Genomic DNA, 57,671 nt, shown 5'->3' on the forward strand with positions numbered 1-57,671 from the left:
GGAAATCGAACCGTCCGGAGTGGAGATCATCGTCGGGTAGACATTTTTGCTCGCTCCGCCCGTGCTCGAATAAACACGCTTCAACCCGCCGGAACTCACAAGAGGTGAAGAATCCCACAGGCTTTGTGGAGGTGTGATCGTGACCGGGATTTGGACTCGATGGTCCTCTTCGTCGATCAATGCGACGAGTGAAATGGAATCGGTTGTCTGTTCGGTTCCGTATGACTCAAGGCTTGTCCGAACAAGCATCCGCAGATCGCCCGGCGAGTTGCCCTCGACAGGTTTTAGTTCCATTCCCTCCGGAAGTGATTCAATCGCGAGCGTCATTTCTGAACTCGCTGGACGAGAGAACAGTTTACTTCGAGCAATGAGATGGATTTCCGACTCGCCGCCAGCTTCCACTTCGATGGATTGGGGGACAGCATGGACTTCAATTTGTTGTGACAGCCACCACATTCCCGCAGCCACGACTCCGATGACCGCAGCGAGATTCATGAGCCACAGCCCCCAACGGCGAGGTACCGGAGGCGGATCGTAGTCAACCGGAAGGCCGGTGATTGAGTTGTCGAGGTTGAGAGCACTTCGAAACTTATGCCGGACTTCGCGAATTGTTGTCGGGCGTTTTGCCGGGTCTTTCTCAAGGCAGGAGTGAACAAGTTGATCAAGTGCCGCTGGAACTTTTCGCTTGTCTCCGACAGCTTCAGTCAGGCGAGGCGGATCGATCTGAACGATCGCATTCAGCAGATCGAACAGCTGAGGATAATCACGATTCGAAAACGGAACGTGTCCAGTCAATAATTGATAAATCAGGACTCCAAAGGTGAACACATCGGAGGTCTGATCGGGTTCAGCGCCTCGAATTTGTTCGGGCGACATGTATTCCGGCGTTCCACCGCCGTTCATGGTCACGTTTTTGACCGAGTCCGACGCATCAATTTTTGAAGCGATTCCAAAATCGAGGATTTTGAATCGCGACACCGGTTCCCCCTGATCATCACGGTCACCGCAATCGACGAGCATTATGTTTTTGGGTTTCAGGTCGCGGTGGACCAGATTGAGCGTGTGGGCTGTTTCAAGTGCTCTTCCAACCTGATCGACACACTTGGCGACCATGTTGTCGGGCAGGTAATAGCGGTGTTCGATCAGTAGCTCATCGAGAGTTTTCCCGTCGAGGAATTCCATCACGATGTAAGGGATTCCGCGGTCGAATCCGTAGTCGTAGACATCGACGATGAAGTCGCTTTTCAGCTGACCCATCATCTTCGCTTCACGGACGAAGTATTTCTGCGTGGCTGGATCGAGAGCCAGTTTGATCGCAACAGCTTTGCCGGGGAACTGTTTGTCGGTCCCCTTGAAGACAGCTCCGAAGCCGCCCTCGGCGATATGTTCTGCGAGGATGTAACGCTCTTTAATCACTCGACCGCGAAGCAACGTCACATCGGACAGAGCAGCGAAATCGACTTCTGCCGATTGCGAGTTGTCCAAGTCGTCGGTGAGATCGGGACGATGCGTCGAGTCACCTTTCGCGGGTGGTTCGGCGGTCCGATATTCGTTCGGATCGAAGTCGTCCGGATTGAATGTTTGATTCACCATCGTGTGATCTTTATCGCGTGACCCACTTTTCGCACCGATGCGAAGAGTCGACTCGTCTTTCCTGGAGCATCGTTCTGTTGGCCTTCACGGACAAATCCGAGTAACTAAAGCGAAACGAATTCTCGAATGGTTCAAGCAAATGCACAAAATCGAGCAACTTGCTTTCGTTTGATGTTTCACTCGGAACGTCATCCGCGGAGCCATTGGCGCATAACTCCTTTACAGTATAGCGCGAATTGGTGTCAGAATGTATCCGGTCTTCTTTCCAGTTTCTGAATCGGATCATATGTTCACCGGTTTTCATGTGGATCGCTCGTCAAAACAGAGGGTTGGGTCTGTTTGGACTGCGCGTCGTAACGGTTCCATAAGAGAGGAGGAATAGGAAAAGGCTGATCGTTCTACGAGATGAACAGATGGGAGCCGTGCAAAACCGAATTTCCAGAACGATCCGGTCCAAAGAGATCGTCCGATTTGCCGCATCATTCCGATTCGATGAATGGAACACTCTGACCGGAGTGGGTCGCATCGACGAATCAGATTAGGGCAATGGATACCGCCCACCCTTCAGCCAGGAGCTCAACCGTCATGGAATTTGCACACGCCAAGAACATATTCAAAGTGATGGCAGTCACTCTCTGCCTGCCATCACTGGTGCTTGCAGGAGGAGATCAATGCATCGATTGTGCTCCGATGAACCCGTATGCATCACCGAACCCTTACTCACCGTCTGATCCGGTCGCAAGTTCGAGTCAGTCGCTGGACTTTTCGTCTCCGTTCTCCGGAGGACTCGGTGCCAGCAGCGATGTTGCTGTGCTGCCAGGTTACATCGAGTCTCCGATCCCGATGAATCACTTCCGATTCCGATTCGATGGGCTCTTCGACAACGAGACGCCAGACCGTGCTGAGTTCTTCTACGCTCAGTACCGAGGACTCAACGCCGACGCACCTGGGCCACTCAGCTTCGGTGACATCGATGCTCAAGATTACTCACTCTATCTTGAATTGGCTCCGAGCGACGTCTTCTCTGTCTTCTTCGAATTGCCATACCGATCCGTTCAGCCACAAGGCGGAGTTGGCAACATTCAAGGGGGACCAATTGGCGACATCGACAACAGCGACTCATCCGGAATTGGCGACATCAACTTTGGTTTCAAATATGCTCTGATTCGCAACTGTGAATCAGTCTTCACCTTCCAGATGCGTGTCTATACCCCAACGGGAGACGCTGGCGAAGGACTCGGAACAGACCATGTGACACTTGAGCCAGGTCTGCTCTATCAGCGATCACTGACTGATCGTCTGACTCTCTTCGCCGAAATCAAAGACTGGATTCCAATTGATGGGTCAAGCTTCCAGGGACGAGACTTCTCAGGAAACGTCCTTCGATACGGTATCGGTACCGGTTACACCTGCTACGACTGCAATGGAATTACAGTCACTCCACTTGTGGAATTCGTGGGATGGACCGTGTTCGATGGACTCGTCACAGAAGCGCGAGGAAACGACATTGCTGTGAACAATGCTGATACCACCATCGTCAACGCCAAAGCTGGTGTTCGACTCAACATCGAACGCGGCAACGGATCAGCTCACTCGATCTATGCCGGATTCGGTCAGGCACTGACGAATGAAGCATGGTACGACAGCATCGTCCGCGTTGACTGGGGAATCATCTTCTAGAGATTCTTCAATTCGGATTTCCAGCGGTTCGAATCGCTGAGGCGAAATTCGAAGATTGCTCGTCGATCAGAGTGCTGCGACCAAACTCGAGCCCGGAGAAATTCTCCGGGCTCGTTTTTTTGTTCCAGGAGAAACGTCGATCCTGCTGCGAGGGGATGATGGACTCATCTGCTGATTCGCAGCGATCCAAACTCCCAATCGGACCAAGAAACGCGTTGAATCGTTCAAGGCAGCGCATCGCTGAGAGCAACTGGTCCTAAGCTGAGGACTCTGATTCGCTGACCGGGTGAACTCCGGGATCGGCGACGTAATAGGAAAAGTGGTAGATCGGAATCGCGAGAAATACGAGTCGACTCAGGCTGATGCTGATGAATGAGCATCCGATGGCAAGGAGACTGAACAACGGAGGCACGATCAGCCGCTTCGTCATTCGATTGACCGTTTCCTGAGGAATCTTGGGTTGGATGAGCTGTCGATCCTTGGATGCGTACAGCCAGATCCAAAGCAACGAGAGGCTGCACAGCAGGTTGGCAAACCCATAAAACGCCATCGCCAGTTCGTCGTTCCGATATGCTGCCTGCAGCCCGGTGGGAAACGGAAGGAACGACAGAAACAGCAGGAACACACCATTCAACGCGATAAACATCCGAGTTGTGTGCGTTAGGAAGTGGAAGATCATGAACTGTTCAAGCCAGTAAGTTCCGATCAGAACGAAGCTCACAACAAACCCGATCATCGGATCGATGGAGTTGTAGAGATAATCGACCAGCTTGCTTTCCGGGATCTTGTGCGGTGACGGAACCTGAATCCCCAAAACCAAAATGGTAATGGCGATCGCAATCACTCCGTCACTTAAAGCTCCGAGACGGTCGAGCTTAAAGTTCGCTGAGTTCTTGGGCGGCTGTGTGGACATCGAAGGCCTGGCTTCATGCGGATTGGCAATGTCAAAGTGAGCGCTTCAAGTGTGAGAGAAACGTGTTGTCACGAACAGAGTCAAAGGGAACTGGACCTGTCTGCCGAAATTGGCGCACCGACAAGTCCACTCCGCCCCTGAGTCTCATCTGTTCCTAAGTTGATGACACGATTTAGTTCGCTCCACAGCACTTCTTGTACTTCTTCCCGCTTCCGCAGGGGCACGGATCGTTTCGACCGACTTTCTCATCGAAGTTGCGGATGGTCTCAACTGTTTTAGGTTGTTGTCCCGGTTCCGTTTGAGCGCCTTCTTCAGCTGGGGCCTGCGAATACTCCGTAGCGGCTGACTGAGCCTGGGCATGATGCGCAGATGCATTCGCCCACAGAGAATCGAGGAACTGCGCGGAACTCTCTGACTCCAGGCGGAAGATCGCAGAGGTGACTTGTTCGGCGATTCGTTCCCACATCTGCTCAAACGCTTTCATTCCTTCGCGTTTGTATTCAACCTTCGGGTCTTTCTGAGCATATCCTACGAGACCGATTCCGCTGCGGAGATGGTCCATGTAATAGAGGTGCTCTTTCCAGGCATGGTCAAGCATTTCGAGAATCAAAACTCGTTCTGCCTGTCCCAGTTCCGGTCGGAACCGCTGGTCGACTTTTTGCAGACACAGGTTGCGCCCTTTGACCGGTTCAAGCTCAACGACTTCATTTTCGGCGATACGGATTTCCATCCGTTCGCGAAGATAGTCGAGCAACCGGGTCAGGTCGCGTTCCTCTTCTTCTTCACCTTCGGGTCGCAACGTGAAGACGTCATCAAGCAGGGCATACAATTCTTCGCGTTCTTTCGCGGTCGGAAAGAATTCTCGACTGCGATCGATCAGGATTTCTGCGACCTGTTGACGTTCTTTCTCTTTGAGATCTTCTTCAGTGAGGTTCGTTTCGAATCGGCTGTTGGCCCACTGAATGAGTCCTTCGCGGTCGCTGTTCTGACCAGCGATATATCGGTTCATTCCGACGAGCACAGGGAACCGAATCTCTTTTTCCCGATACCTGTCGAGAACACGATCCTGCACCAGATCGACGACTGTTTGAGGATCTTCGTGTTTCGTGAACTCGTCGGCAGGCATTTCGACACCAAAGTGATGCCGCAGCCATCCAGACAACTGTTTCGCACCGAAGTCGTCAGCCAGGATAGTTTCAAACGGGCTGAAGTCCCAGCGTTCGATGGCGTCGGTTGCTCGTTGATTCAGGTAGCGGAAGACCTGATCCCGATTGAGTTCGTCGTCGGGCATTCCGTCTTTGGCGAGCTTGCGAAGTTCGCGGTCGTTCGTGTTCAGACCGAAATGACGATTGGCCCACGTAGCGAGGGTTCGCCAGTTCCAGTCTCGATGGTCTCCATCCTCTGGCAGATTTTCCGCGAGTTGATCCTCAATCAGAATTTCAGCCTGTCGGGCTCCTTCGTTCTTCATGAAGTCGACCATCTGGTCGTAGTCCATGCCGCTCAGATCGTCCGGATCGATCGCGAGTCCGATGTTTTGAGTCGCGAAGGAGGCGGCGGTTTCCCAACGATATTCTCGTGAGAGGAACTGCAACGCCCATTTTTCGATCTGCTTGTTGAGCATCTCGACGATCAGGCCACGACAGTTCACACCATCGAGAATGTCCTGCCGATATCCGTAAACTTCTTTCCGCTGGTGGTCCATGACTTCGTCATATTCCAGCAGGCTTTTTCGCGCTTCGAAGTGTCTTTCTTCAACGCGTTTTTGTGCCTTCTGAATTTGATTCGAGACCATTGGGTGCTCGATGGCTTCGCCTTCTTCCATTCCGAGCCATGTCAGCATCCCTTTGACTTTGTCTCCTGCGAAGATTCGCATCAGATCGTCTTCAAGAGACAGGAAGAAGCGGCTGGAACCGGGATCACCCTGACGTCCTGCTCGACCGCGAAGCTGTAGGTCAATTCGTCGTGAATCGTGCCGTTCGGTGCCGATCACGTGCAGTCCGCCAACTTCGGCCACCTTTCGGCCGTCGGCTTTCATGCCTTCTTCTTCGGCGATTTTATCGGAGAGGGCATCCCATTCTTCTTTCGGGATGTCCAAGCGTGAAGCGTATTTGTTCTTGAGCGTTTCCCAGGCCATGTGTTCCGGGTTACCGCCGAGGATAATGTCTGTTCCACGACCAGCCATGTTGGTCGCGATTGTCACACCCCCGAGACGACCCGCCTGAGCCACAATTTCCGCTTCGCGTTCGTGATTCTTTGCATTCAGGACATCATGTTTGACACCACGTTTGCCGAGCATCGAACTCAGACGTTCACTCTTTTCGATGGAAACTGTACCGACGAGAATCGGCCGACCGGATTTGTGGATTTCGACCACTTCATCGACGACAGCGTTCCATTTTTCGCGTTCGGTGCGATACACCTGATCGTTGTAGTTGATCCGTTGCATTGGCCGGTTTGTGGGAACGGCAACCACATCCAGCCCATAGATCTTGTAGAACTCGTTCGCTTCCGTCATCGCTGTTCCGGTCATTCCGCACAGCTTTGAGTAGAGCTTGAAGTAATTCTGAAGGGTGATCGTGGCAAGTGTCTGACTGACTTCCTTGATCCGAACGCCTTCTTTCGCTTCCACAGCCTGGTGGAGGCCATCACTCCACTGTCGCCCGGGCATTTTTCGTCCCGTGTGTTCGTCGACAATGACAACCTCGCCGTTTTCGACGACATAGTTCACATCACGCTTGTAGAGATGATGTGCCTTGAGGGAGTTGTCAATCAGGTGAGGCCATTCCATGTTGCCGGCGGAGTAGAAGCTTTCGACGCCAGCGAGTTCTTCCGCTTTGCGAACTCCCTCATCGGTGAGATGGCAGGTGTGTTCTTTTTCTTTGACTTCGAAGTGCACATCTCGAGTCAACTGACGCGAGATGCGATCTGCCTTCGGGTATTTCGTAATGTCGTCGTAGGCAGGACCTGAGATAATGAGCGGAGTCCGGGCTTCGTCGATGAGAATGTTGTCGATTTCATCGACGATGGCATAATCGAGGGGACCTTGAACCTGAAGTTCCCGCGTCGGTTTCATGTTGTCGCGGAGGTAATCAAAGCCGAACTCGTTGTTTGTTCCGTAGCAGATGTCTGCTGCGTATTGTTGTTGACGTTCGTTGGGACGCATTTGCGACTGAATCGCACCGAGATTCAATCCGAGGGCCATATGCAGCGGCCCCATCCACTCCATATCACGCTTGGCCAGATAGTCGTTGACCGTGACGATGTGAACATGGCCAGAAAGTGCATTCAGGAACGCGGGAAGTGACGAGACGAGAGTCTTTCCTTCCCCCGTTGTCATTTCGGCGATTTTTCCCTGATGGAGAATGTAACCCCCGACCATTTGCACGTCGTAGTGACGCATCTGCATGTTCCGGCGTCCGGACTCGCGAACGGAGGCGAACGCTTCCGGCAGGATGTCGTCGAGGGTTTGTCCATCGGCGAGTTTGGCACGCAGTCGCGACGCGGTCTCTTTGAGTTCGCTGTCCGACTTGGCTGTCATTTCCGGTTCGAGAGAATTGATGCGATCCAGAACGGTTCCGGGAATGACGTTCGAAGATCCGTCCTTCTCCCGCGCAAACCCGATTCGGCGGATTTCACGCTCGTTCGAAGAACCAAAGAATCTGCGAATAATGCTCTCAACGAAGGCGGTGACTGTGTTAAAGAAATCGCCCAGACGATCAAAGAAGTCCATGTCTTCTTTCCGTGGTGTACATCTCAAGCAGAATGATCAGGTGTTCGAAGAACGAGCATCTGCATTCTGGATTATTGTTTGCAATGAGGAGCAAGAGTCCTGAGGTGAATACTCCAGATGCGAAAAGCGAGAACCATTTGTTGTCGCTCCTTCGAACTGGCAGTCGCCGCAATTGTGGCCACGAAGTTCATCGAAACCCTTGTTGGGGAATTGATGATTCGAAGCAAATGCAGATTTCTTACGCCGAATTTAGGCTTCTGTGGCCACCTCGCCACAACTTGCCGACAGATCACAGTTTATTTGGGCTGTCTAATGCGGTCAATACGCCCCTAATCCGGGAATTTGGGGAAATCAAGCCGAGTTCGTCGAGATTCAGGCGAATGCTTTCCATTTCCTCGACGGTTCTTTGCAAATAGGCAGCTTGCGCTGTGTGCAGAATGGACAGGAATCGAGATAATTACCCATGGAGTGGGCTGAGTGATCGCTGTCATCCAGACATTTGATCTGGAGATGGAGGAAAGTCCGGACTCCGCAGGACATGGTGGTGGGTAACGCCCACCGTCCGCGAGGATAGGGAAAGTGCAACAGAGAGCAGACCGCCGATGGCTGTCGAACCATTTCTTTTTGCCGGGGGAAACATGCCTCTTGCAGGAAGAAATTCACGGCAGCACAGGTAAGGGTGAAAGGGTGCGGTAAGAGCGCACCGCGGGGTCGGTGACGATTCCGGCATGGTAAACCCCACCAGGAGCAAGACCAAGCAGGGCGAAGTTGAGCGAGGAAACTCGCTGAGCCCGAGGTTGTCCGCCTCGGTTGACGTCCGGGTCGGTTGCGCCGAGGTGATGAGCAATCATCATCCCAGAGAAATGATCACTCACGACAGAATCCGGCTTACAGGCCCACTCCACTTTTCTTCTTTTCGCTCGGCCACTGCCAGCAGCCTTCCCGCGATTTCGCAGTTTGACATCCTCGAACACTCGGAATTCGAGTGATAACCGGTTCGGTCAACCTGTCGAGGTGTTTTCAACTATTGGGCTCGGTCATCTGAGTTTCTGGCATTTCTGGCTTTCGGCCACGCGTTCTCGAAGCGACGATCGCACCGAAGATCGCTGCGGGGAGGTACAGAATGACGTCGGCGATCGCGAACCAGATGGGATGAGAAATCATCATCAGGTTGGTGATGCCCCCAAGTAATGTGAGGGTTCCGATACAGATCGGACCGGCAAGCCAATTCTGCGCGACAATGAGTTCGCAGATGTAGCCTCCTACGAAAGCTCCGCCAGCATGCGCCAGAAGAACGATTAAGAACGCCGTCGGAGGAAGAGTTTCGACATACGCAGCGAATGCGTCTGCGTCGTTCAAATCAACTCCCGGCGGGAGAGGGAATAGAAACGAGGAGAGGATGACGAGCGCCATGTTCCAGGCAAAGCCGACGATGAGTCCACCGAGAATCCCGACAAGTTTTCGTCCCACGTCTTTTCTCCTCTGATTTGCGAAAACGGACTCTCGAACAGGCGGAGTGTAACCCATCGAGGATGGTTAATCCCAGCTAAAGACAGACTCTTTTCGCTTCAGGTCGTCCGGGCTGCACAATACAGTACGAGGCAGCATTCAGCACGCGCCGCTCGCATCGCAATGCTCTGAGCACTTTTCGAATTGGTTTCCATGAACTCATCCGAGCAATCACGGCATCTTCCAGGGCAGACTTTTCAGTCGTGCTCACGGAAGGCGACTCGCTGCTCACGCGGGATTTCCCAGACAGTCTGGGAACAGATGAAGTTTACGGAATTCCATTCGCTCTCCAGCTTTCTGATTCAATTCTAGAAATGGCAGAAGCATCATGACGCAGTATTTGGAACCGGTGCTGACGAAGACAAAGATCGTGGCGACCGTTGGACCTGCCAGCCAAGACCGCGATCGGCTTCACAAGTTGATCCTCTCAGGGGTCGACATTTTCCGCCTGAATTTCGCGCACGGCCACTACGACGTAATGGCGGAAGTCGTGAAATCGATTCGCGAACTGTCGGATGAGCTTGGACGTTCCATCGGGATTCTCGGGGATCTCGCTGGCCCGAAACTTCGATTGGGGGAGTTGCCGGAAGAAGGGCTCGCTCTTCAGGCAGGTGAACAGTGTTATTTCGCTCGTGAGATTCCTTCCAGCGATCCCAGCATCCTGACGACGACCTACCCGGGAATGATTGACGACTTACAGGTCGGAAATCAGATCCTCATGGCTGACGGAATCGTGTCTGTCCGAGTGGTCGAAAAAGAACCTGATCGGATTGTCTGCGAAGTGGAACAACCGGGACGGATCTTCAGTCGGCAAGGTGTGAATCTCCCCGGAAGTCAGCTTCAATTGTCGAGTCTTACTCCGAAAGACCTCGATGATCTGCAGTGGGGGCTTGAACATCGACTCGACTTTATCAGCCTGAGTTTTGTTCGGAGAGCGGCCGACGTCTCTGGCTTGCGTGAACGGATCGAAAGTTTCAGTCCCGATTTCCGTCCCTTGATTGTGGCCAAGATCGAGAAACCGGAAGCGGTCGACGATCTGGAGAACATTCTCAGCGAAACCGATGTCGTCATGGTCGCCCGTGGGGACCTCGGAGTTGAAGTCGATATCGTGCGAGTCCCGGGGCTTCAGAAGCGGATTATCAAAGAGTGCAACCGCCGCCGTGTTCCCGTGATTACTGCCACGCAAATGCTGGAAAGCATGCAGCAGAACGAATTGCCTACTCGTGCTGAGGCGACCGATGTGGCGAACGCAGTGCTTGATGGAACAGACGCCGTCATGCTTTCCGCCGAGACCGCAGTGGGGCGGCATCCCTCACGCGTGGTGAGCATGATGAGTCGCATCACTCGTGAAGTCGAGCCGCTTGTCCCGTCGAACAAAGATCTTCCCATGGGACGGTCTTCCCGAAATCCCGCGACGGAGTTGACCAAAGCGGTCACTCTGGGAGCAATTCATGCTGCGGAAGAAATTCGAGCGAGCCTCATCTTCGTCCTCACCCGCACCGGGAAGACAGCTTTCGCAATTTCCGAGATTCGCAGCCCCGTGCCGATTGTCGCGCTGACCGACGACCCGCAAACGGCCCGCTGGTTGTCAGTGGCATGGGGAGTTCATTCCGTGGTCACCGATATTGGACATGAGACCCCGACGCAAATGCGGGACTTCGCGATTGGCTGGGGAATTGCCGAAGGAATTCTCCACTCAGGAGACCGAATTGCCATCGTCGGAACTACAGACTGGTCTGATGCCGGGAAGAACCTCATGATGGTTCACGCGGTTCCGTGACCGACTGGCACGACGGTTCTCCGCTTCTCGAAGTTGTCACCCGAGTTGAATTTTTGAAACACTTTCGGTGGATCAACGTTCAGAATTCTGAAGGTGGGGCATCATCGCGTCTTGGAGGAAACCGCAATACGAACATCGAGAAAGCCATAAGTCTCGATTTCAATAGACGTTACGGGATTCGGGAGAGATTGCGTTCAGGGAGAGTGTGATTGTTGCGAAAATGGCACATGATGTGCCGCCCTGCAAGATTGAAGTGCTCGACTTACGTGATGAGTGACCACTTCGACCAAGTCATCATCCCATTCGGTTGCTGGATTGCGACCCGCGTTCTATTGCCCCTTGGAAGTGTGTTCATGTCGTCCAGACCCCCGATTGTTACGGAGATTGTGGAGAGATCGGTCAAAGCCATCAAGCTTATTGATGAGGACGTGCCGATCGGGTGCCATTACTTCTTCGGCGAACCGGAACATGAAATCACGCTGTTCATTTCTCCCACTGAAATCGTGGGGGGACCTCGGGATGGCGAGCGGATTGAGTCACGATTTTACGTCGACATCCTCGGATTGCTCGATGTGCTGGACGAAGTTGAGTCGTACTCCTGGCAGGCTCAACCAATGGATGTGGACGACCAACTCTCTGCTCATATTTCTCTCACCGGCACGTATTGTGGAGAGTCGATCTGGCTCCGTATTCTCGCCCGGACTCCGGAAGACTTTCAGCCCGGATGCGTCGCGAATTCAGACGGTGAACAGAGTGTCAATATCTGGGAAGCGGAGTCGAACCCCGAGTGAATTCTCGCTGAGAATTCGAGCTGTTAAAGAGATGATCGCCTGAGAAAACAAAAAGACTCCGGTGTGCCATCGCTGGCGTTCACCGAAGTCTTCTTGGTTTTCAAGTTGCTTCAATCAGCTCTCATTGAGAGATGTCTCTGATTGATCGCTCAAGTGATCTCTGAGTTCAGATTACTCAGTCGCACTTTCAGTGTTTTCCGTAGCAGCTGTCGCGGTTGCAGATTCGGTGTTCGTTTCTGTCTGTGGAGTTGCGGCAGCTTGCTTTTGTGAAGCAGGTTTGAGTGGTTTCGCAGAAGCTGGGAACTCAGCACTCATCAGTTTGACAACGTCGTCGGTGATATCAACGGAGTTGTCGTATGAGAAAACAACGGTGTCGTTACGAGTCACGACGGTGTCGAAGCCTTTTTCTTTGGCGATCTTGGCTGCGACGGGTTGAGTCTGCTGGCGAAACTCGCTGATGAGTTGTTGTCGCGATTGCCCGATTCGGACTCGTGCTTGCTGCTGCAACTCGTTGAGTGTCAGCTGTGCTTTGTTGCGAAGGCGAACGAATTGCTGTGCTTCTTCGTTGGTCACTTCCTGTCCGAGGCTTGCACGAACTTTTTCGAGTTGCTGAGTTGCGTTTGACTGGATTTTAGCAAGAGCTTCTTGCAGTTCGCCGGTCTGTGCCTGCAGGGAATCGGTCATTTCTTTGTCACGTCCGAGCCGCTTGGCGACTTCGTCGAGGTCAACGACAGCAACACCACCTGTTCGGCTGTTCGTGAAATAGGACCAGGTCAGTCCAACGGAGAAAGCTGTGACGATGGCGACAGCCGTGGTGATTGCAGAGCGATTCATGAGGGACTCCTTCCACAAGGTCGAGGTTATTCTCTGTTCCGACCCTTCCGTGATCGGCAGATCTGTTTTGTCTGCTGACTGAAGAGAAGTGAACAATCACTACCTCGATTTCGGGCCAGCGGCGCGGAGACTATGTCATAAGTCAAATTTGAGTAAAGACCACTTTCGGTCGTTTTTGCCAGTTCACTCGTCTTAAAGAAAACGTGAGTGCACAGGTGGTTTCGCACGTAAAACAGCACGAAATGCGCAAACAAAATTCCACATTCCGGGTCTCTGTAAAAAATCGCTCGCGCAGGAAATTCCATCATTCCGTTGGAGCGCAGGCCCGAATGATTCCCTCATCGACCGCTCTCTCGAATCGCTCAAACTCATATTGAGCCCAACGGCGAAAATCATTTAAGGTTGCCGTTTCCATTCTTAAAAGGCACTTTCCTCGATCGCACTACCCCATCAATTCCCGCCCCGATGGACTATCGATTTAAACCAATCAGTAAGACCTGTGCTGGAACCGGAGAACCGCTGGTTCCGGGGGAAATCTGCTATTCCGCGCTGATCGAGAAAGACGGCAGCTACGATCGCGAAGACTACAGCGAAGCCGGTTGGAATGGACTTCCCGAAGGCGGAATCGGGTTCTGGAAGTGTATTGTTCCGCAACCTGAGCAGAAGTCGGTTTCTGCGATCGATCCGGAATCGCTCCTCCAATACTTCGAACAGATCGTCGATCAAACGAATCCTCAGCAGCAGAAGCTAACATATGTATTAGCACTGTCGCTGTTACAACGCCGCCGGTTAAAACTCGACGGGTCCACGGTCCGTGATGATGTCGAATACTTACAACTCTCCGGAGTGCGTGGAGAAGGTCCCTATGAAGTTCGGGACCAGCAAATCCCGGAATCGGAGCTTCAACAACTCCAGTCGGCTCTAAATGAGCAACTCTCTTCACAATGGGATGCCGCATGATGAGGGAATGCCACCAGACGAGTCGCAAATCCGGCGGCCACTGCTTCATAGTCGTTCGAAGAGCGATTGTGATGTGTTGCGTCGCTGTTGTCGCTGTGGGGTGCCATTCTTCTCCGCTCGCGAGATTTTTTCCGCAAGAGTGTGTGCTCGAACAAACGATTTCCAAGGATCAACTTGTCGCACACTTGAATCGAAACATTCAAGGTTCGGAAACGTCTCCCGGGGTGTCTGGATGGAAGTCCAGCAACGCTTCGGTCCGCGTCTCCGGAATTCCGCTTCCACTGCCTGCATCGATTGCGGTGAGTGCTCCTCGAAACCTTCGAGTGATTGTCTCCAATCCAGCAGGGGGACAGGAAGTTGATTTCGGTTCCAACTCCGATCGATTTTGGGTTTGGACAAAGCAACAGCCCGGAGTTGTCACCTGTCGTCATGAGGACACCGCACTCGCTCTGCGGCACCTTCAGCTTCCGATTAATGTCGAACCGGAATGGTTGATGGAAGTGTTGGGAGTGATCCCGATTGACGGAGACAAATTCGAACTGGACCAACCGAGCGAACGGGAATTGCTGCTCGATCTGGTCTCGGTCTCGACATCGCCAACCGGCCAGCACGTCGAAAGAGTTGTCCGAGTTAACACTTGCACCGGAAACATCGAGTCACACATTCTTCGTAAACTCGACGGCACCGTTCTCGCCAAGGCACTTCTCGACGATTATCGGGAGATGTCGAATGGCTCGAAGCTGCCGAATCAGGTTCGAATCTCAATCCCCGAAGCGAAGATGCAGCTTCGTCTCTCGCTGGGTGATCCGGAAATTAACCCGGCAAGCTTTGCGTCGACGAATTCGTTGTGGCAAATGCCAAGATTCCAGGGTGGCAAAGTTGTCGACATCGGGCAAATGAGTCGAAACGCAATGGGGATTCACACAGACCCCGCGATGACTCGCGAACAGCCCGCACATGTTCAACCTGCACATGCTCAATCCGCCCAGGCCATGGGAAGAGCTGGATTTGAAGAACCCGGAAACATTCCTCCTGACTCGAAACGCCAGTTGAACGCACCGACTCCCAACATGGGGCAGTTTCCTTCAGGAAGCCAGGGCGTCTCTCAAGCTGGTGCCATCTCGTCTCCCGAGGCAAACACCACGGTTCCCGCCTGGGCTCAAGAACACTCTACTCAGAAAGTGCCTGCGTCTGGAGGATGGCAGCCGTCAGCGTATTCTGAAGGAGCATGGCAATCGTCATCGGCCCGACACCGCCAGGGACCGGAGTAATCGATCCAGCGACGGGCAACGCTTCGTCGAAGTTGACATCTCCCACGAGTCGATCTCCAACGCGATTGATCCCGACATCGATGACGCAAGCTCCCGGCTTGATCATCTCACCGGTGATAAAATTCGGCCGACCGATGGCAGCGATCAGAATATCTGCCTGACGCGTCATCTCTGTCAGATCACGGGTTCGGCTGTGCGCGATGGTGACCGTTGCGTTGGCGAGGTCTCCCTTCTGAACGAGCATCATTCCCATCGGTTTGCCGACAATTTCGCTGCGGCCCACCACGACCGCATGTGCTCCCGATGTTGGTGTTCCTGACTCACCAATCAACACCTGACAGCCAGCGGGAGTGCACGGAAGAAAGCGAGGTCGCCCCTGAACCATCAGGCCGACGTTTTCCGGGTGAAAGCAGTCCACATCCTTAAGTGGTGCCACCGCGTCCAGAACAGTGGTTTCATCGATCTGAGAAGGAAGCGGCAACTGAATCAGGATTCCGTGGACATCGCTTTGTTCATTGAGTGAATGGACAAGCTCAAGGAGTTCCGCTTGCGATGTCTCCGTGGACAGACGATGCAGCGTGCTTCGAATTCCGGATTTCTCGCATGCTCGTTGTTTGTTTCGAACATAAACCGCACTGGCGGGGTCATCTCCGACGAGAACGGCTGCCAGATGGGGCTGCACATGATTCGACTGCTGAAACTCCGCCACTTTTTGGGCCAGTTCCTCTCGCAATCGGCTTGCGACTCCTTTTCCGTCAATGATCTGAGCAGACGACATTTTCTCTCGGCAATTTGGGGTACGTGTTCAACAAACACAGAGTAGCTGTCCGAGAAACCGGTGACAACAATCTCGTTCCCGGCGAAACTCTGTCAATTCGCACCCGGAAGGCGACAGCGTATCAGCGATTTGTTACGATTTTCCCTACCGTGATTGCGATGGAAGACTCGTCAGGTCGACTGACATTCCTCATCATTTATCAGTTCCCGGTGCGATTTTCCGACTTTTGTGTGAGAGAGTGTGTCCGAAGAATCGCTGAGATTCTTCGATCCGTGAACCGGAAGTGAGTGCACTCCAAAAAGAATGAGTGATTTCGAATAACAGATTTTCCAATCGCGTTTCGGCCCACTTATTCCATGACGAGCAGTTATCGAGAACGTCTCAAGAGACTCCGATTTTCGAGGTGATATAGATGCGTTTGCTCTGTTTCTTAACCCTGTTGACTTTGGCACCTGTCTGGACAGAAACGGCGACAGCTCAAAACGTCGGGCCAATGCCGACTGTGCTCCAAGGGGAAATTACGGAGATCAAGGAAGAACGAAAGTCCAAAGTTCTTGTCGTGACGGATCAAAACGGTGAGACACACGAGATTCGAGTCACCCCGAAAATGCAGTTCGAAATTCGAGCTTCCGGAGATCATGGCTTCATTCGGGAAGGAGCTTACGTCGGCGCAGACGCCATTCTTTCCAACGGATCGCTTTACATCACGAAAGTGAGTGTCCTGCTGCCTCGCAAGGGGCTGCGTCCTCCCCGGGGAATGGTTGTCAAAGCCCCGGCGGAAGCTGGTCAAAGCCAGAATGCGTTTAAGGTCCTCGGGCAAATCAAAGCGACGCAACCGAATCCCGAGTATCCAGAATTTACGATGATCGCTCTGAGGGTTCCGGGAAATTATCCCGCGATCAATCTTGAGAGCGGATATGAAGTGACTGTTGTTCAAACTGATCCTGAGTTTGCGGAAGTTGGAATGAAAGGGGAGTTGACCGGGAAAATGAATCGCGGAAAATTGCTCGTGAACAGCCTGACCTTGCAAAGACAGGAACCGTTCGAATCCGCCGAAATCTATGGATCGGACGAGGCTGATGAGTAGGGGGTCCTGATTCGGGAGATTCGCTTCCGGACTTCCGTCCTCTTCTATGAAGAGTTTGATTGAGCAGGCAAGACAGTTCTTTCTGTTGAGTGAATCGCATACCTTCTGCGATTCGAATGATTCGTTTTCGGGATCTCTGATCTATTTCAATTCACGCCGGGGGCGCGCTCCAGCGAAACGTTCGACTCGTTGACGGAAGTCGAGTAAGACGGTGCACAGGAGAGGGCGAATCGCTCTCAATTTTCAATGACCATGATTCCATCGCAGTACAATTTTGATGTTATTGTCATCGGGGCAGGGCATGCCGGAACCGAAGCTGCGCTCGCAAGTGCCCGACTCGGGGCGAAGACTGCGCTCCTGACAATGAACTGCGACACCGTTGGTCAAATGAGTTGCAACCCCGCGATCGGGGGTGTCGCCAAGGGGCAGATCGTTCGTGAGATCGACGCACTCGGCGGCGAAATGGGTAAGGTGATCGATGCGACGGGCATCCAGTTTCGCATGCTGAATCGCGGAAAAGGGGCGGCGATGTGGTCGCCTCGCGCCCAGGCCGACAAAAAGGCCTATCAGTTTCTCATGAAGCTCCGCGTTGAAGAACAGCCCAACCTCTCGCTTCGACAGGAGATGGTCGAAGGACTGGACGTCGACACAGCCAACGGGCCGCGCATTGCAGGTGTTCGCGTGCGGGGAGGGGCGGTCTACAACGCTCCTGCGGTGATCATCACGACCGGAACGTTTCTGCAAGCGATCATGCATACCGGAGAGGCGAAAACTCAAGGCGGTCGAGCCGGAGAAGGGACGACGAAAACACTGTCCGACAGCCTTGTCGGTCTTGGGTTTGAACTCGAACGTTTCAAAACCGGAACACCGGCGCGGCTCAATGGCCGGACAATCGACTTTTCGAAACTCGAAATTCAGGACGGCGATGCCGAGCCGCAACCGTTTTCGTATCTCACAGAGCGAATTGAGCAGGCACAAATTCCCTGCTGGCTGACAGCCACGAATCCCAAAGTCCACGATGCGATTCGTGCAAACCTCGACCGCGCCCCAATGTACAGCGGGCAGATCAATTCGACAGGGCCTCGATATTGTCCGTCAATCGAAGACAAAATCGTCCGATTCGCGGACAAGTCTTCGCATCAAATCTTTCTGGAGCCGGAAGGTCGGCAGACGCTCGAATATTACTGCAACGGAATCTCGACCAGTCTTCCGCGAGATGTGCAGGACCTCATGATCCGATCGATCGAAGGACTCGAAAACGCGGAAATCATGCGGTACGGATACGCAGTCGAGTATGACTTTGCTCCGCCGACGCAACTTGCTCCCACACTCGAAACAAAACGGGTTGCCGGGTTGTACTTTGCCGGTCAAATCAACGGGACCACCGGTTATGAGGAAGCAGCTGGACAAGGTCTGATCGCCGGAGTGAATGCGGCGCTGAAGTTGGAAGAAAAGCCGCCGTTCATTCTCGACCGGGCACAGGCGTATCTCGGCGTCTTGATCGACGATCTTGTAACGAAAGGCGTTGACGAACCGTATCGTATGTTCACTTCGCGAGCGGAGTATCGGCTGCTGCTTCGTCAGGACAATGCCGATCGCCGGTTGACTCCCATCGGCGAGAAAATCGGGCTCGTCACGAAAGAGCGATCGGACCAGTTGGAGCAGTACGAACGCGAAATCACCGAGGCCGAGAAAGTTCTTCGATCCGTTCGGCATCAGGGAAACACGCTGGAAGAATGGTTGCGCCGACCAGAAATCGAATGGCAGCAACTCTGCGAAATGTCTTCCGAACTCGCAGAGCTTCCGACGAGTGCTCGCGCTCGAGAACAAGTTCAAATCGAAACCAAATACAGCGGATACATCAAGCGGCAGCAGGAAGAGATTACACGGCAAAACAAGTCGCAACATCTGACGATTCCAACGACGTTCGACTTCGCCGCGATTCCTCAACTTCGCAAGGAAGCACGCGAGAAGTTCGCTCGAATTCAACCGCGTGATGTCGCCCAGGCAGGCCGAATCAGCGGTATTACACCTGCTGACCTTGCTGTGTTGACGCTCTATCTCAGCGACCCCGGCCGAATGCCCTCGAAGTCCACAAACGCATAACTCTTCGTGCGCTAGTCCGAATATCAGGAGAATCGAAAGTGAAATCGATCGAAAGTTCCTATCAGATCGTGGACTTTTCAACGCTTCCCGGAACTCCATGCCCCTGCGGAACCGCACGCCGGGCCTTCGCGGATGTTGAAGACTATCCCGCGACTGTGCACGTGACCGAAATCGCCGACGATGCGCGAGTTCACTACCACAAACATCACACCGAAACGTACTACATTCTGGAGTGCGGGCCGGATGCGAAGATGCAGCTCAACGACGAACAAATTCCGATCCGTCCCGGAATGTGTATCCTCATTCCGCCGGGGACGAGACATCGCGCAATCGGTCAGATGAAAATCATCAACATCGTGATGCCAAAATTCGATCCCGCAGACGAATTCTTCGACTAACCCCATTGGCATGGGGCGGTGCACTCGCTTGTTCGCGGCTCGTTCGATGAACGTTGCGCTTGCTCGTGCGGATCGCTCAAAGACCTGTGAAGCATTGGCTTGAGGCCATCGGCATGGGAGCGGTGCACTCGCTTATTCTCAGCTCACCGAATCGCATCACTCGGGGTCATCAATGCAGCCGGTGAGCCACAGGATGAGTGATTCCATTTGGAGTGGGGCAGCGAGAAGACTGCCGCCCTTCAATCCATAGTCGGTTTCTGTGAGTTTCTGAAGAATCCGCTCAGCGCGCGGACGGCGAATTCGTCGCAGGTAGCGTTCGGCTGATTCGATATCTCGAAAGAAAACACCCGCTTCCTTCAGGGCACTCGAAAGCGTTGCTCCTTGTCGCGATCGTTCCGTCGCTTCGGCGAACTTTCGGAAGACAAAGTTGATTCCGCCAAGGATTTTCTGCGGGGCTTCACCTGCATAAAGAAGCTTCGCCAGACAATTGAGAGCTGTGTCGATCTGATCGTCTCGGATTGCGTTGATCATGGTCCAGGTCGTTTCAGCTTTCCAGCCTCCGACGAGTTTCCGAACGTCCTCGACGCCAATTTGTTTTCGATCGCCCACGTAAGAGCTGAGCTTTTGCAGTTCCTGATCGAGCAATCCCAGCCCGGTTCCGGCCAGTTCGCCCATCAACTGGGCTGCGTCTCGCGAGAGCTGCTTCTCGTATTCGCTCTTCGCTCGACCGACAAGCCACGAATTGAGGCGTCCACCGGTCAGTTCCGCACACTCGACAACAAGCCCGGTCTTGGCGGTTTTTTTCGCGAGTTTGGTATTTCCGGGCCATTTCGTCACATCGAGGATGAGTTTCGATTTGCCGGGTGGTTTATCGGAGAACTTCTCAAGAGCAGGGCGATTCGCCGAGACGAAATCATCAGCGTCCTCAACGAGCACGACCTTTGAGGTCGAAAACATCGAGACTGTTTGCAGTTCGTCTCGAATTGTTCGAAAATCCGTTTCTTTCCCTGAAAATCGTGTCAATCCGAGAGAGTCCTCCGGCGCACTACCGAGAACATCTTTGCAGATGATCCCCAATGACTCGGATTTCAGGTGCAACTCACCTCCGAACAGAACGATCAGCGAAGCCGATTTGATATCGTCAATGTTCTGTGCGAGTTCGGTAGCGTGCATGATCCAGATTGACCTGCTTCGAAGAATGAAAGTACGATCCGCTTCGTTGTATTGAATACGCACAGGACTGCAACCCAGCGACTGAAGAAGGTGCCAGGGAATGGCGGAGGCGAAACGGAATTTCGTGGAGATCGCCGCTGCCTCGCCGGGAGAATTCTGCTGTCCGGGAGAGAGTCAACCGATCTCGAAATCCCTTCATCTGGCTCGTCTCGCTGCCGGTTATGAACTGTGTGCAAAGTGCATTCACCGGGTGCATACGGGCTCTTTGCCGAAGTCTGTGGTCCGCAGATTACAGCAGCACTCTCCGTCGACTGAGCATGCAGGCCCGCTGGTTTCCTCGAATGAAATCCGTGGAATTTATCTCAATAATCTGACTCGCAGTGCCCTCGCCGATGTGGTCGAACATCTTCTTCATCTCGTTGAAGAGGACATGAGCAATCGCCCGAAGGCAACTTTGAAGCGAGTTCTCGTCGGGCACGACTGGAGGACTTCATCGGGAGATCTAGTCGTTGGAGTTGTGGAAGTCTTGCGTCGCTGGGGATGGGAGATCGCAGACCTCGGACAGGTCAGTCAATCCTGTTTTGAGTTCGCGAACGATAAATTCCATGCTTCGCTGGGGCTGTTCGTCACAGGCGGCGTTCATCCGGAAAAAGTCAATGGGCTGGAAATCTACGATGGCTCGGGAGAACGCTGGTCAGCGACGGGGCGATACGAACGTCTTGAAGCTGCCTTGAAAGTTCCCGCAAGTCGGACATCTCGGCAATCGGGGCACTATCAAACTGTCGAAATGGAATCGATCTACGCAGCCCAGTGTCGCTCCTGGTTTGCTGATGTCCTTCCGCTTCGTATTGCTCTGGCATGCGGTGAGCCGCGAACGCTCAAGCTGTTGAGAAGAGAATTTCAGCGGGCTGACTGTGAAGTCGACCAGATTGCCAGCAACTTTTCGGAGGCAAACTTCAGTCGGCAACTCACGCAGTTTCGGTATCAGGTTCGCGAACGACACGTGGACTTTGGCGTGCTGATTCGCTCGGACGGACAGTCGTTCCATCTTTTCGACGAACGCGGGCAGGAGCTGACATCAGGCGTGGTGCGGAGGCTCCTCGAATGCGCGCGTTCGCCGGAGATCCTGTCACAAATTCTGGAGGAGTTTGCGTGTGCCAGGAGCGGGCATTCGAGTGAAACGCAAAAGACTGACACGCGGCTGCAACTTCATTCGCGAAGCTCCGTCCGTACAGACGATCAGGGGAAGTACTGGATTGATGATGCCTGTCCGGCGTGCGACTCCATTCTTGTTTCCGCATTGATCGCGTCATTACTCAGCCGCTTCGAATGGCCACTTTCCATACTTGGTGCAGCCATCGAAGAGGGTTAGAGCTTCGCGCCAATCGTCGCCGGTGCCGCTTAAGGAACTTTTCGATTGGTCCCTTCGAGTTGATTGAGTGCCCGGTTGATCACGCGGACGACGTATTTTCCGTTGGCGTAAAGATCCGGTCGAGGTTCGAGAGCGGCGTGCATCGATTCAATCGCGGGGCGGGCGAGTTCGTCCATTTCATCGAGAACAATCGCAGCATGCAGACGTTCCCACTGCTCACCTTCTGCAAGTTGTTTCGTCAGCACTGGCAGCGCTTTCTCGGGGGAATTCATTCTGCTGAGTGCACGGGCGACGGCAATCTGTACGACAGGCGATTCATCATTGAGATGAGCTTCGAGTGCAGGTTTGGAATCGGAAGCAAGAAGCCCGATGTTGCCGAGTCCGGTCGCTGCCCAATAACGAACAGCGGAATCTTCGTGTTCCAATGCGTCTGTTAATTCGTCCATTGCTTTCGGACCCGACGACGCCAGATTTGCCGTCTCGGCAATTTTATCGGCTGCCTCATGTGCTCCGTCTCCCCGGAGAATTCCGTATCGATGCCCGAGTTCTTTCTCGCGTTCGACCAGAATCGGCTCCGCGACCAGACCCAGATCGCGAGTTTCCTTGACCCATGCAAGGTGAACCTCCCGCAACTTCTCCAGAGTGTCGGAGTATTCCGGGTTGTCAGCGAGGTTGTTCAGTTCGTGAGGATCCGCTTCGCAGTCGTAAAGCTCTTCCACTGGCTTTGTGGAGGCGAAGTAAGCTTCCGCTTCCGGAGGGAGAGTCCCGGCAAGATGCCCTTTGCGGAGTGACGACATCGTCGCCCCTTGCTCCGGTGTGTTCATGTACTGGTAGTACGTTTTGAGCGGTTCGTAGTTGCGGATGTATTTGAAACGATGGTCACGCACCATGCGGATGATGTCGTACCGTTCGTCCATGCGATCACGGGCTCCAAAAACGTAATCACGGGCAGGCGGCAGATTCTGGCCGAGGAAGGGGATTCCCTGCATCACTTTCGGAGTGGGAATTCCCGCGAGATTCAACACGGTCGGACCGAAGTCAATCGAGCTGACCAGTTGATCGGAGACGCTTCCCGGGACGGCCTGACCGTCGACTCGGAGCGGTTCGGGAACTCGAACGATCAATGGAATGTGCGTTCCAGAGTCATACAACCAGCGTTTGGCACGCGGCAGACCGACGCCATGATCTGACCAGAAGAAGATGATCGTCTTCTCATAGAGACCATCTTCCTTCAGTTGATCGATCAGGTTGGCAGCGTAGTGATCGAGTGCCGTGATCAATTCGTAATTTCTCTTCCAATCCTCGCGAGCTTCTTTCGTCTCGGGATAGTAGGGAGGGAATGTCGTCAACTCGTCGGCGTTTTGCCGTTCCGATGCACTGAGATCTTTCGTGACCGTCTCGTATTTGTCCGTCGACGCAATTCCGCTTTCGTGACATCCCGTAAAATTGAAGACCGAGAAGAATGGCTGATCCGAGTTCTTTCGATTTCGCCAGTGCGCGTTCTTGTTTGACTCGTCCCAAGTTTCCTTCGGAGCTTTGAACTGGTAGTCCTGCTTGGAATTGTTCGTGCAGAAATATCCGGCTTCCCGAAGCAAGATAGGGAAGGGCCGGACTTGCGGCGGCAATGTTGTATTCCCACGCATATGCTGCGTTCCGAGAGTTGTCTGGTACATCCCGGTAATGATCCCACTGCGACACGGGGCACAAACACCAGCAGTTGTAAACGCGTGCGAGTACCGCACTCCTTCGTCGGCGAGTTTGTCGAGCGATGGAGTGATCGCGTGCGGGTCGTCGTAACATCCCAGATGGGTACTGATATCCTCAGCGGAAATCCAGAGAATGTTGGGCTGCTCAGCAGCGAGTGCCGTGATCGGAATGCAGAGAGAAAACAGCAGCGCGAGGCATGTTCGTGACATCAATCTGCCTTGAAGAATGGTGAGGAAATCGCGGGAAAAGTGAGGCTGAAATTCCATAGCGAGTCATTCTCTTATCAACGATGAAACGGTCGCTGTTTGATTTAGATCAGTACTCCGATGCTGTTTCGACATCGATCACGGGGATGGAAATCTCACGCTGTTCTTGCGTGGGCTCGCAGGCTTCGAGTTGCGGCCAGAATTTCATTCGTCATGGGGTTTGTTTTGAAGAATCCATGTCTGGAACTCTTCGTTTTCGGAAAGGATTTTCTGAAGTTTTTTGAGGCTGCGACTGAGCAGAATGCGGACGGACGCATCCGACTTTCCAAGTCGCGTTGCGATTTCTTTGCTCGGGAGTCCATCGAGATACCGCAGACGCAAAGCAACTTGAGCATCCTCAGAGAGTTGCTCCATGGCTGTGCCGAGGTGAAGTTCTTTTTGCCCCTTGGAGAACGCATGGCTGGGCGTTGTGAAGCTGGCGATGAGAAAGTCTTCCAGCCCCTTCTCTGACCAGCCATCGCGTGGAGAATTTAAGAGAACTTCACGGTGAGCAGAGCGTTTCTTCGCTCCGAAGTGCCGGCGATGTTCGTCAATGATGCGGCGTTCGGCCTGTTGACACAACCACCGGAACGGGTCTCGGTTGTTCAGGTCGATCGTTTTCAGGGCACTCAGACAACTCACCGAAACTTCTTGCAGAACATCGACCGGGTCGACCTTTTTCCGAAGCGCCTCCCGCATTCTTCGATCGATGAATGCGAGAAGCTGTGATCGATGCAAATCGACGTATTCAGCAAGGGCAGCTTCGTCGTGATCCCGAATCCGACTGATGAGAGCTTCAAGATCACTGGCCATTCTTCAGTCTCCGAAGTGGCAGTTTACTTCTCTGCGGCCTTTTTGCCGTCGGAATCGCTGCTCCCAAAGAACAGACGCGAGACGAAACCGTCAATTCCAAACCATTGACCAGTCGGGAGTGCTGCGATTGCCAGCAATGCGAGCACTTCGATCAGGTTCTTGTTCACGATGAAGCTGTGTTCCGGACCGGGAGCCGGTGGAACGCCAGGCCAAGGCGGAACGACAAGATAGAAGGAAAAGACCATAAAGGCAGCTGCGAATGCTGACAGGCGAGTAAACAGCCCGACGATGATGAGTGAGCCGAGAATAAGCAATCCCCACATGGCCATCATGTCGGCGCGGTACAGCGGCGTGTCTTCCGGAGGGAGTCCGCCACGAGACAACTGTTCCGGAGTCAGAATCTTGAGCGCGAGTGTCTGCAGTTCTTTTTCGAGGCTGCGAATCGGTCCAACGAGTTCGTTCCGAGTCATCGCCACCTTGCGGCTCAGCATGGAAGCGTGATCGGTCTGGTACTGCATCGATGCATTGGTCAGAGTGTCTTCGTATTCATCGAGCAGCTTTTTGTATTCTTCGATCTTTCCGAAACGGACATTGTGTCGTGCTTCGTCTTCTTCCTGACGAGTGACGGTTCCCATGACGTAGTCGAAGGAGCCACGCTCATTCAAGCGGCCGATCACACCTGTGTTGTCCGGATCGCCAAGCAGGCTGGCTGCGAGGCGGTGGCGAAACGGGAGTTCTCGTTTGACAGCACTGTTCAACTTGCTTGTGGCAGCACTGAGATTGTCAGCATCCAGTTCCGAATCTTTTCGACGAGACTCACGGCTGAGTTGGTTCAACTGGGCTTCAATCGGACGACGGGAATAAGTTGAGAGGGTCTCGACAGACTTATAGAAGGCCATTTCGGAGGCCAGCTTCGGGTCGACGGCGTCACCGTCCTCAGCTTTTGCTTCTCCAGGAACATAAGAGACCAGTTTCTTAAGCTTGGCTTCCTCGCTTGGGAGAATTGGGGCCAGTGCCACGAGGCGACCGTTGTCGAACTCGACGACTCTAGCGAAGGACTTGAGGTTCACAGATTCCGGAAGGGCAGCGAGTGGGACTGAGATCGGTGGAAACGGCGGATTCTCAGATGGTGCAGTATCTGCATCCGCATCCGCATCGATCAGGATGTCGAGGACCGCTTTCTGTTCCGGACTCAACTGGTAGTGATTCGCGAAGCGATCGCGCCACGAATACCACTTGGAACTCATCTTGTCGTAGTCGAGCCAGTTCAGGTCATCCGGATCGCCGGTCATTTCGCGGAAGTGATCTCGGAACGGACCCTGTGCATTCTTCAGGTATCCTTCTGCGGTCCACGGATCGGGGCCGCTCATTGTTCCGTACTTCCACATTCCTTCGTAAAGAAGTTGCCAGCCAATCGCTACGCGCAGCACAACGAGCAGGAGAATCGCAAACCACGAGATTCGCCGAAGGTCTTTCACTCTCAGTATCCTCGACAGGGTTGAGTTCAATCAGGGAAGGCAACTGGCCGGCAATCTTTCGCTTCCGGTTTCAATCGCTCCGCGGAAATTTTGATCTTGAATGGCACTCACGATCGAATGAGTACCGGTTGTGTCAGTCTTTAATTGGAATGCAGGTTCTGGAAATTTGGAAGATCCACCCCGGCTCCCGATTCTCACCTGCTGAAACCCGAGTTTGACCGCAGTCAAAAACAGTGTTCCCCCGCAGCGAATCATCAGGAGATGTCACTGCTGAAATGAATCAGTCCGGGATCAATGTTGCGGATGTGTGGTTCCAGGTGGCGTCCCTGGGAGGGAGGAGGGACGAAAATCAACCCGACCTGTGGGTGATCATCGCAATACTTTAATGCGTTGTCGAGTCCCATGACATAGAAAGCTGTCGATAGTGCATCAGCTTCTGTGGCAGTGGGGGCGAGAACGCTTACGGACAGCAATCCACCGGCGGGCCAGCCAGTCCGCGGGTCGAGCAAGTGTCCGTATCGGCGGCCTTCGTGTCGAAAGTATTGGATGTTCGAACCACTGGTCGCCATCGCGACATTCTTGAGGAGAATGGTGGCGTAACGTTGTTCGGTGAACAACGGATTCTTCAGGCCGACAGGCCATCCATTGTGTTCCCCATGTGTCCCCCTAGCAATCAGGCTGCTTTGACCTCCATGCACGAGAAAGGCATCGATTTCTTCGTACTTCAGGTGATCTGCCGCTTGATCGATTCCGTAGCCCTTGCCGATTGAGGCGAAGTCAAGCAGCAAGTCCCGGTCGAAGGAGACGGTTGGACCGTCGCCGATTTTGACATGCTGAAATCCGGATTGCTCCAAAGCGGTTTCAATTTCCTGATCGGTCGGAATCCGATTTTCAGATCGCGCAGTTTTCCAGAGTTGAATCAGTCGACCGGTCGCTGGGTCGAAACATCCTCCGGTGTCTTGAAAAAGTGTCGAACAGGTCGAGAGAAATTCCGCGAGCGATTCCGAAATCGAGACGGGGCTCTCAGCTGCGCTGCGGTTTACTTTCGCGATTTCGCTGTCGTCGCGGTAAATCGTCAGCATCTGTTCTGCATCGCGCACGCGATCGAAAGCGTCAGAAGCTGCCATCACCCGACGAGGGGCTCCCGGATTCATAATGACCGACCAGCCACAGCCCATGGCTTTTGTTTCAAGGCGAACGGTGTCTCCCGCAACCGGTGCGGTGGGCTTCTGTTGATCGTCGAGAATCGCATCCGCAATCTCGTCTCCCGCGTGGCGAATCTCGCGTTTTGCGGCACGGCCGGTGAGAAAATCGCGACGATTGGAATCGGGAGGGAGGGTCATATCTTCATATGGATCTGAGTCGTTGGATGCGTTGAGTCGCTGGAGGGATCAACGAACGTCATTTTCAGTCTGGCAGGAACAGGTGTGGAATTCCACTCCTTGAAGTCAAGTTTCGGGTGGCTATACTCCACACAGTGATCGGGAGATGCTCAGGCCATCGGTGAGCGGAACAAAGCGCATTGGTTTGAGACGGTGAACGCTGCAATCAAAGTTGGTGCATCATCTCCTTCGAGGAGAGGGGGCAACCCGTTGGGATTGCAGTGACTCTGTCATGATGGCTGACATCTGCGACGATGGCTGGCATCTATAACGACGGCTGAAAGGGGCAAGGCCGACAAGAATTCTTGTCCCTTTTCCATCAATTTAAATATCTACTGTCCTTCAGGGCAGATCGAATCTGATTCTCAATTTCTCAAGCAAACTCTTCAGGAGATACAAAAGATGAGTGCACAAGTCGGTCAACCCGCACCAGATTTCAAAGTTCAAGCTTACGATCGAACCAAAGATGGATCGGACGCACAGTTCGGAGATCTGTCACTGGCAGATTTTAAAGGCAAGTGGGTTTGCCTCTTCTTCTATCCTCTCGATTTCACCTTCGTCTGTCCGACTGAGCTTGTTTCGTTCAACGACAATCTCGGTGAGTTCGAAGATCGTGAATGTGCTGTTCTGACTGCCAGCACCGACAGCGTTTATTCACACAAAGGCTGGTGCGACAGCCACGAAGATCTCGCGAAGCTGAAATACCCAATGCTCGCTGATACGACTCATCAGCTCTCACGCGACTACGGCGTTCTCAAAGAAGACGCCGGAATTGCTTATCGCGGAATCTTCTTGATCGATCCGAACGGAGTTGTTCGCTGGTCGGCGATTCACGATCTGAGCGTTGGTCGAAACGTGCACGAAGTGCTGCGAGTTCTCGATGCATTGCAGACAGACAAGCTCTGCCCATGTAACTGGAAAAAGGGCGAAGAAACACTCAGCTAAACCTCTTCAAGGTTTCGCTGGGTTCGCCCGGATGCGTTCCGATTAAACGATCGCATCGAACTTCGATGGACTGTGGTCAACGGGGGAGCATATGGGCTCCCCCGCTTTTCAGATCTGTCAATTTTGCTCAGCCTGAAGAATCAGGAGTGTCTTTGATGTCGGCTTTTCTCTCTCCAATTGATCCTGAGAACGCGTCCGAAGACGCTGCAAAACTCCTCGACCGCGTTCGAGATATGCTCGACGGAGAAGAGCTTCCGGAACCATTTCTGGTCTATGCTCACGTCGAGCCGTTCCTGAAAGACTTTTACATGAACTTCAAGAAGTTCGTGTACTCCGATGGGGCGATTGACGCCAAAACGCGATCGGCGATTGCGTTGGCTGTCGCTGCCCATGCCAAGTCGAAGGCTTGGGGAGAATACTTCCGGTCGCGCTGTTCGAAGCTTGGTTTCAGTGTTCAGCAGATCGCAGAGATCCTGGCCATTGCGTCGACGAATTATATGTACAACACATTCTTTAAGTTTCGCGATATCAGCGGAACGGATCTGTTCGACGGAATGGGAGTCGGTCTTCGTGCCCATACGTTTTCGAACACCTCACTCGGCGACGAACTCGTCGAATTGATCAATGTGGCGGTGAGCGATCTCAATGCTTGCCAACCGTGCACAGCTGGGCATGTCGAAAAAGCCAAGAAGCTCGGACTCAGTGGCGAGCAGATTCTGGAGTCCATTCAGTGCGCAGCGACCGTTTATGCGGGTGCGCAGTTTCTGAACTCCGTGAGTTAATATTGAACGCAGTGAACTGATTTCGATCGCCGCGAGCGGATTTCGAACTCAGTGAACTGTCCGGTCCATTCAATCGCGGAGACTGGAGAGAATTACGGTTCTGCGATGGAAACAGAACCGCTTCGCGTCGTTCGAAAGCCTATTGCCTCGACGTTTCCTGTCGAATTGGCTCGACGCCCGTGACCTGTGCTCGTGGCTGCGAGGTGTCTCGCACGAACGCCTCGCTCGACCGAACATAACCAGTGTTGCCGGCGGAATCGCGGGCTTCGATTCGCACGTAAAACTCTGAGTTCAAATGGTTGGGTAAGTTCCAAACATATCGTTCGACATTTTCCATCGGTTGCGCGATCGGAGTCCATGGACCGGTTGGGAACGTTGCGTAAGAGAGAACAACGGGCGCTTTGGCCAATTCCACTTCCTCGATCTTCCAGGTGATGACCAGTTGATCAAGGTTCTCCGGGCTGAGGTATTGAATCGGATTCAATGTGATTCGTGGAGGAGTCCTGTCGACGAAGACGGTGATCTCCGGTGCTTCTCCCGGTTGCGGAGGCGTGCTCAAGACTCCGACCCCGTTGCGAACACGGAATGAGAAGCCGTACTCTCCATCTCTCGGGACGGTCACATTAATGGGCGAAGTTCGGTCGGCATCGCTTCCGTAGTGATACCACTTCTGACCTCTGTCCTCAGTGATATACAACTCGATGCTGTTCACTCCGGTCGGTCCAACTCCATCGACTTGATAGCCGATTTCAAACGTCGCGGAATTCACCACATGACCGCGTTCTGCACGAGGAGGAAGAACGGGTTGTTTCTGTTCCTCAACGACTTCAGTTTGCGGCGTCGAGACAGATGGCGTCTTCTCAGGCAGGACGAGATTCTGGTCAACGGCTTCTGTCGATGATTCTTGAGGATTCACCGGACGAACCGCTCTTACAGCTTCCTTCTGAGTGGCTTCTTTGCTCATCGGTTCATTCGATGGCGAAGATGTCGAAGGACTGGCAGCCTCCGTTGTTGTCGAATCACTCAGCGTGCTGGAAGGTCGCGGAGTGACAGATGCAGCAGTGAGTGCATCGGATTTGGAACTTTTGGCTTCAGGTTTAACAATCGGCGAAGTGGTTGAGTCCGTGGCCCAGACAGGAGCGGACGTTTGGCCGACTGCGTCTGGTTGAGTTGGAGTTTCGTTCGCTTCCGAGGCTGGTCGAATGACGGATTTCTCGGTTTTCTCTTTCGGATCAGACACCAGATTGACCGGAGTCTTGGGCTGCGAAGAATCCTGATGAGACGGATTCAGGTGTTCAAACGGATTCCCGGAAGGTTGATTCGCAGCAACGGGAGCGGCAGAAGAGCGCCCCGGTGAATTCGGAAGTGCCAACCCGGAGACAATCGCTTGAGCCGATGACTCGGCATGATTGCCGGCGAGGTCTTCGACCGAAGCCCGAACTTCGACGACTCCGGCGGAATCGACGGTCCAGGAAACGCGACCACTCGCGTCCTGATTGATCGCCACAGGTTCCCAGGATTTCGTATGGGAATTGAAGACGTCAATTTTCAGAGATTCCGCCACGAGAAAATCGTCGTTGGCGTCCCATTTCATTTCGATGCGGCCGGACGCTGACTCTTCAACTTCAACACTGAGCCGCGGCGCGGACGAGTCAACGACGACTTTCAATCCAGCAACGTGAGGACCGGCGGGATAAGTGAGTCCGCCAGCTGCGAGCGTTCTGACCGAGAACCAGTACTCTCCGTCTGACTGTGCTTTGAAGACAAACGAGTTTGCAGCGGGGTCAACAGATTCGTGTCGCTTCCAACTGGCTCCCCGATTGTCTGAAACGAAGAGTTGGATTTCGTTCGCTCCGAGTCTCTTCAGTTCGGCTGGATCGAAATCAAATGGGATGCGGAACTTGTTTGACTTCGAGAAGATCGGGGCCGATTCCGGAGTCTGTGCGGTTCCCTCATTGAGAAGGCCGGTGACCCCGGCGAGGCAGAGGAGACTCCGTCCAAGGAGTTTGCGGATCGACTTCAGGCTGTGGAATGGCTGAGGCGTCATGGCTCTGAGTTCATGCAGTTTGGTCTATGCGACGGGAGCCGAAAGTGATCAACCGGTCATGCCGGTGACTATGACGAGAACAAGCCACTTGTCTGCATGCGCACGCAGGCACGGGTTCGGTCAATGTTTTACGGAGTTTGCTCGTTCGAGAGTTGTAAAACCCGTTTCAAAGTTGTTCTCACGCGGAATCCTTCCGCCACTTACAAATCATTTCTTCGCGCAAATGCGGAAGATCCCCCGAATCGTTATCGTCCACATAGCAATGAGGACTCCATTCGAAATGAGACCTCCCGTGCAAGTTGTCGCTTCCCGTATCGATCATTCGACGACCGTTTGACGTGATTCAATCTCTCGATTCATTGGGTATGGAGGACTGCCGATCCAAGCACCTGAGAGATCGTGTCAAATTTCTGACGCAAAGTGATTGAAAACTTCGAATTTCAGTAAAACCACGGAATCCCAATCCGAGCAGAGAGGCGTGTGAGATGGAGAAAATCAGAGTCGGCATTATCGGTGCTGGTGGAATTGCGGCAAAGCTGCATCTCCCCGAGCTTGCAGAAATCGCCGAAGTGGAAATTGCGGTTCTCGGAGGACGAAAGCAAAGCCGCCTGAAGAGACTGAGCGAGCTGTTTGGAGTTCCGCACACAACCGATTCCTACGATGAGATTCTGAGTGACAAGAGCATCGATGCCGTCGTCATCGCGCTTCCGCATCCGCTGCATGTGAGCTACGGACTGACTGCTCTCGCGGAAGGCAAGCATGTTTTCATGCAGAAGCCGCTGAGCACGTCGTTCGAAGAGGCCGATCAGTTCGTGGAAGCTGTCGATTCGTTCGACCGAGTTGTTTTTGCACTTCCCTACGTTTCGAAGCCGCATGTTCTTGCTGCTCGAAAGATGGTCGAAGACGGAAGCTTAGGAGTTGTTTCCTCCGCGACGGCACGCTTCAGTCACGGTGGCCCCGAAGTGTACTACGCAACGATTCAAGAGATTCTACAAGAGGAGCCCGAAAACGAGTTGTGGTTTTTCGATGCGGAACATGCCGAAGTCGGAGCACTTTTTGATATGGGTGTCTACGCGATTGCCCATCTGGTGGCGATTCTGGGATCGGTAAAATCGGTTTCGTGTCGGATGACCACCATGCACAAACCGACTCAACTGGAAGACACCGCGACTGCGATTCTGGAGTTTGAAAGCGGCGCTCTCGGAACGGCCGAAACCGGTTGGTGTGACGGGGCGAGAACTTACGCTTTCTCCATTCATGGATCTGAATCGAAAGTGGTCAATCCGAGTCTCACTGGCGATTTAATTCATCTTCGTCCAAGTTCGAAAGTCGATGAAGACGCTCCGTTGCTGGAATCGAAATTGGACTTGTCCGCATTCCCGAATATCAGTGGTCATCAACACTGGATCGATTGCATCCAACAGGGGTGTCAGCCTCCGATCAGCAACGTTTACTTTGCGCGACATGTCACGGAAATCCTGTTAAAGTGTCTGGAGTCCGCTCATCGCCGGTGTGTTGTCAACGTTCAGTCACGATTGCAATGAAAAAAGCCCGGTCGCAATTGCAACCGGGCCAGTCACTCGTTGAATCAATGCGGGTCGTTCACCCGTGATTGAATTCTATTTTCGCAATTCGTCAGGAATATCCGGGTACAGAACCTTTTCCTGAATCTCTTCGTCAGTCGGAGGATTCAGTGGACGGACGACGCGGAATCCAACGAAATCGGCGTCTGTGTGATACCACATACTTTGAGGAAGCTGCGGGTCCTGGATCTTCCAGTCTTCGCTCGAAGAAATGCGTTTCGCACTTCGCAACCATTCCGGGTCATCGAACCAAGATCCACCGCGTGTGACGCGAGGGTACAGGCTGCTCGGCGGAAGATATGGGTCCACAGCGACCGAGTTGGGATTGAACTGGGAATAGAAGTCGGCCTGATACTGATCAAGGCACCATTCAGCGACGTTGCCGTGCATGTCGTACAAGCCCCAGGCGTTTGGCTTTTTCTGTCCAACTTTGTGGTAAGCCTCATCGGAGTTGTCGTAGTACCAGCCGTATTCGTCCAAATCGGCAGGGTCATCGCCGAACGAGTAGGCAGTGGTCGTTCCGGCTCGACAGGCGTATTCCCATTCAGCTTCCGTTGGGAGTCGATAGTATTGGCCGGTTCGTTCGGTCAGCCAGGCACAATACATTTTCGCGGCAAGCTGAGTCATGCAGATGGCGGGGAAGCCGTCGTGACCCATTCCGAAGGTCATGTCGGTGTATTCTTTTGTGGGACGGGTCACACCATCGGCTTTTTTGTCGACTTCATCCGCCGTGCGTCCGAAGAGGTCACGCCGTTGAATGTCGAGGTTGAGTCGCCAGGTGTCGTACTCATCCCATGTGATTTCGTGTTTCCCCATCCAGAATGGAGAAATTTTGACCTTGTGTTGTGGTCCTTCATCCGGCTCGCGATTTTCTTCGCTTTCCGGACTTCCCATCAGGAATTCCCCTCCGGGAATGGGGACCATCTCGAATGAAATTTCCGTATCTCGCAGTTTCTGGACATACGGCTTCATCTCCTTCTCTTCCGTGGCGACACTGTCCGGATCGCGGAGATAAGGGTCGTTCGGATCGGGGTCGGCAGCCATGATCGGCATGAGAATCGACATCATGATCACGCCAGCTGCGGCTTGCCAGAAGCACTGGTCAAGGCGTACTGTCAACATGAAAAGCCTTTCAGTTCAAAATCGTCCAGCAAGAAGAGGTTGCGATGGATGAACATCAAAGTTGCTGGATCTTGTGGGTTGGAGTGGCAACAGTTTCGCTCTTCGGCTCCCAATTCGTAAACATTCCAGACGCTTACGGGCAGGAGCAGGCGACGACTGTCGCTGAGCAACTGGATCGGTACGAGTTCCTCCAGATTCGAATGGGGATTCCCGTCACCCTTACATTGTATGCCCCAAGCCGGGATGCCGCAAACGTCGCTTCGACCGCCGCCTTTGACCGATTTCGTGAAATCGACCGAATCATGAGCGACTATGATCCGGACAGCGAGTTGATGCAGCTTTGCCAATTCGCCCAGCCTGACGAACCTGTTTCCATCAGTGATGACCTGTTCGAAGTCTTGAGTGCAGCCCAGCAGCTTTCCCGGAAAACACAAGGGGCTTTTGATGTGACGATCGGGCCGGTTGGTCGGTTGTGGCGACTTGCGAGACGCAAGGAAGAACTTCCGGATTTCGATCGGCTTGCAGAAGCTCGCGACCGAGTGGGGTATCAATCGCTGGTCCTCGATCCGAATCAACGAACGGTGACGCTTCGGAAAGAAGGAATGCAGCTGGACCTCGGCGGGATCGCGAAGGGCTACGCTGCTGATGTCGCTCTCGAATCGATGAAGCAATACGGAGTCACTCGTGTTCTGATCGACGCAGGGGGTGATCTCGTCGCGGGAGATCCACCTCCCGGCCGCGAGTTCTGGAGAGTCGAAGTCGAACAAAGAGATGCCAGCGACCAGGAAGAGTCGACACGAATGATTCTGAAAGTGAAAAACTGTGGTGTGGCCACTTCGGGGGATACCTATCAGTATCTGGAGATCGACGGAAAACGGTACTCACATCTGGTCAATCCGAAGACCGGGCTGGGAGTCACGGTTCCGGCTTCTGTGACAGTGGTAGCGTCAACAGGAATGGAAGCAGACAGTCTCGCCTCTGCTCTTAGTGTTTTACGAGATAGGAAGTCGATTGAGCAGTTGTGTCGCGACAGCAATGCGGAGTTCTTGAAAGTTGAACTCGGAGAGGACGGGACGAGAAAGGAAATTGCTTCGTCCGGTTTCTTTGAACGGATTGCAGATTCCAATGAAGAGTACGAAGAGGAATGATTCGGTTCGAGCGGGAGCGTGATCTCCGCTCTCAACAGTCGATGGAGGTTGAATCGATGATGCACGCTGGGAACACATCAAGTGGAAGCTCACAAACCCGATGGGTGCGTTTGGTGGTCTACTGTGGGCTGGCGTGTCTCTGGGGGCTGGCTGCGCTCTCAGCAGTTTCTTTTCGTGACCGAACGACTGAACTGGATCATCAACTGTGCGGGGTTTGGGGGTGTTCGCCACCTGTTGCGGCGGTCGTTTCCTGTCACTTGGTGTGGGGGCTCATCCTTCTTCCGCTGGCGATTTATGTCTGTGCGAACTTCTCGATACGCATCGTTCGGATCACCGGAATGACGACTGTCTGCGTCGCTTGTTGTGCGATTCTTGTGCTCGTGGTTTACGAGTATTTTCATTGGTACACGTTCGTGCAACCTGCGTCTCGTGTTTACTTCGGTCGCCGAATCGCTCTGTCGCTTTTCTCACAGATTGATTTCCCCATCATTCCGCTGCTTCTGATGGGCTTGGGAGTCTGGTGGGTCTCATTCATAAGACCGACACAAGTTGTTTCGCCAGCCAATCACGAGCGAGAACATCTGCGGAGTTCCGAAGAGTTGGCGTCTTCGTAGCTTGCGATGCTGTCAGGAATCGGTCGGAGATCGAAATGTCCGATTGGGGTCAATTGGAACTGAAGTCGAAGACTTCGAGACCTTTTTGATCGGCAAACTTCTTCGTGGTGAGAATGAGTTTGTTCTGTGCTTCATCAATGAAAACCGCCATCGTTCGGCCTGGTTCCTGATACGTGTTCACGATTTCCGCAATCGCTTGTTCCGCTGGAACGATTCCGAGATTGAACGTTTGCGGCATGTTTCGTGTGAACCCGGCATTTTCGAGCGCGATGCCATCGACCTCGAGGACGACTCCGATTTCTTCACACAAATATGCGAATGCTTTTTCCAGCGGCATCCGATTGAATTCCGCATCGACGGGATTTTTCAGACGCTCTCGAATCGTCTTTTGAGGCTCGTCCGATTCCGGTTGAGTTTCGACTGTTTGAGAAAAATCGGTGCGGGAGGCTTCGTCAAGTGTGAACAACGTTGCCAGTGCGAGGTTCGGGGCTGCCTTCTGGGGGAGTACGGTGGTCATCGTCAGGTAGCGCGTTGCAGTATTGGTCACTGTCGATTGGCGGACTGCTTCGACAATTGCAGGAAGTCTTCCGATGAACTGCCGGAACCTCATTTCAGATGGAGACATTTTGAGGCACACATCTTTCCAGAGTGTCTCCGGAAGTTCGGAAAATTGTTGTTCGAGGCGTGCTTTCACTTTGGTTGGGGACGATGTATTAACGACGCGCAAGGTCAATTCTGAGTGCAGATACGGAGTTGGATTGACTTCCCAACTCACCATTTCGACATCATCTCCGAGCCAATCGAGAGACTGTTGAATGATCTGCTGACTTGCCGGCGGAAAAAGAACGTCGGTGTGTCGACGAAGGTCAGCGACGTTGCCGACGATGGTGAGCAACTTGTTGCGATCTGTTTCCCGCAACAAGTGGTCCATGCCTTCGCTGATGTCTCGATTGGGGGTGTTGATGGAGTATTCGAGTTCCCCTGCGAGATGGGCTGGAAGAATGGCGATGGTCTGTTCGTCCTTGATCAGCGATCCGTGAGTTTCATTCACTTTGATTCGCAAATCGGGACGTTCGGTGATGTCGTAAAGATACTCGCCGTCAAACTCTTCGATGAGAGTCGACATCTTCTCCGGGGACTTGAGATGAACGACCGCACACAAATCGGGAGTGGTCCCGCGTGCTCCGATGATGTAGCCCAAGAGCACTTCTTCGATTTCTGCAGGAGAGCGATGGAAAAGCTCTTGAAGCGTTGATTCCAGCCAGTTGGTCACGTTCTCCGTCAGACTTGCTCGCAGGATCTGGGCGTCACGAGAATCGGGCCAGAGATCTGCGGGGCGAAAGTGGACGACAAAATTGACTCCGCTCGGCATCAGGTAGAGCTCGATCGGTTCTCCGGAAGTCGGATTGAATTCTTTGACGAGTTGTGGCCGGTTCTCGAGGAGTGATCGGCTGTATGGTTCGTCTGAAGAGACAGATTCCATGCCAGGAGCGTTCTGAGATGGCTTCGAATCTGCGATGGGGGCAGGGGGATCTTGGGCGATGGTGGCCAGATACCCGACGACCCCAACGGCAGCCAAAAGAAAAACAACAGTAACAATAAGCCCGCCGCGACTCTTTTTTCGACGACGTTTCAAACGCTCCAGCGAACTTGTCGCAGGGTCGTCAGTCGGAACCACCAGTGATGGTTGCGGAGCAGCCGGCTTGGAGGGGGCAGGAGGTGTGGGCGGCGGTGAACTGGTAAAATCAGGAAACGCACTCGGAGTACTCGATGAGGCCGATGCTTCGTTGTCGGGAATCCACTGAGGAGAAGTCCCAACGGGGGGCTCGTCTTCGACAAGTTCGAGTTCAACGACTTCTTCAACCGGGGGCGGAAGTTTAAGCACAAACGGAGTTTGACACTTCGGACATTTGACTTTTTTTCCGAGGAGTTCCGGTTTCTCAACTTTCAGCTTCCGCGCGCACTTGGGACAGGCAACGGAAACCGGGAATGACGGAAGATCTGATGGCATGACTCGAAAAAGCTCCCTGAGAGGAAGACTTTGTATTCATTAGCGGAACGTCGACTGCAACCGTTCCCGAGATCGAAAAATCATAGTGTTTTCGTCGACATTCATCGACTCAATCGGTGGCTTTCGGTCCGGTTTGAACCGGTTCGGTTTCAATATGTGAAGCGACTGGTTGTGCGGTCGTTTCATAAATTCTTCCGGAGCTGACGTGTCCGGACTCGTTGAGATGCTCAAACATCTCAAGACACTATGCATCCGATCAGAGTGTCTGGCTCATTTTTTCTGCGAGACGTTCGAGGGCCGGGCTGATATCGTTCGGTTCAAGATGCACATTCAACAAACTGAACGCATCTTTGTGAGCGAGTGCAGCTGCCATTGATTGTTTCAATTCTCCCAACGTTGTCACTTCGAATCCCCAACCGGCTCCGAACAGGTCCGGAATTCGATGATAATTCCAATTGAGAATGTCGTTGAATGGTCCTTCCTGCAGGAAACGCTCAGTTGTATAGCCCTTATTGTTAAGAACAACGACGATGGGATTGAAGTGGTTTCGCACGATGGAACTCAATTCCATGCACGTCATCTGAAATGCTCCGTCACCGACGAGGACGATCGGACGCAAGTTTTTATCCGCGGTTTGCACTCCCAGAGCTGCCGGGACTGCGAATCCCATTGACGTGTAGTAGGCAGGGCTCAGGTACTCTGTGTGCTTGTGAATTGTGAGATCCGACGATGCGAACAGGGAATCCCCCACATCTGCGATGACGACCATGTTGTCGTCCAGGATTTGATCGATGTGACCGAACAGACTTTGGATTGTAACGGCGTCTTCGTCGGTCGATTTGCTTTTCTTGAGAACCTGTCGTTTGGGGATTTCGATCGTTTCGGCGTCCGGTCGGATCGGAGAGTCCTGAAGAGTATTCACGAAGTCTTCGAACAGGACATCGTGAAAGTGGTGATGACCAATGCGAAGCTGTTCGGTTGTCGCGGAAATGCAGTTTTGAGCGTCGAGCTTCGCAGTGAAAATTCCGAGATTGATATCCGTCATGAACGCGCCGAGCATGATGAGGCAATCGCTGTTCTCAACGTACTCGCTCACCTCACGACGTCCCATCGCCCCTTCGTAAACTCCGAGATAGAGCGGGTGTCGCTCACTGATCACCGACTTGCCGAGAAGAGTTGCGCACATCGGAATTTGATTTTGCTCAGCGAGTTCGAGGATTTGTTCTCGTAACCCGAAGCGGTGGACTTCGATGCCTGCGAGAATGACGGGTTGCTTCGCTTTCGCGATCCGTTCGCGAGCTTCGCCGATGGCTGCCTTCAAAGCGTCGGGATGGCTTTCCCGCTCAAATGCGAGGGGGGAATGCGGAGCGATGGCCGGAGAATGAACTCGATCGCGCGGGAGTTCGAGATAGACAGGACGCTTGTACCTGACGGCAGCATCAAGACAGCGGTCGATTTCCCGGAATGCCGTGAGAGGATCATGGAGGTCGGCATTCGCGATTGCGATTTTCTCAAAGACTTCGCGTTGAGTTCCGAAATCTCGAACCCTGTGATGAAGCAACGGGTCGTTCCGTCGTTCGTAAACACCGGGCGCTCCACTGATCACGACAACCGGAGACTTCTCCGCGAATGCTCCTGCAATGGAATTACATGTGCTCAGTCCGCCAACACAATACGTTACGCAAACGGCACCCAGTCCATGGATGCGTGCATAAGCATCCGCTGCGTATCCCGCACAGTCTTCGCGGGTGCAGCCGATCATTCGAATCGGGGAGTCTTCGAGGAGCCCATAGAATCCGAGAACGAAATCCCCGGGAATTCCGAACATGTCCTTGAGACCATAGTCCTGAAGTCGCTGAATGAGGTAGCCGCCAATTGTGGGCGGGGAAGAGGTGTCACTCTCTTTGGACAACACAGCCTTCGTCGAATTCCTCGCGGCAATCTTCTTCGCGGTCGTCATCGTCAAACCTTTCCGAAAAACAGTTCGAGAAGTGTTTCCGTGGTCCGGGACAATCTATTCCTCTATTCAAACTATTGTATACGTCAGGGGCTGACGAGTGGGGGATTCCTTCCTCTTCAACATGGAATCGGAAAAGCGGCGTCGTAAGTCGTTTGCAAAGCGTCGGTTGTAAGCGTTCTGCGGTTCTGGGTCTTCGGGAATGAAATCGTCGACTCGAAATCCATTGATTGGTGACCGACTGCCCGCCAATCTCTTGTTCGAAGCTCCCGGAAAGACGACGATATTGTCAGCCCGTGTTTGAAGCATTGCTGATCCGACTTCCTTTCAGAGAGACGAGTCACTTCATGATCATGAGCCGACGAATTGTTTTGGGACTCCTCGGAATCCTGCTCGTTCTGCCATCGGCTGTGCGAGCTGAACGGCCGAATATTGTTTTTATCTATACGGACGATCAAGCACCGACAGCGACCGGATTCAGTGGCAACCCGGACTTAAAGACGCCGAACATCGACCGTTTGGCTGCCAGTGGAATCGTCATTCAAAATGCCTTCACGGTGACTCCGGTTTGCAGCCCCTCTCGTGCTGGGCTGGTGACAGGACGCTACTCGACCGAATACGGGATTCTCGACTGGATTCACCCGCAGGCAGAAGCAGACCTTGGGCTCGACCCGGAAGCTGTCACGTGGATGAAACTTCTGCAACAGGATGGCTACGCGACCTGTCTGTCTGGAAAGTGGCATCTCGGAACGGCAGATCGATACCACCCAACCGTCTTCGGTTACGACGAGTTCATGGGAATCCGCTCGGGGGGATGTCCTCCCAAAGATCCGGTGCTTGAGGTCGACGGAGAAGACGTGAAGCAAGAAGGTTTCACTGTCGATCTGGTCACCGATTATGCGTTGGATTTTATGACCAGAAAGAAAGATGAACCGTTTCTGGTCTCCGTTCATTATCGCGAACCGCATGCAGCATGGTTGCCGAATCGGGAGGAAGACTGGGAACCGTATCGAGATCTTGATCCCGAACTTCCCAAGCCCGTTCATCCGGATCTCGACGTTGAACGTGTCAAGAAAATGACTCGCGAGTATTACGCAAGCGTGGCCAGCGTCGATCGAAATGTTGGACGCATCCTCGATTTGCTCGATGAACTCAAACTCTCAGAGAACACAATCGTGGTCTATACAAGCGACCACGGCTATCACAATGGCCATCACAGTTTGTGGTTTAAGGGGAATGCTCATTGGATGCTCAAGGAATTGCCGGAACAGCAGTGGGACCAAATCGGTCGCAAGCGGCGGCCGAATCTCTATGACCAGTCGCTCCGTGTTCCGACAATTATTCGCTGGCCAGAGGCGTTGCCACAGGGGCAGACGATTCTCCCGACGATGAGTAATCTCGACTGGTTTCCGACGTTGTTGAGCCTCGCGAACATTGAGGTCCCGGAAGGTTTGAATCTGCGCGGTCGTGATTTTACTCCCATGTTGAAAGGGCTTCGAATCGGCTGGCCGAATGACCTGTACGCTGAGTACAGCATGCGGCACGGAGCATTTGTGGACATGCGATGCTGGCGGACTCCTCAATGGAAACTCGTGGTCGATTTCGCGAACTCCGGGCGGGATGAACTTTACGATCTGCAGAACGATCCGGGGGAGTTCGAAAACTTGATCGAATCGGATGACCCTTCGGTACAAACTGTCTTTCAGGAACTTCGAAGCAAGATTCTTCATAAGCTCGAAGAATTGAACGATCCGCTTCTCGATCGAATTCAAGTCGAGAACAAATCGGAATGAGAAGTCATCCGCCTCGGGATTCTGTGATCGTTGCGAAAGTGGGGGGAAGTCTGTTCACACTTCCGGATCTCTCTCGACGACTGGGAGGATTCATTGAACTCTTCGAACAATATCGACTGGTTCTCGTTCCGGGCGGAGGGATGTTCGCCGAGGCAGTTCGCACTGTCGACAAAATTCACGGACTCAGCGCAAAAGCATCGCACGAGTTAGCGATTCAAGCGATGTCGATGTCGTGCCAGCTTCTCGAACAACTCATCGAAAATTCTGTGATTGTTCATGCTGTGGAAGATTTGGATGCCGCGTGGAAGGAACAAAAAGTTCCGATTTACGACCCTCGGCGATCTTTCTGTAAGCAATCAGAGTTGCCGGCCAGTTGGGATGTGACGAGCGACTCAATCGCCGCTTCGCTCGCTATTCATCTGGGGGATTCGTCGCTTATCCTTCTGAAATCGACCGATCTCCCGGACGATGATCCGTCGATCGAGCAAATTTCGGCTGGTGGTCTGGTCGATGCTTACTTCCCCAAGCTGGCGGAATCGTTAGCGTCCATTGGGTGGTGCAACCTGCGCAATCAGTACAATCCTCGTTGTCGATGGATCAGGAAAGACGAGTTATTGCTGGAATCCCGATTCAAAGAATCTGATGAAATTGACCTTTGAAGCCTTCTTTCTCGACCGTTCATGAGTTCTGTTATTGGTCAAGATGGCGAAGTACTGGCGTTCTTGATTGCAAAAAGCTAGCATACTTCGCTCAATTTTCAGCAATCCGACAACTCCATTTGTCTCTGGAGGATGTCTGAAACCGTTGCCGAGACAAGTCCTGTCGCAGGTCAGCGAAATCGGATTTTGCTCAGTGGGCATTCGAGTACGCGAATTTCAGAACGACGCTGAGATTGTTGATCTGGTGATGACTTCACTTTCTGAGGAACACAATGTCGAAGAACTTTATTTTTACAAGCGAAGCGGTCAGCATGGGACATCCGGACAAGGTTTCGGATCAGATCTCCGACGGTGTTCTTGATGCCCTTCTCGCGCAAGATCCAAACTCTCGTTGTGCCTGCGAAACGTTGTGCACGACTGACTACCTCTGTCTCGCAGGAGAAATTCGTACATCTCCCGACCTGACAAACGATGACTTCGAAAAGATCGCCCGGAACGTTGTCCGAGAAATCGGCTACACCAGCGACGATATCGGATTCAATGCTGATACCTGCAAAGTTGATGTTCTCCTTCATCAGCAGAGTGCCGACATCGCGATGGGTGTCGATGCGGACGGTGCAGGCGATCAGGGTCTGATGTTTGGTTACGCATGTGATCAAACGGAAGAGCTCATGCCGCTTCCGATTGCGTTGTCACACCGCATTCTGAACCACCTCAACGAAATGCGATTCAGCAATGACGTTGACTGGCTGCTCCCAGACAGCAAGAGCCAGGTTTCAGTCCGTTATGAAAACGGAAAGCCTGCCGAAATCACTGCGATTGTGCTTTCGACACAGCACCGTGATTCAGTCAAACGCGATGATATCGAAGCGTACATCCGAGAAACCGTGATTCCTGCGACGGTTCCTTCGGAGTTGCTCAATGCGTCGACGAAATACCACGTCAACCCAACCGGGCAGTTCCTCATCGGTGGCCCACACGGAGACTGTGGACTGACCGGCCGAAAGATCATCGTCGACACTTACGGTGGATGGGGACGACACGGCGGGGGAGCATTCAGCGGAAAAGATTCGACAAAGGTCGACCGCTCCGCTGCTTACATGGCACGTTACGTTGCGAAGAACATCGTCGCTGCGGGACTCGCGACTGAGTGCGAAGTTCAACTCGCTTACGCGATTGGCGTCGTTGATCCAGTGAGTATTCGTGTTGACTCCAATGGAACATCAACCGTCGACGAGAGTCGTCTCGAAGACGCTGTTCGAAAAGTCTTCCCATTGAATCCGCAGGGAATCATTGATCACCTTCAGTTGCGTCGTCCTGTCTTCCGACAGACTGCTGAAGGCGGTCACTTCGGACGAACAGGTGAAGCGTTCACTTGGGAAAACACTGACAAGGTTGAAGACTTGAAAGCTGCTGTCGCTGGTTAGTGACGGTCGCTTTCTTCAGGGCAAAATGACGGACCGTCTATTGAAAACGTGTTCGCATTGAGTTCTGTGAGATGACATTGAAAGCTGGCAAAGCACGCATCGTGTGCTTTGCCAGCTTTCTTGCTTTTGTGAGGACTTCAAATTCAGACAGGTGAGGCATCTGGCCCGTGGGATGGTTTGGCGCGGAAGAATCGGTATGCTGGTTGAGGAACTGTTGACCTTATAAACCGAGGTGAAGATGAACATGTTACGACGTTGTTCGATTGCGTGTGTCTGTGGAGTGCTTTTCCTGGCAACATCCCTCCATTCCGATGACCGGGTTTTTCTTGCTGGGGCAGCGACGAGCAACATTACTCCTCCACTGGGAGAGTTAATCGTCGGGGGATGGGAACCGATTCCGTGCACACATATCCACGACGAACTCCATGCCCGTTGTTTGCTTCTGAACGACGGCGAAACAACGTTGGGGTTTGTGATTTGTGACAACGTCGGGATTCCTCGCGAAGTTTTCGATACTGCCCGCGAACGGATCGCAAAAGAAACGGATTTGAATGTCGACAACATTTTGATGGCGTCGACTCATACGCATTCAGCGACGAAAGCACGAGGAAATAGCAAAACGGAATCAGATTCCAACCTTTCCAGCTATCAGGAGTTTCTTGCCCAGCGGATTTGTGATTGCGTTCGAAGAGCGACCAATCAAATGGTTCCTGCCCGGATTGGGTGGGGCAGCGTCGAAGAAGCTTCAGAACTGTTCAATCGTCGTTGGTATGTGACGGATCCTGCCTTGCTGACCAACCCGTTCGGAGGAGTCGACAAGGTCCGCATGAATCCTCCCCGAGGAAGTTCCGCTCTCCTTCGTCCCGCTGGCCCTGTCGATCCAGAAGTCTCGTTTATTGCGGTCGAGTCACAAGACGGAAAGCCGCTGGCCCTCTTGGCAAACTACTCTCTGCACTACGTTGGAGGTGTTCGTACAGGAGATGTCTCTGCTGACTACTTCGGGATCTTTGCCAATCTGCTTCAGCGTCACTTTGATCCGGAATCGCAGTATCCTTCGTTTGTCGGGATCATGTCGAACGGCACAAGTGGGGATGTCAACAATATTAACTTCACAGGGAAACGTCCGTCGCGCGAACGCTATGAACAAATGCAAATCGTTGCAGAGAAACTGGCCAAGCCTGTGATCGATGCGTACTCGGAAATCACATGGAAAGACTGGGTGAAGCTGGGGTCTGCGAAGTCCGAGCTGCAATTGCAGGTGCGCCAGCCGACTCCGGAAATGAAAGAGTACTTCGCAGAGGTCATGGAACTTCCGGAAGAGGAACGACATCGGCGTGTCACGACGTACATGAGCCGCATCAAGCGAATTGAGAGCGGTCCGAAAACCATCAATGTTCCGCTGCAAGTCATTCGGATCGGCGACCTGGCGGTGAATTCGATTCCCTTCGAAGTCTTTACGGAGATTGGATTGGAACTGAAGGACCGCACGCCATTCGAGGATTCGTTTACGATCGAACTTGCGAATGGATCGTACGGGTATCTTCCGACTCCTGCTCAGCATGAATTGGGAGGATACGAAACATGGCTCGGTACGAATAACGTTCAGCTGGACGCTTCGGAAAAGATTGTCGATCGACTTTTGGAAATGTCGAACAGTCTCACCGATCACGAATAGTCGACTCAATCGCGCTGCGAGACCGATCGGCTGGAATCGAAATCGTTCTTACCGGTTGCACTCCGTGCGCGAATTGCTCATGGTGACTGAATTAATCTTATTGTTGATTTCATCCTTCTGACCTAGGAGTTTCCCGTGGTTACACCGCTCGAATCGTTGGTCCAATCCGGAACAAAGCTCTGGCTCGACAGTGTCGATCCGGACCTTGTGAAAGAGAACCTTTCATTTGGAGCAACCGGTGCCACTTCAAACCCTGCGATTGTTTCTGACCTCATCAAGTCCGGACGGTTTGATTCAGAGATCTCAGATCTGGTCGAGCAGGGGTTAGACAACGAAGCGATTGCCTGGGAACTGACGGATCGGCTCGTTCGTCGGGCACAGAAAGAGTTCGAAGAGATTCACGCGAAGACCAACGGAAACGATGGGTATGTGAGTTTCGAGCTTGATCCACTGCTCGAAGACGAGGACTGTTCACTCTCGACCGAAGAGAGAGCAGATCGCTACGTGGAACTCGGGAAGAAATGGTCAGCGGGGCATACGAACCGCATGATCAAAGTGCCCGCCACTCCGGGTGGGCTTGCGGCTCTCGAACGTCTGTCCGCCGCGGGTGTCACGCTGAACGTCACGCTCATTTTCTCGTCACGTCAGTATGAAATTGCGCGTGACAATATCTGGAAAGGGGCTCAACAGCGAGAAGATCCGAAGACTCTCAAATCGGTCTACAGCATTTTCGTCAGTCGAATTGATGCGTATACCGCAAAGAAATACCCCAACTTGTCTGACGCAGCCCAAGGTCAGGTCGGCATTCTGAATGCCAAGAGAATCTGGAAAGCGAACAAAGACTTTTGGGCGGACAAAGGACTTCCACTGCAGCAAGAGATGATCTTTGCAAGCATGGGCACGAAATTGCCGGAAGCCCCCAAAGACAAATACGTCTCAGCGCTGGCGGGTTCGGATATTCAGACGAACCCTCCGGGAACGAATTCGGACGTGCAGGAGATGTCTGGAAAAACTTTCGAGCCGCGAGTTGGCGACTTTCCTTCCGATGAAGTCTGCAGCGAAATTGATGACAAAGTCGATTTCGCACTCATGGAAGATGACTTGATGAAAGAAGGTCTGGCCAAATTTGCGACCCCTCAAAAGGATCTCCTCGATCTCATCGAGAAGAAACGTGGAGTCGTCTCAGAATCCTGATCTCACTCAACGGTTCGCGTTGATTCCCTTTCCTCAATTCAAGACGAGAGACCGGTTCGCCCGGTGCTCTCGTCTTTTTGTTTCGGGCTTCAACGGCAATTACTTCGTGATCGAAGTTCGTTGAACGACCTGATGCTTCTGCTTGGCTTCTGCAAGCTTTTGATAGAAAGGGCCAGGTGTGTAGTAGCCGTCAATTCGTCCGAGCAGATCCGCTTTCGGGCTGAGGACAATTGTGCAGGGGAGACCCGTCACGTTGAGAATCTCGGCAGCCTTCTTATCTGTGTCTGCATCGAGATGGACAGCGACGAAACTGTCGTTGACGTATTTGCTGATCTCGGGAGAGGTCAGTGTCTCCTTCTCCAGCTTCTTGCAGAAGTGGCACCAGTCGGCTCCAAACACAACCAGCATCGGCTTATTTTCGGTGGTGGCGATCTTGTGAGCGCTGTGCAGATTTGTTTGCCATTGAACGGCTTCGCCTTGATTCGCCCCGGCAGACTTCGTCGGCAGAAACGGTGGTGCTCCCTTGCTTGTTTGAGAGAGAGCTGTTGCGAAAAGGACAATAGCGATGGAGTAGAGTGCAGTCCGTTTCATTCGAGTGAAATCCTTTTCATGCTGGGTCAGAGATCAGTTCAAGCACCCATGACGCGGAAGTCTCTGTGCTGAGAAGTTGTGAGGTGGCGGCTTCGTGATTGCGAAATGCCTGTCACAACTGTTTCTCTGGGCGGATGCGACTGTGTCTCGTTCGGGAATCGCTTTCACAACAATTCCACAAAATCAAATGTAGAGCTGTTCCACTGTTCAATATCGGCATGCTCGAGTGGCGAGTTTGTGATTTGCCGTACTGAAAGGAAGAATTTCACAGGACGATGTTCAAGAACGGAGCTTCGAAGCAGCTGGAGAAGTGGCTGACTGTTCGCGAGAAGAAGCTGACTGATCGTGAGGATACTTGGGGCACGAAAAAAGCCTCACCAATCGATGAGATTGATGAGGCTTGAATGAGAGGCGCAGCCCGGATTCGAACCGGGGAATAACGGATTTGCAATCCGTCGCCTTAGGCCACTTGGCTACTGCGCCAAAGTCATTTGCTGACTGCTATTTGATCGGATCGTCACAACGCGGACTTTCCTGAAATCAGGTATTTTTTGGACCCTTGTTCCAGGTTTTTCGTTGAGCAGCGCTGGATCAATTTCTGCGATCCGCAAATCTTGTGTATGCGGCGTAAACTACCGAGCAGAGGCGGAGGCGTCAAACCATGTTTTGATGAGTTTTTCACGGAACCGTTCGTTTCTCGGAAATTCTACTTTCGCTCGTCATCTCTCGAATTTTCGTCGGTGAATATCAACCGGAGTTGATTTCGCGTTGCGACGATCTGGTTCGATATTTCGGAATCGGTCAACGCCCGAGGCTTCTCATTCAGGTGTTGAACCATATGATGGTTTATTGGCGGGCGAAGAGGCTCGTCATCATGACACTCGGGGACAGAACAGCGTTCCCCAGCTTTTGTGCTTTCAAGAAACAACGAGGAATAGCGGACAATGCCCAGTCCACACGAGATCTACGACGAAGCCATTGAACTGAAAAATCAGGGGGATCTTCCTGCGGCTGTGGCAAAGCTGAAAGAAGTCTTGGAAATCGATCCAAACCATTCGGACACCCACTCCGCGTTGGCGGTTTATCTTCAGCGAATGGGAGACTTTCCTGCAGCTGTTGAGCACGCCAAAAAAGTTTGCGAGATCAATCCCAATGATGCGTTTTCGTATACGCAGCTCTCAGTAATCTACGTCAAATGCGGGATGATCCAGGAAGCAGAAGACGCTCGCGCAAAAGCTCATGCGGTTCAAGCTGGGGGGATAGAGCGAATCGCTTCTTCCCAAGAGGGGGAAGAACATCTCCCCGAATAGTGTTCACGATCTGCGTCTCGGAAGCTCGAGAATTCGCGCGCGAATTGGTTTGCGGTGGCGCGAAAAGCGTTTGCACGATTCACGAACGCTTTTCGAAGTCGTCTTGGAGAATTCCGCAAGCAATCCGAGCGACTCAAAAAGCGCAGCGAGCGTACAGGCAAGACAACTCGCTTTTGAACTCGCCCCGATCAAAGCACGTCGGGAGTTTCAAGCATCGATCGGAAACCGATTTTGAGAGTCACGCTCCGGGGCGGAGTCGGCGGTATTCCGTGAGGACGTCATAGAGATCTTCCGGGATCTGGACATCATCATTGTGGAAGTCTTCGATCCATGTTCTTCCCGACCGGGATGCATCCTGGATGACTTCCAGAAGTTCACCAAAAGTCATGGTGATGGTTGGTGGTTCCGGGGCAAAAGTTTCGTCTTCTCCGGTGAACAGGCGTAAACGCGGTTTCATGATGGTCCTCCGTGAAACTCCACCAGTCGCTTTCAAAGCGAGTTCCGTGACATTGGATCCGGCGTTCAGTGCGGGTCCGGCATTCAGTGCCCCTGAGTTATCGGCACGATGTTCACAATCCTTGAATCTGTCAAATTGAACCGGCACAGACGGGGACAGGTTGTGGAATCGTGACGACTTCGGAAGTTTCTCCTCAAGTTGACTCAGCCGACGACCGTCAGCAGGAATTGATTGCTGGCACCGATTCATTGATGCGAATGTCACGGTGCATCAACGTTCTTGAGTCTTTCTATTCCGGTGTTTTCAGACACGTCGCGAGGTTCTCCGGGACGTGATTGGAACCATGAGATTAGACGAGTGGTGCTGTTGAGTTCCCAAATAGAGAGTCGATCGCTTGTCGTGTTAACGTGACATTTGGCGAATCGATGGCTTTGAGGAACGCCGGGAAGCACCGATCTTCCAGCTCTTCTTTCGCTGGGGCGGGTCAAGAATTCTTGACCAAATAACGTGCTGAGTAAGTCAACTCTTGACTTTAGTTTATCCGACCGTAAGATCGACAAAGTCCTATCTGATGCTGCGAGTCATCTCGCAAATCCCGAGGAATCGGCGTCATCGATTCCAAGGCAACATTCGTTGAAAACATCGACAATTCGATCATACACAGAAACGTGTCTCCCATGCGGATTCATCGTCAGGGTACGTGTTTGAACGTACTTGCTCCTGCAAAACTCAACCTGTCACTACAGGTTCTGGGAGAGCGTCCCGACGGGTTTCATGACCTGCAAACGGTAATGATCTCTGTTCGCGTTTTTGATTTACTTTCTTTCAGGCCGCTTCCTGAACAAGACATCCATCTGTCCGTTGGTGACGGAGACATTGGGCATCGTCATTCGCAAAATTCTTTCGCGTGTCCGACTGACGAACGGAATCTCATCGTACAAGCAGCGCGGTTGATTCAGTCGGAAACTGGTTGCAACCAAGGGGTTGCCATTCATTTGCAGAAGCGGATTCCCAGCGAAGCGGGGATGGGCGGAGGCTCAAGCGATGCTGCCGCCACTCTTGTTGCACTGAATCATTTGTGGGGACTGGACTTATCTCGAGAGCGACTGCATTCTCTGGCAGCTCGACTCGGAAGTGATCTGAATTTCTTCCTCGACTCCTTCCCAATCGCGATCTGTACAGGGAGAGGTGAGAAGATTGAGCCAGCTCGACTGGACAGTCTTGTTCACTTTGTCATCGTCAAACCACGCTCAGGATTGGCCACCGGGGAAGTCTTCCGTCTTTGGAAACAATTGTCTGAGGATTCTGGGCAGAGTCTGAATTCACGCGAATTAAACGGTTCGGATCATCGCTGGGACCAGTTGAATTCGCCTCTTGCATGGAGTTCTGTGATTCAGAATTCCCTGCAACCGGCAGCGGAATCATTGAATGCAGATGTGAATTCGGTTTTGTTGAACCTGTCTTATGAAGATGGGGTTGCGAGCGGAATGACTGGGAGTGGCTCAGCGTGTTTCGGGATTTGCCGGAATGCACGTCACGCCCGTCGAGTCGCTGCGCGAATGCAAAACCGAGGAATTGGAAGAGTTTGGGTGACGACATCGGGAGTTTGACACCAGTTCAATTCAATGTGGGTCCAGAGGCCAGGACCGGAGGAATTCTTTGGGATGGACGGTTTTCGTCCAGGTTCAGAGAGCGAGGAGCGACCAATGAACATTACGGAAGTGCGCATTAAACTCATGGAATGTGAGTTCGAGGACAGGCTCCTGGGATTCTGTTCGATTACATTCGATTCTGCGTTTGTGATTCGTGATCTCAAGATCATTCGAGGCACGAAAGGTCCGTTCGTTGCTATGCCGAGCAGGAAATTGACGGATCGGTGTCCGGGATGCGGAGGGAAGAACCAGCTTCGTGCTGCCTATTGCAATCATTGCGGGAAAGCCTTGAACGATAATCGTTCTCACAAACATTCTGATGGCAAAGCGAAACTCTATGCGGATATCGCTCACCCGATTCATTCGGAGTGCCGCGACATGATTCAAGAACATGTGATCGCCGCCTACAAGCAGGAAGTCGTTCTTGCACAAACTGCTGAATACGTTTGCCGTTACGACGATTACGGTGAATTCGATGCGATCGCCATCAGCATGGGGGACAGCGAACCTGAGACTCCGCAGCCGGAACGAAACCGTCAACCGGTCCGCCGAAATGATGAAGTGGCGAAGGATGTCAAAGGGCGTCCCAATCGTGCTGGCGGAAGTTTGAAAGTTCGGATGGATGAACGCCAGCAGCGTCAAAGTCCTCGTCCGAGCCGATCAACACGTTCTCGGAAAACAGCGAATTCTGAATCGACTCGGTCAGATGAGTTCGGCGAAGGTCTCTTTTAGACCACTTTTTTGGGATTCGCAGCCATTGCCAGGAATCTCTTCGAAGAGTTTCTCTCCGAACAGTTCTCTCTTTTTGGAACACAATCGGGTTGGAGTCAGTGTCTGAATTGCTGAAGAATTTTGCTGAGGCCAGAAAATTCGAACGAATGCGAGCCGTTCGTGGTCTGTCGTCCCGGTCGACAAGTGTGTCGCAGCGCTTCGAATTTTTAAGACTGGCAATGACAATTTCTTTGGTTTGACCTAATCAGGAATTTCCATACACTTCGACTCCCATGGCGTTATGGATTCCCGATTGCATTTCGAAGGCGTCATCGAGAGTGTCGCACTCAAAATGAGACATTGATGGGCATCTTCATTCTCTTCGGATTCGTGCGGATTCCAATGTCATGACCTCGTCAGAAGTCACCCCGCTGATATGGAAATTGCATGCCCAGAACCGAGCTTCCAGCATCGCTTGTGCGACTGCTTAAGGCCGCCCGGAAACTGGCGATAGACGCGGAATGTCGCGCTGCAATTTTGCTCGCAGAAATCGCCTACGAATTCGAAGAAGTGAAAAAACTTCTCAAGGGTATTCCTCTGATTGTCGCTTCACATCTTCCCGAAGTTCAGGAAGCTGTGGTTGAAGATGGACTGACGCTCGTCCCGCTCAACGAAGAGCCGCAAACAAGGCAGATACAGTTGAGCCAGTCTCTGCTGGAAGCGATTGCAGACGATCTGGTTCAGACGGGCGATCGAATCATCGCGGTCTATGCCGGTTTCGAGAGAGAGAATCTCGACACTCTCAGCTTGATCAATCTCAGTGAACATCTCGCCCGTTTGACAACACGAGATCTTCAGAGGTTGGAAACTCAGGTTCCGCTGCAGACTCTTCGTAAGGTCGTCGATCTCGCTGTGGAAGTGGGACGTGAAGGCCGCGAAGGGAAGAAAGTGGGCACTCTTTTCGTCGTGGGAAATCATCGCAAAGTCCTCGAGATGTCCCATGAAGGGATTCACGACCCGTTTCGGGGATACCCCCGGAAAGAGAAGATGATCACGAGCCCACGTGTCCGGGAAAGTATGAAAGAGATCGCTCAGATCGACGGAGCTTTCGTCATTTCTTCGGATGGGTGTGTGATGGGAGCTGGTCGAATGCTCGATGCACCGGCCGAGGAGTTGACGCTCTCGAAAGGGTTGGGATCTCGTCACTGGGCTGCCGCTGCCATTTCCAAAGCAACGAATGCCATTGCCATCGCAGTCTCTGAGTCAACCGGGACGGTGAGGCTGTTTCAAGGTGGTGTGGTCGTTCTTCGAATTGAGCCGATGCTTCAAGCAATGAAATGGCACGATGTCGATACCGAACCTCCCGGTGAGTAGTCGGTTTTTTGAGATCGCTTGCCACAGCAGGTCGTCTGCTTCGTAGTATTGAACAAAGAGGACCTCTGCGATGTGTTTCGGTGTCGAGCAGGGAATTCTCGCCGTTTATTGACTGGTGAAATCCTTTCGTTGTCTCTGCGTGCTCACGATTGAGAACGACGTTTCCGGGAACCGAGGCATTGCCGATTTTCGGGTCCTCTGTGTGAACCCGGTGCGATATTTTTGCATCTGAGAGAGAGAATCAACGGTCTCGACACCAAGTTCCGGGACCTGCTAACCTGTCGTTCGGGCAGTCAATTTGAAAACCTGGATGAGCAATTTTTCCTGCATGAAGATGGATTGAGGAGAGGTCGATGGCGGATGGGAAACTCAGTAAGCTGGAAGGAGTGAAGGAAGCCAGCGGTTTTTTGCGAGGATCAATTGCCGAAGACCTTCTCGATTCTGAACCAACAGTCAAAAGTGACAACGCACAGCTGTTGAAGTTTCACGGAACGTACCAGCAAGACAATCGGGACGAGCGAAAAGGGGGCAACAAATCGTATTCGTTCATGGTCCGGAGTCGTATTCCTGGTGGGAAAGTGACTGCTGAGCAGTTTCTCGCCGAACTCGATCTCGCCGATCAATACGGAAATCAGACGCTGCGAGTCACCGATCGGCAGGGGTTTCAGCTGCACGGTGTCATCAAAGGGGATTTGAAAGCGACGATCCGGGGGATCAACGAAATCAAACTCTCAACGCTTTCGGCATGTGGAGATGTTTGCCGAAACTTCATGTGCTGCCCGGCTCCGCATGCCGACAGCCCGATTCATGAAGAGATGCAATCTCTCGCGAAAAAGCTGGCATTGCACTTCGCTCCACGAAGTTCAGCCTATTCGGAAATCTGGCTGACCGACGGAGACGAAAAGGTCAAGGTTTCCGAGATTGATTTCAACGAGCCGATTTACGGGCGCACGTACCTGCCTCGGAAATTCAAGATGGCAGTTGCGCTGCCTGAGGACAATTGCGTCGACATCTATACCCAGGATTTGGGGCTGATGGCGATTGTCGAGTCCGGGAAAATTATCGGCTACAATGTTCTTGTTGGTGGTGGGCAGGGGATGACTCCTGCGAAGAAGGACACCTTCCCAGCGATTGGGTTTAAGCTGACATTTGCGACGACCGAACAAGTCGTGGATGTTTGCGAAGCGGTTGTCAAAGTTCAGCGAGATTTCGGAAATCGGGAAGATCGAAAATACGCCCGAATGAAGTACCTCATCGCAGACTGGGGAATGCCGAAGTTCAAGGAGAAGGTCGAAGAGTACTTCGGCGGAGCGCTGCCCGAACCTCATCCCACAGACGTAACCGGAGTGGACGACCATCTCGGTTGGCACGAACAAGGCGATGGGAAACTGTTCCTCGGAATCAACGTCGACAACGGACGGATCAAGGACGAGGGAGATTTTCGATTAAAGACTGCGTTGCGAGTCATTCTCCGCAAGTATGGCATGGAGACCCGATTGACCGCACTTCAGGGAATTCTCCTGTGTGACATCAAGCCAGAAGACCGGGCGGATATTGAAGAGATTCTCAAGTCTCATGGTGTTGCGCTGGCAGAAGATCTGTCGCTCGTTCGGCGGTATTCCATTGCGTGTCCAGCGCTTCCGACGTGTGGGCTCGCTGTGACCGAGTCCGAACGCTTCATGCCTGGAGTGATTGAGGCACTCGAACAAACGATGGCTGAACACGGACTTGCCGGGGAGCGTATCACTGTGCATATGACCGGGTGCCCGAACGGTTGTGCTCGTCCCTATACGCCGGACATTGGTCTGGTCGGGAAAGCACGCGGCAAATACACGGTGTATCTTGGTGGGAATCCGGAAGGGACTCGGCTCGGATTCCTGTTTCAGGATCTTGTTCCGGAAGCCGAGATCTCCCAAGTCGTCGCACCGGTTCTGGCGAGGTATCGAGAAGAACGACACGACCAGGAATCTTTTGGCGATTACTGCTTCCGCATCGGGAAAGAAGGTCTCGCAGCGAGCTAAGGCAGATTGCGTTTCCAACTGATTCGCTGTTCAAGTGGAGTGGATTCCGTCTCTATTCAGCGTGTGTCGCGAGGTTGAGAGCAGACTTTCTCGCGCTTGACGTGATTGCGGAAACGATTCCATCTCCGACCTGACGGTTCTATACTGGAGGGGAAATCTATCGTCGCGCAATCGTGTAGGAAGTCATGGAAACTGCGAATCATTATCTGGTGATTGTTCAGTCGCTACCCAAAGATCGACTTCCGCTGCATGAGATTCTGGTTGAGAATCTCAAGATGCACCCGACGGATGCACTCAAGAAGATTCATGATCTTCCCGGGATCGTCGCTGTCGATCTCGAACAAGGAACAGCACTCAAGATCGCCAGAGACTTTCTCTCGGCGGGATGTCGGGTCACCGTTGCAAGTGATGACACACTTCCCGATCTGGAACACTCTCCCAAGCTTCATCATGTTCGGTGTAATCCCGACGGATTTGAACTGGTCGGTCTTGATGGCAGCCGCTTTGCCGTTTTGCCATGGTCGAGCTTCGCGTTTTTGTCGGTCGGTATGGTTCCGTTTTCTTATGGTGAGAATCCGGCAGACCGATTCATGACGACATCAAGTCCGGGGCCTGCCTCGACTCCCAAGCGTACGAGTTCACTTCCCAAAGCCAGAGAGTTGTGGATTGCCACGCACAATCCGGATCGCTGTTTCCGGATCGAAGAGCAGGAGATGAATTACGAATATCTCGGGGAGCGAAAATCGAGTTCTGCGACAACAAATTTCGAGTTGCTTGTCCGCGACATCGTGAAATTCGCACCGCATATTGCGTTGTCATCTTCAGCGAGAGCTTACTTGAATCACCTGTCGATCCTTGAGTACTCCTTCGATTCGGTCGAAGAGTACCGACGCTGGGTTCGGGCACAGATCGCGATTGTCCGTGATCTCATGGAGCATCGAAAACCGAAAACCGAGCCCACGGAGTCTGTCGATGATCACGAGAGATCGTGAACGGAACGATCGCTCAACTTTCGACTCGGTCGACTTGTCGCTAAGCCCAGTGAGGCTGTGAAAATCGTCCAAATGAGGGGCGGGCGTCTTCGATTGGATTGCTGAACACATCAAAAACTCTCAAGATGTCGGGAGCAACTCGTTTTACTCGACATCTTTGCGCCAAGAGGTTTTGTATGGATCGTTTGTTTCCGTTGCGGCAATTCGTGTTCGTGATCGTTGCACTTCTTGTCACCCATGCTGCAGTGCTCGACTTAAAGGCTGCCGATACCGACAACTCCAGTCAGTTGAAACGCCCGAACATTGTGTGGTTGATTTCGGAAGACAATTCCAAGCACTTCTTGAAACTCTTCGACGAGCACGGTGCCGAGACTCCTCACATTGCAGCCCTAGCCGAACACGGGATCATCTACGATCATGCGTTTTCGAACAGCCCCGTTTGCAGTGTCGCGCGAACGACTTTGATCACGTCGTGTTACGGTCCTCGCATTGGCACACAGTATCACCGTCGGTCGAAGTTGGTCCCAATGCCGGACGGATTACGGATGTTTCCGTACTACCTGAGAGAAGCAGGTTACTACACCGCGAACAATAACAAGAAAGACTATAACGCGATCGAAGGGGATGGGGTCTGGGATGAATCTTCTGGAAGGGCTTCATGGAGAAAACGGGCCGAGGGACAGCCGTTCTTTTACAAGCAGAGCTTCAAGACGACGCATGAAAGCTCATTGCACTTTCCGCGAAAAACGTACTTGAATGAGGAGACCAACACCGATCCGGAGAGTGTTTTCGTCGCTCCTTACCATCCCGATACGGAAATGTTTCGGTACACCTATGCTCGTTATCACGATCGAATTCAGATGGTCGATCGTGAAATCGGTGCCGTTGTGAAAGCACTGGAAGAGGATGGACTCCTTGAGGATACGATTATCTTCTACTTCGGAGATCACGGTGGCGTTTTGCCTCGCGGAAAGGGATATGCTTACGAGAGTGGGTTGCATGTTCCTTTGGTCGTGAGAGTCCCCAAGAACTGGAGTCATCTCGTCGATGAAACGATCGGAAGCAGACAAGACGGGTTTGTGAGCTTTGTCGATTTTGGACCAACAGCGCTCAGTCTCGCAGGTGTCGAGGTCCCGACGGGTATCGATGGAAAGGCATTCCTGGGAAAGGGGATCAAGTCGCAGGAAGTTGCGTCTCGCGATTTTGCTTTCGGCTACGCTGACCGATTTGATGAAAAGTACGACGTTGTCAGAACAATTCGAAAAGGGAAATACGAGTACGTTCGCAACTATCAGCCATTCAATATGGACGGGCTTCAGAACAATTATCGCTACATCATGCTGGCTTATCAGGAGTGGCGTGAACTCTTTGAACGCGGCGAATTGAATGAGGCTCAGTCGCAGTTCTTCCGACCGCGCCCGGCGGAAATGCTGTTCGATATTGAATCCGATCCGCATGAAGTCTCTAACCTTGCTGGCGATCCAGAGCATGCGGACAAACTGGAAGAGATGAGAACGCTCATGTCGACGTTCGTCTCAGACTTGCCGGACTTGAGTTTCTATCCGGAGAGCGAACTCGCCAAGCATGCGTTCGACAATCCAACGCAGTTCGGAAAAGAGCATCAAAAGGAGATTGCGAAGCTGGTCGAGATTGCGGATTTGAGTCTTGTTCCATTCGACGAAGCTCGACGTGGCCTTCGAAGAGCACTTCAGTCCGAGAATCCCTGGGAACGATACTGGGGACTGATTTCTTGCACCGTTCACGGTGAGGCGGCCAAGCGGTTTGTCGAACGAGCAAGGCAACTCGCTGAGAGCGACGAGGAACCGCTGGTCAGGGTTCGAGCGGCCGAGTTTCTGGCGCTCACAGCTGATGTTGCCCCTCAAGAAGTTATTCTTGAAGCCCTTAAAGAGACCGACGATGGAATCGAAGCCGGGTTGATTCTCAATAGCCTGACGCTTCTCCGAGATGGAGAACCCGGTTACGAGTTTGAGATTTCAGAAGAGAAC

At 52.8% G+C, this 57,671-nt stretch carries 44 protein-coding genes, 1 tRNA gene and 1 other RNA gene (2 of these 46 only partly in view); 27 read left to right on the forward strand and 19 right to left on the reverse strand.

The window, feature by feature from the left end; genetic code table 11:
- Positions 1–1,593: the 5' portion of a serine/threonine protein kinase gene (locus tag KOR42_RS01680; protein WP_146506886.1), read on the reverse strand. 597 nt of this gene lie to the left of the window's left edge; 1,593 of the gene's 2,190 nt are visible here — the first part of the coding sequence; its start codon is at positions 1,591–1,593; its stop codon lies beyond the left edge, outside the window.
- Positions 1,594–2,178: 585 nt separating this feature from the next.
- On the opposite strand from KOR42_RS01680, the gene KOR42_RS01685 reads away from it, so the two are divergent.
- Positions 2,179–3,273, forward strand: a complete 1,095-nt coding sequence (locus KOR42_RS01685) for a transporter (protein WP_197440775.1) — start codon at positions 2,179–2,181, stop codon at positions 3,271–3,273.
- A 256-nt stretch (positions 3,274–3,529) separates the two neighbouring features.
- Here the strand turns inward: KOR42_RS01685 and KOR42_RS01690 are convergent, their stop codons facing one another.
- Both KOR42_RS01690 and secA read right to left on the reverse strand, forming a co-directional pair.
- Positions 3,530–4,186, reverse strand: a complete 657-nt coding sequence (locus KOR42_RS01690; RefSeq protein ID WP_146506888.1) for a TMEM175 family protein — start codon at positions 4,184–4,186, stop codon at positions 3,530–3,532.
- Between the two features lie 172 nt (positions 4,187–4,358).
- On the reverse strand, positions 4,359–7,916 hold the full coding sequence (gene secA / locus KOR42_RS01695; protein WP_146506889.1) for a preprotein translocase subunit SecA: 3,558 nt from the start codon (positions 7,914–7,916) through the stop codon (positions 4,359–4,361).
- Positions 7,917–8,381: 465 nt separating this feature from the next.
- Here secA and rnpB point away from each other — a divergent pair.
- Positions 8,382–8,823: RNase P RNA component class A (gene rnpB, locus KOR42_RS01700), an RNA gene on the forward strand.
- 113 nt (positions 8,824–8,936) lie between these two features.
- On the opposite strand, the gene KOR42_RS01705 is transcribed toward rnpB, so the two are convergent.
- Positions 8,937–9,386 (reverse strand): hypothetical protein, encoded by a 450-nt coding sequence (locus KOR42_RS01705; protein ID WP_146506890.1) that lies wholly within the window; start codon positions 9,384–9,386, stop codon positions 8,937–8,939.
- 367 nt (positions 9,387–9,753) lie between these two features.
- On the opposite strand from KOR42_RS01705, the gene pyk reads away from it, so the two are divergent.
- Positions 9,754–11,205 carry a pyruvate kinase gene (gene pyk, locus KOR42_RS01710; RefSeq protein WP_146506891.1) on the forward strand — a complete coding sequence of 484 codons (1,452 nt, stop codon included), beginning with the start codon at positions 9,754–9,756 and terminating at the stop codon, positions 11,203–11,205.
- Between the two features lie 353 nt (positions 11,206–11,558).
- Positions 11,559–11,996: a hypothetical protein gene (locus tag KOR42_RS01715; protein WP_146506892.1), complete on the forward strand. Its 438-nt coding sequence runs from the start codon at positions 11,559–11,561 to the stop codon at positions 11,994–11,996.
- A gap of 171 nt (positions 11,997–12,167) precedes the next feature.
- Here the strand turns inward: KOR42_RS01715 and KOR42_RS01720 are convergent, their stop codons facing one another.
- A complete protein-coding gene (locus tag KOR42_RS01720; protein WP_146506893.1) occupies positions 12,168–12,830 on the reverse strand; it encodes an OmpH family outer membrane protein in 663 nt (220 codons plus the stop codon).
- A gap of 465 nt (positions 12,831–13,295) precedes the next feature.
- On the opposite strand from KOR42_RS01720, the gene KOR42_RS01725 reads away from it, so the two are divergent.
- Positions 13,296–13,790: a hypothetical protein gene (locus KOR42_RS01725; RefSeq protein WP_146506894.1), complete on the forward strand. Its 495-nt coding sequence runs from the start codon at positions 13,296–13,298 to the stop codon at positions 13,788–13,790.
- A 71-nt stretch (positions 13,791–13,861) separates the two neighbouring features.
- Positions 13,862–15,061 (forward strand): hypothetical protein, encoded by a 1,200-nt coding sequence (locus KOR42_RS01730; protein ID WP_231740587.1) that lies wholly within the window; start codon positions 13,862–13,864, stop codon positions 15,059–15,061.
- On the opposite strand, the gene folD is transcribed toward KOR42_RS01730, so the two are convergent.
- Positions 14,961–15,839 (reverse strand): bifunctional methylenetetrahydrofolate dehydrogenase/methenyltetrahydrofolate cyclohydrolase FolD, encoded by an 879-nt coding sequence (gene folD / locus KOR42_RS01735; RefSeq protein WP_146506896.1) that lies wholly within the window; start codon positions 15,837–15,839, stop codon positions 14,961–14,963. The two genes, KOR42_RS01730 and folD, sit on opposite strands and share 101 nt — an antisense overlap.
- Positions 15,840–16,251: 412 nt before the next feature.
- Between folD and KOR42_RS01740 the strand changes: the two genes are divergently transcribed.
- The 3 genes from KOR42_RS01740 to KOR42_RS01750 all read left to right on the forward strand — a co-directional run bounded on the left by KOR42_RS01740 (position 16,252) and on the right by KOR42_RS01750 (position 19,430).
- Entirely contained in the window at positions 16,252–16,926 is a 675-nt protein-coding gene (locus KOR42_RS01740; RefSeq protein WP_146506897.1) for a hypothetical protein, read from the forward strand.
- A 252-nt stretch (positions 16,927–17,178) separates the two neighbouring features.
- A complete protein-coding gene (gene mnmG / locus KOR42_RS01745; RefSeq protein WP_146506898.1) occupies positions 17,179–19,032 on the forward strand; it encodes a tRNA uridine-5-carboxymethylaminomethyl(34) synthesis enzyme MnmG in 1,854 nt (617 codons plus the stop codon).
- Positions 19,033–19,070: 38 nt separating this feature from the next.
- Positions 19,071–19,430, forward strand: coding sequence for a cupin domain-containing protein (locus KOR42_RS01750; RefSeq protein ID WP_146506899.1), 360 nt, complete (start codon positions 19,071–19,073; stop codon positions 19,428–19,430).
- Positions 19,431–19,586: 156 nt separating this feature from the next.
- On the opposite strand, the gene holA is transcribed toward KOR42_RS01750, so the two are convergent.
- Entirely contained in the window at positions 19,587–20,603 is a 1,017-nt protein-coding gene (gene holA, locus KOR42_RS01755) for a DNA polymerase III subunit delta (RefSeq protein ID WP_146506900.1), read from the reverse strand.
- A gap of 100 nt (positions 20,604–20,703) precedes the next feature.
- Between holA and KOR42_RS01760 the strand changes: the two genes are divergently transcribed.
- Complete coding sequence (locus tag KOR42_RS01760) at positions 20,704–21,975, forward strand: phosphohexomutase domain-containing protein (RefSeq protein ID WP_146506901.1); 1,272 nt, start codon at positions 20,704–20,706, stop codon at positions 21,973–21,975.
- A 29-nt stretch (positions 21,976–22,004) separates the two neighbouring features.
- On the opposite strand, the gene KOR42_RS01765 is transcribed toward KOR42_RS01760, so the two are convergent.
- The 4 genes from KOR42_RS01765 to KOR42_RS01780 form a co-directional block, all read right to left on the reverse strand.
- On the reverse strand, positions 22,005–23,891 hold the full coding sequence (locus KOR42_RS01765; protein ID WP_146506902.1) for a sulfatase-like hydrolase/transferase: 1,887 nt from the start codon (positions 23,889–23,891) through the stop codon (positions 22,005–22,007).
- Between the two features lie 201 nt (positions 23,892–24,092).
- Positions 24,093–24,740 carry an RNA polymerase sigma factor gene (locus KOR42_RS01770; protein WP_146506903.1) on the reverse strand — a complete coding sequence of 216 codons (648 nt, stop codon included), beginning with the start codon at positions 24,738–24,740 and terminating at the stop codon, positions 24,093–24,095.
- A 23-nt stretch (positions 24,741–24,763) separates the two neighbouring features.
- Complete coding sequence (locus KOR42_RS01775; RefSeq protein WP_146506904.1) at positions 24,764–26,218, reverse strand: DoxX family protein; 1,455 nt, start codon at positions 26,216–26,218, stop codon at positions 24,764–24,766.
- A 254-nt stretch (positions 26,219–26,472) separates the two neighbouring features.
- Positions 26,473–27,561, reverse strand: coding sequence for an FAD:protein FMN transferase (locus KOR42_RS01780; protein WP_146506905.1), 1,089 nt, complete (start codon positions 27,559–27,561; stop codon positions 26,473–26,475).
- A 441-nt stretch (positions 27,562–28,002) separates the two neighbouring features.
- On the opposite strand from KOR42_RS01780, the gene KOR42_RS01785 reads away from it, so the two are divergent.
- Positions 28,003–28,545, forward strand: coding sequence for a peroxiredoxin (locus KOR42_RS01785; protein ID WP_146506906.1), 543 nt, complete (start codon positions 28,003–28,005; stop codon positions 28,543–28,545).
- Between the two features lie 155 nt (positions 28,546–28,700).
- Positions 28,701–29,327, forward strand: coding sequence for a carboxymuconolactone decarboxylase family protein (locus KOR42_RS01790; RefSeq protein WP_197440777.1), 627 nt, complete (start codon positions 28,701–28,703; stop codon positions 29,325–29,327).
- A 139-nt stretch (positions 29,328–29,466) separates the two neighbouring features.
- Here the strand turns inward: KOR42_RS01790 and KOR42_RS01795 are convergent, their stop codons facing one another.
- On the reverse strand, positions 29,467–31,374 hold the full coding sequence (locus KOR42_RS01795) for a phage tail protein (RefSeq protein WP_146506908.1): 1,908 nt from the start codon (positions 31,372–31,374) through the stop codon (positions 29,467–29,469).
- Positions 31,375–31,859: 485 nt separating this feature from the next.
- Between KOR42_RS01795 and KOR42_RS01800 the strand changes: the two genes are divergently transcribed.
- Positions 31,860–32,918 carry a Gfo/Idh/MocA family protein gene (locus KOR42_RS01800; RefSeq protein ID WP_146506909.1) on the forward strand — a complete coding sequence of 353 codons (1,059 nt, stop codon included), beginning with the start codon at positions 31,860–31,862 and terminating at the stop codon, positions 32,916–32,918.
- Positions 32,919–32,993: 75 nt separating this feature from the next.
- Here KOR42_RS01800 and KOR42_RS01805 read toward each other — a convergent pair whose 3' ends face one another.
- Positions 32,994–34,079, reverse strand: a complete 1,086-nt coding sequence (locus KOR42_RS01805) for a formylglycine-generating enzyme family protein (protein WP_146506910.1) — start codon at positions 34,077–34,079, stop codon at positions 32,994–32,996.
- A 44-nt stretch (positions 34,080–34,123) separates the two neighbouring features.
- Here KOR42_RS01805 and KOR42_RS01810 point away from each other — a divergent pair, with 44 nt between their 5' ends.
- On the forward strand, positions 34,124–35,227 hold the full coding sequence (locus KOR42_RS01810) for an FAD:protein FMN transferase (protein WP_146506911.1): 1,104 nt from the start codon (positions 34,124–34,126) through the stop codon (positions 35,225–35,227).
- Entirely contained in the window at positions 35,224–35,841 is a 618-nt protein-coding gene (locus KOR42_RS01815) for a hypothetical protein (protein WP_146506912.1), read from the forward strand. The genes KOR42_RS01810 and KOR42_RS01815 overlap by 4 nt, the downstream gene beginning before the upstream one ends.
- Before the next feature lie 49 nt (positions 35,842–35,890).
- Here the strand turns inward: KOR42_RS01815 and KOR42_RS01820 are convergent, their stop codons facing one another.
- From KOR42_RS01820 to KOR42_RS01825, 3 genes are all read right to left on the reverse strand, one after another.
- Positions 35,891–37,852, reverse strand: a complete 1,962-nt coding sequence (locus tag KOR42_RS01820; RefSeq protein WP_146506913.1) for a zinc ribbon domain-containing protein — start codon at positions 37,850–37,852, stop codon at positions 35,891–35,893.
- 109 nt (positions 37,853–37,961) lie between these two features.
- A complete protein-coding gene (locus tag KOR42_RS27635) occupies positions 37,962–38,087 on the reverse strand; it encodes a hypothetical protein (protein WP_261342038.1) in 126 nt (41 codons plus the stop codon).
- A 21-nt stretch (positions 38,088–38,108) separates the two neighbouring features.
- On the reverse strand, positions 38,109–39,812 hold the full coding sequence (locus KOR42_RS01825; RefSeq protein WP_146506914.1) for an alpha-keto acid decarboxylase family protein: 1,704 nt from the start codon (positions 39,810–39,812) through the stop codon (positions 38,109–38,111).
- A 350-nt stretch (positions 39,813–40,162) separates the two neighbouring features.
- Between KOR42_RS01825 and KOR42_RS01835 the strand changes: the two genes are divergently transcribed.
- From KOR42_RS01835 to KOR42_RS01855, 5 genes are all read left to right on the forward strand, one after another.
- Positions 40,163–41,602, forward strand: a complete 1,440-nt coding sequence (locus KOR42_RS01835; RefSeq protein ID WP_197440778.1) for a sulfatase family protein — start codon at positions 40,163–40,165, stop codon at positions 41,600–41,602.
- On the forward strand, positions 41,599–42,261 hold the full coding sequence (locus tag KOR42_RS01840) for an amino acid kinase family protein (RefSeq protein ID WP_146506917.1): 663 nt from the start codon (positions 41,599–41,601) through the stop codon (positions 42,259–42,261). Before KOR42_RS01835 ends, KOR42_RS01840 begins: the two co-directional genes overlap by 4 nt.
- Positions 42,262–42,533: 272 nt before the next feature.
- A complete protein-coding gene (metK, locus tag KOR42_RS01845) occupies positions 42,534–43,688 on the forward strand; it encodes a methionine adenosyltransferase (protein ID WP_146506918.1) in 1,155 nt (384 codons plus the stop codon).
- A gap of 244 nt (positions 43,689–43,932) precedes the next feature.
- The gene (locus KOR42_RS01850; protein ID WP_146509959.1) at positions 43,933–45,363 is read left to right on the forward strand and encodes a neutral/alkaline non-lysosomal ceramidase N-terminal domain-containing protein; all 1,431 of its coding nucleotides are present in this window, start codon (positions 43,933–43,935) and stop codon (positions 45,361–45,363) included.
- A 135-nt stretch (positions 45,364–45,498) separates the two neighbouring features.
- Positions 45,499–46,557, forward strand: coding sequence for a transaldolase family protein (locus KOR42_RS01855; protein ID WP_146506919.1), 1,059 nt, complete (start codon positions 45,499–45,501; stop codon positions 46,555–46,557).
- Positions 46,558–46,656: 99 nt separating this feature from the next.
- Here the strand turns inward: KOR42_RS01855 and KOR42_RS01860 are convergent, their stop codons facing one another.
- Both KOR42_RS01860 and KOR42_RS01865 read right to left on the reverse strand, forming a co-directional pair.
- A complete protein-coding gene (locus KOR42_RS01860; RefSeq protein ID WP_146506920.1) occupies positions 46,657–47,148 on the reverse strand; it encodes a thioredoxin family protein in 492 nt (163 codons plus the stop codon).
- A 409-nt stretch (positions 47,149–47,557) separates the two neighbouring features.
- Positions 47,558–47,631, reverse strand: a tRNA-Cys gene (locus tag KOR42_RS01865).
- A 461-nt stretch (positions 47,632–48,092) separates the two neighbouring features.
- Here KOR42_RS01865 and KOR42_RS01870 point away from each other — a divergent pair.
- Complete coding sequence (locus KOR42_RS01870; RefSeq protein ID WP_146506921.1) at positions 48,093–48,458, forward strand: tetratricopeptide repeat protein; 366 nt, start codon at positions 48,093–48,095, stop codon at positions 48,456–48,458.
- 238 nt (positions 48,459–48,696) lie between these two features.
- Here the strand turns inward: KOR42_RS01870 and KOR42_RS01875 are convergent, their stop codons facing one another.
- Positions 48,697–48,915 (reverse strand): hypothetical protein, encoded by a 219-nt coding sequence (locus KOR42_RS01875; RefSeq protein WP_146506922.1) that lies wholly within the window; start codon positions 48,913–48,915, stop codon positions 48,697–48,699.
- 677 nt (positions 48,916–49,592) lie between these two features.
- Here KOR42_RS01875 and ispE point away from each other — a divergent pair.
- The 6 genes from ispE to KOR42_RS01905 all read left to right on the forward strand — a co-directional run.
- Positions 49,593–50,525, forward strand: a complete 933-nt coding sequence (ispE, locus tag KOR42_RS01880) for a 4-(cytidine 5'-diphospho)-2-C-methyl-D-erythritol kinase (RefSeq protein ID WP_146506923.1) — start codon at positions 49,593–49,595, stop codon at positions 50,523–50,525.
- Positions 50,526–50,621: 96 nt separating this feature from the next.
- Positions 50,622–51,299 (forward strand): SpoVG family protein, encoded by a 678-nt coding sequence (locus tag KOR42_RS01885; RefSeq protein WP_146506924.1) that lies wholly within the window; start codon positions 50,622–50,624, stop codon positions 51,297–51,299.
- Between the two features lie 426 nt (positions 51,300–51,725).
- Positions 51,726–52,652 carry a DNA integrity scanning protein DisA nucleotide-binding domain protein gene (locus KOR42_RS01890; RefSeq protein WP_146506925.1) on the forward strand — a complete coding sequence of 309 codons (927 nt, stop codon included), beginning with the start codon at positions 51,726–51,728 and terminating at the stop codon, positions 52,650–52,652.
- A 353-nt stretch (positions 52,653–53,005) separates the two neighbouring features.
- Positions 53,006–54,673 carry an NADPH-dependent assimilatory sulfite reductase hemoprotein subunit gene (locus KOR42_RS01895; protein ID WP_146506926.1) on the forward strand — a complete coding sequence of 556 codons (1,668 nt, stop codon included), beginning with the start codon at positions 53,006–53,008 and terminating at the stop codon, positions 54,671–54,673.
- Positions 54,674–54,858: 185 nt separating this feature from the next.
- Positions 54,859–55,665, forward strand: a complete 807-nt coding sequence (locus KOR42_RS01900; RefSeq protein ID WP_146506927.1) for a hypothetical protein — start codon at positions 54,859–54,861, stop codon at positions 55,663–55,665.
- Positions 55,666–55,841: 176 nt separating this feature from the next.
- On the forward strand, positions 55,842–57,671 hold the 5' portion of the coding sequence (locus KOR42_RS01905) for a sulfatase family protein (protein ID WP_197440780.1). It continues 69 nt past the right edge of the window; only the first 1,830 of its 1,899 coding nucleotides appear in the window; its start codon is at positions 55,842–55,844; the stop codon falls past the right edge of the window.

Source organism: Thalassoglobus neptunius (assembly GCF_007859735.1).
In the GTDB taxonomy this organism is placed as follows: Bacteria; Planctomycetota; Planctomycetia; order Planctomycetales; family Planctomycetaceae; genus Thalassoglobus; species Thalassoglobus neptunius.

Coding starts and splice junctions, on each gene's coding strand:
- KOR42_RS01685 (WP_197440775.1), top strand. CDS start 2,179: ATGGAATTTGCACACGCCAAGAACATATTCAAAGTGATGGCAGTCACT.
- KOR42_RS01690 (WP_146506888.1), bottom strand. CDS start 4,186: ATGTCCACACAGCCGCCCAAGAACTCAGCGAACTTTAAGCTCGACCGT.
- secA (WP_146506889.1), bottom strand. CDS start 7,916: ATGGACTTCTTTGATCGTCTGGGCGATTTCTTTAACACAGTCACCGCC.
- pyk (WP_146506891.1), top strand. CDS start 9,754: ATGACGCAGTATTTGGAACCGGTGCTGACGAAGACAAAGATCGTGGCG.
- KOR42_RS01715 (WP_146506892.1), top strand. CDS start 11,559: ATGTCGTCCAGACCCCCGATTGTTACGGAGATTGTGGAGAGATCGGTC.
- KOR42_RS01720 (WP_146506893.1), bottom strand. CDS start 12,830: ATGAATCGCTCTGCAATCACCACGGCTGTCGCCATCGTCACAGCTTTC.
- KOR42_RS01725 (WP_146506894.1), top strand. CDS start 13,296: ATGGACTATCGATTTAAACCAATCAGTAAGACCTGTGCTGGAACCGGA.
- KOR42_RS01730 (WP_231740587.1), top strand. CDS start 13,862: ATGTGTTGCGTCGCTGTTGTCGCTGTGGGGTGCCATTCTTCTCCGCTC.
- folD (WP_146506896.1), bottom strand. CDS start 15,839: ATGTCGTCTGCTCAGATCATTGACGGAAAAGGAGTCGCAAGCCGATTG.
- KOR42_RS01740 (WP_146506897.1), top strand. CDS start 16,252: ATGCGTTTGCTCTGTTTCTTAACCCTGTTGACTTTGGCACCTGTCTGG.
- mnmG (WP_146506898.1), top strand. CDS start 17,179: ATGATTCCATCGCAGTACAATTTTGATGTTATTGTCATCGGGGCAGGG.
- holA (WP_146506900.1), bottom strand. CDS start 20,603: ATGCACGCTACCGAACTCGCACAGAACATTGACGATATCAAATCGGCT.
- KOR42_RS01760 (WP_146506901.1), top strand. CDS start 20,704: ATGGCGGAGGCGAAACGGAATTTCGTGGAGATCGCCGCTGCCTCGCCG.
- KOR42_RS01765 (WP_146506902.1), bottom strand. CDS start 23,891: ATGTCACGAACATGCCTCGCGCTGCTGTTTTCTCTCTGCATTCCGATC.
- KOR42_RS01770 (WP_146506903.1), bottom strand. CDS start 24,740: ATGGCCAGTGATCTTGAAGCTCTCATCAGTCGGATTCGGGATCACGAC.
- KOR42_RS01780 (WP_146506905.1), bottom strand. CDS start 27,561: ATGACCCTCCCTCCCGATTCCAATCGTCGCGATTTTCTCACCGGCCGT.
- KOR42_RS01785 (WP_146506906.1), top strand. CDS start 28,003: ATGAGTGCACAAGTCGGTCAACCCGCACCAGATTTCAAAGTTCAAGCT.
- KOR42_RS01790 (WP_197440777.1), top strand. CDS start 28,701: ATGTCGGCTTTTCTCTCTCCAATTGATCCTGAGAACGCGTCCGAAGAC.
- KOR42_RS01795 (WP_146506908.1), bottom strand. CDS start 31,374: ATGACGCCTCAGCCATTCCACAGCCTGAAGTCGATCCGCAAACTCCTT.
- KOR42_RS01800 (WP_146506909.1), top strand. CDS start 31,860: ATGGAGAAAATCAGAGTCGGCATTATCGGTGCTGGTGGAATTGCGGCA.
- KOR42_RS01805 (WP_146506910.1), bottom strand. CDS start 34,079: ATGTTGACAGTACGCCTTGACCAGTGCTTCTGGCAAGCCGCAGCTGGC.
- KOR42_RS01810 (WP_146506911.1), top strand. CDS start 34,124: ATGGATGAACATCAAAGTTGCTGGATCTTGTGGGTTGGAGTGGCAACA.
- KOR42_RS01815 (WP_146506912.1), top strand. CDS start 35,224: ATGATTCGGTTCGAGCGGGAGCGTGATCTCCGCTCTCAACAGTCGATG.
- KOR42_RS01820 (WP_146506913.1), bottom strand. CDS start 37,852: ATGCCATCAGATCTTCCGTCATTCCCGGTTTCCGTTGCCTGTCCCAAG.
- KOR42_RS27635 (WP_261342038.1), bottom strand. CDS start 38,087: ATGTTTGAGCATCTCAACGAGTCCGGACACGTCAGCTCCGGAAGAATT.
- KOR42_RS01825 (WP_146506914.1), bottom strand. CDS start 39,812: ATGACGACCGCGAAGAAGATTGCCGCGAGGAATTCGACGAAGGCTGTG.
- KOR42_RS01835 (WP_197440778.1), top strand. CDS start 40,163: ATGAGCCGACGAATTGTTTTGGGACTCCTCGGAATCCTGCTCGTTCTG.
- KOR42_RS01840 (WP_146506917.1), top strand. CDS start 41,599: ATGAGAAGTCATCCGCCTCGGGATTCTGTGATCGTTGCGAAAGTGGGG.
- metK (WP_146506918.1), top strand. CDS start 42,534: ATGTCGAAGAACTTTATTTTTACAAGCGAAGCGGTCAGCATGGGACAT.
- KOR42_RS01850 (WP_146509959.1), top strand. CDS start 43,933: ATGTTACGACGTTGTTCGATTGCGTGTGTCTGTGGAGTGCTTTTCCTG.
- KOR42_RS01860 (WP_146506920.1), bottom strand. CDS start 47,148: ATGAAACGGACTGCACTCTACTCCATCGCTATTGTCCTTTTCGCAACA.
- KOR42_RS01870 (WP_146506921.1), top strand. CDS start 48,093: ATGCCCAGTCCACACGAGATCTACGACGAAGCCATTGAACTGAAAAAT.
- KOR42_RS01875 (WP_146506922.1), bottom strand. CDS start 48,915: ATGAAACCGCGTTTACGCCTGTTCACCGGAGAAGACGAAACTTTTGCC.
- ispE (WP_146506923.1), top strand. CDS start 49,593: ATGCGGATTCATCGTCAGGGTACGTGTTTGAACGTACTTGCTCCTGCA.
- KOR42_RS01885 (WP_146506924.1), top strand. CDS start 50,622: ATGAACATTACGGAAGTGCGCATTAAACTCATGGAATGTGAGTTCGAG.
- KOR42_RS01890 (WP_146506925.1), top strand. CDS start 51,726: ATGCCCAGAACCGAGCTTCCAGCATCGCTTGTGCGACTGCTTAAGGCC.
- KOR42_RS01895 (WP_146506926.1), top strand. CDS start 53,006: ATGGCGGATGGGAAACTCAGTAAGCTGGAAGGAGTGAAGGAAGCCAGC.
- KOR42_RS01900 (WP_146506927.1), top strand. CDS start 54,859: ATGGAAACTGCGAATCATTATCTGGTGATTGTTCAGTCGCTACCCAAA.